General features: G+C 32.6%; 50 protein-coding genes and 1 pseudogene (2 of these 51 only partly in view). 33 read left to right on the top strand and 18 right to left on the bottom strand.

All coding sequences use genetic code 11. The features are described 5' to 3' along the window. Window positions 1-304: the 3' end of an HD domain-containing protein gene (locus Q0828_RS17595; RefSeq protein ID WP_298424145.1), read on the top strand. 350 nt of this gene lie to the left of the window's left edge; the window shows 304 of its 654 coding nt (coding positions 351-654); its start codon lies off the left edge, out of view; the stop codon is at window positions 302-304. 263 nt (window positions 305-567) lie between these two features. Here the strand turns inward: Q0828_RS17595 and Q0828_RS17600 are convergent, their stop codons facing one another. After that, on the bottom strand, window positions 568-1,437 hold the full coding sequence (locus tag Q0828_RS17600) for an AraC family transcriptional regulator (RefSeq protein WP_298424147.1): 870 nt from the start codon (window positions 1,435-1,437) through the stop codon (window positions 568-570). Between the two features lie 201 nt (window positions 1,438-1,638). Here Q0828_RS17600 and Q0828_RS17605 point away from each other — a divergent pair, with 201 nt between their 5' ends. Continuing rightward, window positions 1,639-2,235 (top strand): hypothetical protein, encoded by a 597-nt coding sequence (locus Q0828_RS17605; RefSeq protein ID WP_298424151.1) that lies wholly within the window; start codon window positions 1,639-1,641, stop codon window positions 2,233-2,235. A gap of 71 nt (window positions 2,236-2,306) precedes the next feature. On the opposite strand, the gene Q0828_RS17610 is transcribed toward Q0828_RS17605, so the two are convergent. Both Q0828_RS17610 and Q0828_RS17615 read right to left on the bottom strand, forming a co-directional pair. Next, window positions 2,307-2,738, bottom strand: a complete 432-nt coding sequence (locus tag Q0828_RS17610; protein ID WP_298424154.1) for a hypothetical protein — start codon at window positions 2,736-2,738, stop codon at window positions 2,307-2,309. Window positions 2,739-2,888: 150 nt separating this feature from the next. After that, window positions 2,889-3,962 carry a PA0069 family radical SAM protein gene (locus tag Q0828_RS17615; RefSeq protein ID WP_298424157.1) on the bottom strand — a complete coding sequence of 358 codons (1,074 nt, stop codon included), beginning with the start codon at window positions 3,960-3,962 and terminating at the stop codon, window positions 2,889-2,891. 165 nt (window positions 3,963-4,127) lie between these two features. On the opposite strand from Q0828_RS17615, the gene Q0828_RS17620 reads away from it, so the two are divergent. Further along, a complete protein-coding gene (locus tag Q0828_RS17620) occupies window positions 4,128-6,275 on the top strand; it encodes a S46 family peptidase (RefSeq protein WP_298424160.1) in 2,148 nt (715 codons plus the stop codon). Between the two features lie 97 nt (window positions 6,276-6,372). Here Q0828_RS17620 and Q0828_RS17625 read toward each other — a convergent pair whose 3' ends face one another. From Q0828_RS17625 to hemH, 6 genes are all read right to left on the bottom strand, one after another. Next, a complete protein-coding gene (locus tag Q0828_RS17625) occupies window positions 6,373-7,155 on the bottom strand; it encodes an enoyl-CoA hydratase-related protein (RefSeq protein WP_298424161.1) in 783 nt (260 codons plus the stop codon). A gap of 5 nt (window positions 7,156-7,160) precedes the next feature. After that, entirely contained in the window at window positions 7,161-8,615 is a 1,455-nt protein-coding gene (locus Q0828_RS17630) for an ATP-binding protein (protein WP_298424164.1), read from the bottom strand. Window positions 8,616-8,660: 45 nt separating this feature from the next. Continuing rightward, on the bottom strand, window positions 8,661-9,212 hold the full coding sequence (locus Q0828_RS17635) for a CopD family protein (protein ID WP_298424168.1): 552 nt from the start codon (window positions 9,210-9,212) through the stop codon (window positions 8,661-8,663). Beyond that, window positions 9,213-12,320, bottom strand: a complete 3,108-nt coding sequence (locus tag Q0828_RS17640; RefSeq protein ID WP_298424171.1) for a glycosyl hydrolase — start codon at window positions 12,318-12,320, stop codon at window positions 9,213-9,215. A gap of 208 nt (window positions 12,321-12,528) precedes the next feature. Beyond that, the gene (locus Q0828_RS17645) at window positions 12,529-13,881 is read right to left on the bottom strand and encodes an MATE family efflux transporter (RefSeq protein ID WP_298424174.1); all 1,353 of its coding nucleotides are present in this window, start codon (window positions 13,879-13,881) and stop codon (window positions 12,529-12,531) included. Continuing rightward, window positions 13,881-14,918: a ferrochelatase gene (gene hemH / locus Q0828_RS17650; protein ID WP_298424177.1), complete on the bottom strand. Its 1,038-nt coding sequence runs from the start codon at window positions 14,916-14,918 to the stop codon at window positions 13,881-13,883. Before hemH ends, Q0828_RS17645 begins: the two co-directional genes overlap by 1 nt. Window positions 14,919-15,130: 212 nt before the next feature. Here hemH and Q0828_RS17655 point away from each other — a divergent pair, with 212 nt between their 5' ends. From Q0828_RS17655 to Q0828_RS17690, 8 genes are all read left to right on the top strand, one after another. Next, on the top strand, window positions 15,131-18,574 hold the full coding sequence (locus Q0828_RS17655) for a TraB/GumN family protein (RefSeq protein WP_298424180.1): 3,444 nt from the start codon (window positions 15,131-15,133) through the stop codon (window positions 18,572-18,574). Between the two features lie 310 nt (window positions 18,575-18,884). Next, entirely contained in the window at window positions 18,885-19,772 is an 888-nt protein-coding gene (locus tag Q0828_RS17660) for a hypothetical protein (protein ID WP_298424183.1), read from the top strand. A 5-nt stretch (window positions 19,773-19,777) separates the two neighbouring features. Then, complete coding sequence (locus tag Q0828_RS17665) at window positions 19,778-20,608, top strand: hypothetical protein (RefSeq protein ID WP_298424185.1); 831 nt, start codon at window positions 19,778-19,780, stop codon at window positions 20,606-20,608. Window positions 20,609-20,614: 6 nt separating this feature from the next. Next, a complete protein-coding gene (locus Q0828_RS17670) occupies window positions 20,615-22,081 on the top strand; it encodes a phosphodiester glycosidase family protein (RefSeq protein WP_298424188.1) in 1,467 nt (488 codons plus the stop codon). Between the two features lie 9 nt (window positions 22,082-22,090). Next, complete coding sequence (locus Q0828_RS17675; protein WP_298424191.1) at window positions 22,091-22,717, top strand: hypothetical protein; 627 nt, start codon at window positions 22,091-22,093, stop codon at window positions 22,715-22,717. Then, window positions 22,680-23,477: a retropepsin-like aspartic protease gene (locus Q0828_RS17680; RefSeq protein ID WP_298424194.1), complete on the top strand. Its 798-nt coding sequence runs from the start codon at window positions 22,680-22,682 to the stop codon at window positions 23,475-23,477. Before Q0828_RS17675 ends, Q0828_RS17680 begins: the two co-directional genes overlap by 38 nt. Window positions 23,478-23,494: 17 nt before the next feature. Beyond that, window positions 23,495-24,487 (top strand): hypothetical protein, encoded by a 993-nt coding sequence (locus tag Q0828_RS17685; protein WP_298424197.1) that lies wholly within the window; start codon window positions 23,495-23,497, stop codon window positions 24,485-24,487. Between the two features lie 6 nt (window positions 24,488-24,493). Then, window positions 24,494-24,985, top strand: a complete 492-nt coding sequence (locus Q0828_RS17690) for a hypothetical protein (protein WP_298424200.1) — start codon at window positions 24,494-24,496, stop codon at window positions 24,983-24,985. 22 nt (window positions 24,986-25,007) lie between these two features. Here Q0828_RS17690 and Q0828_RS17695 read toward each other — a convergent pair whose 3' ends face one another. After that, window positions 25,008-25,898, bottom strand: a complete 891-nt coding sequence (locus Q0828_RS17695) for an AraC family transcriptional regulator (RefSeq protein ID WP_298424202.1) — start codon at window positions 25,896-25,898, stop codon at window positions 25,008-25,010. A gap of 204 nt (window positions 25,899-26,102) precedes the next feature. On the opposite strand from Q0828_RS17695, the gene hemA reads away from it, so the two are divergent. The 14 genes and pseudogenes from hemA to Q0828_RS17765 all read left to right on the top strand — a co-directional run bounded on the left by hemA (window position 26,103) and on the right by Q0828_RS17765 (window position 40,123). Further along, the gene (hemA, locus tag Q0828_RS17700) at window positions 26,103-27,362 is read left to right on the top strand and encodes a glutamyl-tRNA reductase (protein WP_298424205.1); all 1,260 of its coding nucleotides are present in this window, start codon (window positions 26,103-26,105) and stop codon (window positions 27,360-27,362) included. Beyond that, the gene (hemC, locus tag Q0828_RS17705) at window positions 27,359-28,936 is read left to right on the top strand and encodes a hydroxymethylbilane synthase (protein ID WP_298424208.1); all 1,578 of its coding nucleotides are present in this window, start codon (window positions 27,359-27,361) and stop codon (window positions 28,934-28,936) included. The genes hemA and hemC overlap by 4 nt, the downstream gene beginning before the upstream one ends. Before the next feature lie 15 nt (window positions 28,937-28,951). After that, window positions 28,952-29,271, top strand: a pseudogene (locus tag Q0828_RS17710) (four helix bundle protein). A 31-nt stretch (window positions 29,272-29,302) separates the two neighbouring features. Then, complete coding sequence (hemE, locus tag Q0828_RS17715) at window positions 29,303-30,328, top strand: uroporphyrinogen decarboxylase (RefSeq protein WP_298424211.1); 1,026 nt, start codon at window positions 29,303-29,305, stop codon at window positions 30,326-30,328. A 185-nt stretch (window positions 30,329-30,513) separates the two neighbouring features. Then, a complete protein-coding gene (locus Q0828_RS17720; RefSeq protein WP_298424214.1) occupies window positions 30,514-32,082 on the top strand; it encodes a T9SS type A sorting domain-containing protein in 1,569 nt (522 codons plus the stop codon). Window positions 32,083-32,202: 120 nt separating this feature from the next. Then, window positions 32,203-32,733, top strand: coding sequence for a GNAT family N-acetyltransferase (locus Q0828_RS17725; RefSeq protein WP_298424217.1), 531 nt, complete (start codon window positions 32,203-32,205; stop codon window positions 32,731-32,733). A 23-nt stretch (window positions 32,734-32,756) separates the two neighbouring features. After that, window positions 32,757-33,575, top strand: coding sequence for a hypothetical protein (locus Q0828_RS17730; protein ID WP_298424220.1), 819 nt, complete (start codon window positions 32,757-32,759; stop codon window positions 33,573-33,575). A gap of 19 nt (window positions 33,576-33,594) precedes the next feature. Continuing rightward, window positions 33,595-34,362: an EI24 domain-containing protein gene (locus Q0828_RS17735; protein WP_298424223.1), complete on the top strand. Its 768-nt coding sequence runs from the start codon at window positions 33,595-33,597 to the stop codon at window positions 34,360-34,362. A 32-nt stretch (window positions 34,363-34,394) separates the two neighbouring features. Next, window positions 34,395-35,090, top strand: a complete 696-nt coding sequence (locus Q0828_RS17740) for a hypothetical protein (protein ID WP_298424226.1) — start codon at window positions 34,395-34,397, stop codon at window positions 35,088-35,090. Window positions 35,091-35,191: 101 nt separating this feature from the next. After that, entirely contained in the window at window positions 35,192-36,097 is a 906-nt protein-coding gene (gene hemF / locus Q0828_RS17745; RefSeq protein ID WP_298424229.1) for an oxygen-dependent coproporphyrinogen oxidase, read from the top strand. After that, on the top strand, window positions 36,085-36,879 hold the full coding sequence (locus tag Q0828_RS17750) for a site-2 protease family protein (protein ID WP_298424232.1): 795 nt from the start codon (window positions 36,085-36,087) through the stop codon (window positions 36,877-36,879). Before hemF ends, Q0828_RS17750 begins: the two co-directional genes overlap by 13 nt. A 262-nt stretch (window positions 36,880-37,141) precedes the next feature. After that, window positions 37,142-37,573 carry a PaaI family thioesterase gene (locus Q0828_RS17755; protein ID WP_298424235.1) on the top strand — a complete coding sequence of 144 codons (432 nt, stop codon included), beginning with the start codon at window positions 37,142-37,144 and terminating at the stop codon, window positions 37,571-37,573. A gap of 31 nt (window positions 37,574-37,604) precedes the next feature. Beyond that, window positions 37,605-38,897, top strand: a complete 1,293-nt coding sequence (locus tag Q0828_RS17760; RefSeq protein WP_298424240.1) for an AAA family ATPase — start codon at window positions 37,605-37,607, stop codon at window positions 38,895-38,897. Continuing rightward, the gene (locus Q0828_RS17765; protein WP_298424243.1) at window positions 38,894-40,123 is read left to right on the top strand and encodes a tetratricopeptide repeat protein; all 1,230 of its coding nucleotides are present in this window, start codon (window positions 38,894-38,896) and stop codon (window positions 40,121-40,123) included. The genes Q0828_RS17760 and Q0828_RS17765 overlap by 4 nt, the downstream gene beginning before the upstream one ends. Window positions 40,124-40,160: 37 nt before the next feature. On the opposite strand, the gene Q0828_RS17770 is transcribed toward Q0828_RS17765, so the two are convergent. Then, a complete protein-coding gene (locus tag Q0828_RS17770; protein WP_298424246.1) occupies window positions 40,161-40,361 on the bottom strand; it encodes a hypothetical protein in 201 nt (66 codons plus the stop codon). A gap of 70 nt (window positions 40,362-40,431) precedes the next feature. Next, on the bottom strand, window positions 40,432-43,086 hold the full coding sequence (locus Q0828_RS17775) for a DEAD/DEAH box helicase family protein (protein WP_298424249.1): 2,655 nt from the start codon (window positions 43,084-43,086) through the stop codon (window positions 40,432-40,434). 67 nt (window positions 43,087-43,153) lie between these two features. Between Q0828_RS17775 and hemB the strand changes: the two genes are divergently transcribed. From hemB to Q0828_RS17795, 4 genes are all read left to right on the top strand, one after another. Further along, window positions 43,154-44,128 (top strand): porphobilinogen synthase, encoded by a 975-nt coding sequence (gene hemB, locus Q0828_RS17780; protein WP_298424252.1) that lies wholly within the window; start codon window positions 43,154-43,156, stop codon window positions 44,126-44,128. 9 nt (window positions 44,129-44,137) lie between these two features. Further along, window positions 44,138-44,545: a cytochrome c gene (locus Q0828_RS17785; RefSeq protein WP_298424255.1), complete on the top strand. Its 408-nt coding sequence runs from the start codon at window positions 44,138-44,140 to the stop codon at window positions 44,543-44,545. A 6-nt stretch (window positions 44,546-44,551) separates the two neighbouring features. Then, a complete protein-coding gene (locus tag Q0828_RS17790; RefSeq protein WP_298424258.1) occupies window positions 44,552-45,058 on the top strand; it encodes a DinB family protein in 507 nt (168 codons plus the stop codon). Between the two features lie 69 nt (window positions 45,059-45,127). Beyond that, a complete protein-coding gene (locus Q0828_RS17795) occupies window positions 45,128-45,499 on the top strand; it encodes a DUF2200 domain-containing protein (RefSeq protein WP_298424261.1) in 372 nt (123 codons plus the stop codon). Between the two features lie 69 nt (window positions 45,500-45,568). Here Q0828_RS17795 and Q0828_RS17800 read toward each other — a convergent pair whose 3' ends face one another. Further along, entirely contained in the window at window positions 45,569-45,730 is a 162-nt protein-coding gene (locus tag Q0828_RS17800; RefSeq protein WP_298424264.1) for a hypothetical protein, read from the bottom strand. A 252-nt stretch (window positions 45,731-45,982) separates the two neighbouring features. Between Q0828_RS17800 and Q0828_RS17805 the strand changes: the two genes are divergently transcribed. The 4 genes from Q0828_RS17805 to Q0828_RS17820 all read left to right on the top strand — a co-directional run bounded on the left by Q0828_RS17805 (window position 45,983) and on the right by Q0828_RS17820 (window position 49,290). After that, window positions 45,983-47,062: a hemolysin family protein gene (locus Q0828_RS17805; protein ID WP_298424267.1), complete on the top strand. Its 1,080-nt coding sequence runs from the start codon at window positions 45,983-45,985 to the stop codon at window positions 47,060-47,062. Between the two features lie 219 nt (window positions 47,063-47,281). After that, window positions 47,282-47,767 carry a methylated-DNA--[protein]-cysteine S-methyltransferase gene (locus Q0828_RS17810; protein ID WP_298424269.1) on the top strand — a complete coding sequence of 162 codons (486 nt, stop codon included), beginning with the start codon at window positions 47,282-47,284 and terminating at the stop codon, window positions 47,765-47,767. A gap of 242 nt (window positions 47,768-48,009) precedes the next feature. After that, complete coding sequence (locus Q0828_RS17815) at window positions 48,010-48,528, top strand: DUF4442 domain-containing protein (protein WP_298424272.1); 519 nt, start codon at window positions 48,010-48,012, stop codon at window positions 48,526-48,528. Window positions 48,529-48,576: 48 nt separating this feature from the next. Beyond that, window positions 48,577-49,290 (top strand): 3'-5' exonuclease, encoded by a 714-nt coding sequence (locus Q0828_RS17820; protein WP_298424274.1) that lies wholly within the window; start codon window positions 48,577-48,579, stop codon window positions 49,288-49,290. A 114-nt stretch (window positions 49,291-49,404) separates the two neighbouring features. Here the strand turns inward: Q0828_RS17820 and Q0828_RS17825 are convergent, their stop codons facing one another. The 5 genes from Q0828_RS17825 to Q0828_RS17845 form a co-directional block, all read right to left on the bottom strand. After that, complete coding sequence (locus Q0828_RS17825; protein WP_298424277.1) at window positions 49,405-51,615, bottom strand: DUF5916 domain-containing protein; 2,211 nt, start codon at window positions 51,613-51,615, stop codon at window positions 49,405-49,407. Then, complete coding sequence (locus Q0828_RS17830; protein WP_298424280.1) at window positions 51,615-53,039, bottom strand: DUF3526 domain-containing protein; 1,425 nt, start codon at window positions 53,037-53,039, stop codon at window positions 51,615-51,617. Before Q0828_RS17830 ends, Q0828_RS17825 begins: the two co-directional genes overlap by 1 nt. A 1-nt stretch (window position 53,040) precedes the next feature. Beyond that, a complete protein-coding gene (locus Q0828_RS17835; protein WP_298424282.1) occupies window positions 53,041-54,447 on the bottom strand; it encodes a DUF3526 domain-containing protein in 1,407 nt (468 codons plus the stop codon). Between the two features lie 2 nt (window positions 54,448-54,449). Then, entirely contained in the window at window positions 54,450-55,160 is a 711-nt protein-coding gene (locus tag Q0828_RS17840; protein ID WP_298424283.1) for an ABC transporter ATP-binding protein, read from the bottom strand. 693 nt (window positions 55,161-55,853) lie between these two features. Next, window positions 55,854-57,671: the 3' portion of a GEVED domain-containing protein gene (locus Q0828_RS17845; protein WP_298424285.1), read on the bottom strand. It continues 1,653 nt past the right edge of the window; the window shows 1,818 of its 3,471 coding nt (coding positions 1,654-3,471); its start codon lies off the right edge, out of view — the gene reads right to left on this strand; its stop codon occupies window positions 55,854-55,856.

Genomic DNA, 57,671 nt, shown 5'->3' on the forward strand with positions numbered 1-57,671 from the left:
AGATGTAATTCAAGATGCAGATCGTATAGACGCTATTGGAGCTATCGGTATTGCACGCTGTTTCAATTATGGCGGTTTTAAAAACCGCAAGTTATATGATCCTGCTGTTCCAGTTAATCTCAACATGACAAAGGCAGCATATAAAAAATCTACCGCACCAACAATTAATCATTTTTACGAAAAGTTATTATTACTAAAAGACAAAATGAACACCAGCACTGGACAAAAAATTGCTGAGCAACGTCATGCGTATATGGAACAGTTTCTGGAGCAGTTTTATGCGGAATGGAATGGAGAAAGATAGATTTTTAAAGACTTTTTCGTTTCAAGAGATAAAATCGCTTACGCTTTTAGATTATTAGACTTTTCATCGTCGTCATGCTAAACTTGATTCAGCATCGCATATGAGCAAGCTAGTATATGAGATTCCGAGTCTAGTTCAGAATGATCTAATCAAGGTGTTTTAAACAAAGAATTTAAAACGTGAACTTCTAAAACCAATAAACTCATTGCCTAAAAAACATAAAGTTAAAATCTCACAAAAAATAGTCTTGATTCTTTGTAAATCTACTGAATCATTAATTTCATTTCGCTTCGATATTTGGAAGCGCTTTTCCCTGTAATCTCTTTAAAGAGTTTATTGAAGTGTGAAAAGTTATTGAAACCACTTTCGTAACAAATATCCGTAATACTACTTTGACTTTCAAGCAATAACTTTGTGGCGTGCGTTACTCTATATTCATTCACTAATTTGGTAAATGTTTTTCCTGTGACCTTTTTAAAATAACGACAAAACGCAGGAACCGTCATATTTACTTCATTAGCAATTTCATCAAGTGTAATATGTTTTTGAAAATTATTATTGATGTATTTAAATATCGTATCAATTTTCACGCTGTCTTGCGGCTGCGTTTCAAAAGCAAAACCATCCACATTTAATAATTCATAATCTTCTGCAAGTGCCAACATTTGCAAAATTTCTAGTAGTTTAATGATTCTTTTAAAACCATCATATTTTGGAAGTTTTTCTATTTTCGGACCAACAATTTTCTTAGTTTCTGGTCGAAACCGAATACCTCTTTTTGCCTTTTCTAGCAACAAAGAAATATCTTGCATTTCTGGCAAGTTGTAAAATTCTTTTCCTAAAAAATCTGTTTTGAATTGAATGAGGGTTTCTTTTCCTTTCGATGTTAATCGATCTGCAAAACCATTATGTGGCAAATTTGATCCAATCAATATCAATTGACTATTATTAAAGTAAGATAAATGATTTCCTATATGACATTTTCCCTTGCCTTTGTTTACATACACCAACTCTACTTCTGGATGAAAGTGCCAAAAAGCCAATCCACGCTTACGTTTTTTGGTATTCTGAGCCACTAAAACAGAATTTCCAAAATCGTGTGTTATCTTTTCGTAAGTAGGTTTAGTGTTCATAATGCTTAGTTACTTTCGCAAATTTACTTCTAAATCCATATAAAAAAGTATGTTTTTTTAACTCAATTCTATACTATTTTAACTTAAAAAAAAGTTTGCAATTATTTAACGGTTAAAATAATACACATATTAGTCAAAATAGCTGTTTTCTAATAGCTGAATCAACCTTAGTTTTGTCATGTACTATTTAAAATAAAAGTCATGAAAAAAAGCATTAAAAACATTGTATCTATACTAATAATGATCATTAGTATAACGAGTTACGCAAATAGTGACTATTCTTTCGACACTAGAAAAGGTAGCACTGTATTAACATTATCAAATGTTAAAAAAGGACATCAATTACTCATTAAAGACACTAACTTTTTAGTTCTTTACAAGGAAGCTATTTCACAAAACGGCACGTATTCTAAAGGATTCGATTTGACGAATTTACCAGACGGAGCATATTATTTTGAACTAGAAAAAGATGTGAAAATTGTAAGTATTCCGTTTACAGTAACTGCAAATGAAGTAAAATTTAATAAAGAAAAAGAAACTACTATCTATAAACCAACAATACGACTTGCAGACGATAAGTTATGTATTTCTAGGCTTTCATTGGAAGCAAAACCTATGAAAATTGAAATTTATTATAGAGAAGTCATAGGAGACAATTCAAGTTTGTTATTTTCTGAAAAAATTGAAAACACTAAAGTTATCTCTCGTATTTATGAACTTTCTAAAGAGAAAAAAGGCAGCTATACTGTTGTATTTACTACAGAAGGAAGAGAGTTTGCTGAAAAGATTAAATTTTAGGCTATCCGTAATTCAACCAACTTAAAAGTGTAGCAATTTATCTAAAATGCTACGCTTTTTTTGTTATTACTTTAGTATTCAATATTGATAATCCCATTTGTAAATGTAAATACAGGTTCATCAAAAGTAGCATCTGTAGTTATGTTAAACGTGCCTTCCATTTTTGAATTTGTATGTGTCGTGATAGACGTTTCTCTGTTTCCAAAATTGACATCTGAAGAATAGTGTACATCATTATTGATAAAAATAAATTCACCTATTTGATTGGTCTCTTCTACCAATACAAAAAAACGTATGGCTTTTGAATTGTCATCAAATGAAGCCTCTACAATTCTATTCATACTATTTGTAGAATCTAATTGCACATTGAATTCTGTTAAAGAATACGCTACATTATTGAGATTAAAACGTATTGAATTTGTATTTTCAATTGGTGTATTTTCATCTTCTAATGAACAGGACAACATGGCTAGAGTCATGATACATAAAACTATTTTTTTCATTGGTATTCATTTAAATTTTAGCAATCTATTTTGACTACTTTAGCTTAAATGTATAGCAATAATGAATGAAAAGTCTTATATATTTTATAAGCGTTGTTCCTTTTTCGTAAGCGTTACTCAATAATTGAAATTTACCTTTAAGCTAAACTACTAAAACAGCGAATACTGTCCATTTTTATATTTTTCGTGCAATGTTCGGTTGAGTCTTGGCATTTTTTTGTCTTTAAAATATTTCAACCGCGCCAATTTGATTAAGTTTCTAATTTGCTCTGCTATTTTACCTTCACCACGCATTCGATTTCCAAATCGGCTATCGCCTAATGTTCCTCCGTGACAACTTTCTATTTGATGCAATACTTTTTCGGCTCTGTCGGGCATGGTTTTGCGAATCCAATCGGAGAAAATTTCACCAATAGCGCCATTCAATCGTACAATGGTAAACGCAATAGAGCTGGCACCTAATTCGGATACTTTTTTTGCCATTGGTAAGATTTCATGACTGTTGATTGATGGAATGATTGGTGCTAACATTACATTGACAGGAATTCCGTTTTCAGATAATATTTTTACAGTATCTAATCGTTTTTTAATACTTGCTGTTCTTGGCTCTAATACACGACGTGTTTCTTCAGACAAGGACGTAATAGAGATATTAACACTAACTAGATTATCCTTCGCTAATTCTTTTAAAATGTCTAAATCGCGCAGGATTAAAGCATTTTTAGTAATAATTCCAACAGGATGTTTATACTTCAAAAACACGTTGAGTAAGTTTCTAGTAATTTCGAATTTCTTTTCAGCGGGTTGATAACAATCTGTGTTTCCAGAAAGTATAATTGGGCATGCTTTCCAGCTTTTCTTTTTGATTTTTTCTTCTAGAAGTACAACTGCATTTTGCTTAACTAATATTTTTCGTTCAAAATCCAAACCTGCACTAAATCCCCAATATTCATGTGTTACACGCGCATAACAATAAATGCACCCATGTTCACAACCTTGATACGGATTTAAAGAATATTCCATACCAACATCTGGACTTTTCACTTTATTAATAATAGTTTTCGGAAATGTACTGATATACGCCGTTTTATTTTTATCCGCTTCTTCTCCTTCTTTCCGGCAGTATTCTAAAAAATCGGCACGTGTTTCATGCACATCTTTCAAAAAACGATTGTGTACGTTTTTTTGTGCGCCTCTTCCTTTTATGTTCGTTGAATTATTCAAGTTTGTCGTTTCTTTTCTCAAAAGTAATTCTCACGTAAGTGAATTGTGCCAATATTTACTTTTTTAAAGTGCAACTACGGGAATAAAAAAACTTAAAGATACTGAGTTGCATTAAGTGCTTTTTCATGTTATTTTAATATATTTATCCTTCAAAAAAATTAATACATGAAGAAAATTTTTCTATTTATGATTGTGAGTATCTTTTTGATACCAACAACTTCAAACGCCAATGAAGGCATGTGGTTTTTAATGTTTATTGACAGACTAAACCACAGAGATATGCAAAAAATGGGGTTACAATTAACCGCAGAAGAAATTTACAGTATCAATAACAATAGTTTAAAAGATGCTATTGTACAATTTAACGGAGGCTGTACAGCAAGTATTATTTCTAATAAAGGTCTTGTTTTAACAAATCATCACTGTGGATATGATGCCATTGCTGAATTATCAACAGAAGAAAAGAATCATTTAAAAAATGGTTTTTGGGCAAAAAGTTTTGACGAGGAGTTAAAACCAGAAAGTTTATATGTTCGTTTTTTCGTCCGTATGGATGACGTAAGTGAGCGAATTTTAGCAAAAGTAAATGATAGCATGACTGAAAAAGAAAGACAAGCGGCTATCAACAAAGAAGTTGCTGAGATTCAAAAAGAAAATGATGAAGATGGGAAATATAAAGTTTCTGTACGCTCATTTTTTCAAGGAAATGAATTCTACTATTTTGTTTATGAAGATTATGAAGATGTTCGTTTGGTAGGAACTCCAACAGAAAGTGTTGGTAAATTTGGTGGAGATACTGACAACTGGGAATGGCCGCGTCATACAGGTGATTTCTCTTTATTTAGAGTATATACTGACAAAGAAGGAAACGCTGCAAAATATTCAAAAGACAATGTCCCTATGAACCCAAAAAGACACTTATCTGTAAATTTAGGTGGTGTTAAAGAAGATGATTTTGCAATGATTTTAGGATATCCAGGGCGTACCAATCGTTGGATGCCAGCTGAAGGAATTGCACAAAATGTAAGTTACGCATATCCTGCTTGGGTTGAAGCTTCAAAACTAAGTATGGATGTTATGAAAAAGCACATGAATAAAAGTGAAGATGTACATCTAAAATACACTTCAGCTTATAATCAAATTTCAAATTATTGGAAAAATAGACAAGGTATGATTGATGCCTTAACAAAGCACGGAACTGCTGATGAAAAACGAAAATTAGAAAAGAAATTTAATAAATGGGCAAATAAAAAGCGCAACAAAGCTACTTACGGATCTGTAATTGAAGACATTAATAATTATTACGCTTTAACCAACGATAGATCACGTCATAATAACTATTTAATTGGTATCCTTCGTGGAAGTAGCTTTGCTGCAATGCCTTCACGATTAGGGAATGGTTTATTGTATTACATAGGTCAAAACAAAGCCAAAAGAGAAGAAGTTCTTCCTAGATTACAAGGAATGATCAATAATACGTTTGAAAACGCTTATATTCCTTTAGAAAAAGATGTATTCGCTGCACAATTAAAGTTATACGTTGAAAAATCAGGATACGAATTACCTCCGTTAGTAAAAGAGATTAATGAAGAAACTGGAGGAGATTTTGAAAGTTATATTGATGCCATATTTGAATTAAGTATTTTCACATCTAAAGAACGATTGGAAGCATTTTTAAAATATCCTAACAAAATATTATTAGAAAACGATCCTTTATATTTATTATCTTCTGACTTACTTACTAAGTACAGAGATCAACCAGAAGCTATTGCTACAGCAAGAGAAGCGTATACTAAAGCATATAGAAAATTAGTACAAGGACTTCGTGAATCAAAATTAAGTACTGTAGAATATCCGGATGCAAATTCTACATTGCGTTTGACGTATGGAAAAGTGGTTGCTTTACCTAAGGACTCTCGTAATGATGCAAAAATCAATAATTATACAACCATGAAAGGAATGGTTGCTAAATACAAACCAAATGATGATGAGTTTGATCTTCCACAAGGAATATTAGATTTATACAAAAAGAAAGATTTTGGTCAGTATGCAGATAAAAATGGTTATATGCCTGTAAACTTCTTAACAAATAATGATATTACAGGAGGAAATTCAGGTTCACCTGTATTAAATGGAAAAGGAGAATTAATAGGATTGGCTTTTGACGGAAATATTGAAGCAATGGCTGGAGATGTTATTTTTGATGATAACTTACAACGCACTATTAATGTAGATATTCGCTACGTATTATGGCTAGTTGATAATTTAGCTGGCGCAGATAATATTATAGAAGAATTGACTATTAAGAAGTAATTCACACTTACATACATCATTTAAGCTTATAAAAAGAAGCTGTCTGAAAAGTTAATTTTCTAGACAGCTTCTTTTATTTTTTATATAGTATTTTTAACTATTTCCCAGGAAATGCAGCTTTGCGTTTTTCTAAAAACGCAGTAGTTCCTTCTTTGAAATCTTCTGTTCCAAAGCAGTTTCCAAATGCTGTAATTTCAGTTTCATAACCATTTACGCCGTCTTCAAAGTTTGCATTTACAGCTTTGATAGCCCCACGAATAGCAACTAATGAATTTCTCATTATTTTACTTGCCAATTTGTATGCTAATGGCAATAATTCTTCTTGCGTTGTTACATGATTTACCAATCCACATTGCTGCGCTTCTTCGGCACCAATCATTCCCGCAGTCATGACCATTTCCATTGCTTTTCCTTTACCAACTAATTGTGGCAAACGTTGTGTTCCTCCATATCCAGGAATGACTCCTAAAGATACTTCAGGCAAGCCCATTTTTGCATTGTCACTGGCAATTCTGAAATGTGAAGCCATTGCCAATTCCAATCCGCCACCAAGCGCAAAACCGTTTACAGCGGCAATTACAGGTGTTCCTAAGTTTTGTACAAAATCAAATAATAATTCTTGTCCTTTTGCAGCTAGTTGTCCTCCTTCTTCTACCGAGAAGTGTGCAAATTCGCTAATATCGGCACCTGCAACAAATGCTTTTTCACCACTTCCAGTTAATACAATTACTTTTGCTTCTGTATCAGTATCTAACGCTTCAAAGGCATCGTGTAATTCTTGAATTGTATCACGGTTTAACGCGTTTAATTTTTTTGGACGATTGATTGTTATGGTTGCGATACCATTTTCTTGTTGTACAAGTATATTTTCGTAGTTCATGATGATTATTTTTTTGGAATTGTCACTGTAAATGTTGTTCCTTTATTTTCTTCAGATGTAAAAGTAATACTTCCATTATAAGTTTCCACAATATTTTTCACCATTCCTAAGCCAAGTCCCATTCCACTGGTTTTTGTGGTAAATTTTGGTTCAAATATTTTTGGAGTGTTCTCTATTGTAATTCCAATTCCGTTGTCTTCAACCGTAATAACGGCATTATCATCTTGTTCAAATACACGCACATCAATTAATGGTTTTCGGTCGTTTGAAATAGCTTGAATTGCATTTTTAACCAAGTTTGTAATCACTCTAATGAGTTGGGTACGATCAAATTTTATGATGATTTCTTCTTGTTCAAAATATACATGAATGTAATCTTCATTAAAGATATCCATTGCCAAGCGCGTAATTTCTACCACATTGAGCATTTCATTTTGTTGTGCTGGCATTTTTGCAAAGTTTGAAAAAGCCGAAGCAATACTACTCATGGTATCTATTTGTTGAATGAGTGTTTTTGTGTATTCATCTACTTTTTGATGAATTTGCGAATCATTCGGATCAAACTTACGTTGGAAACTTTGTACACTTAAACGCATTGGTGTTAACGGATTTTTAATCTCGTGCGCTACTTGCTTTGCCATTTCGCGCCAAGCTTGTTCACGCTCACTCATGGCAAGTTTTACGGCACTTTCTTCCAATTCGTCAATCATTCCATTATAGGCAGAAATTAAGTTAAAGATTTCTTCTCCTGCATCTTCTACAATGATTTTTTCATTTCGCTGATTGAATCGGGTTTGATCTAATTTTGCACCAATACTTTTCAGCGAACGCGTTATATATCTGGAGATAAAATAAGCAAAAACAATAGCTACCAATAACATTACAATGTATGCATAGCCTAAACGTCTAAAGAATTCTTTTAGTTCATTATTACTGAATGAATCATCGCGTTCGTACTGAAGATTTAAAATCCCTAATGGTTTCGATTTTGAATCTGTAATGATGCTATATGAAGATTGATATTCTCCGTTTTTGGTAATAATTTCTTCTACATACCGTTTATCTACAAGTGCGTTTAAATTGTTTAAAATTTCGGCAGATAAACAATCTGGAACTTCTTCTTGACCAATAGACGTATCAGATGTATTGATGAGCGTTCCTCCTAAATCGTACAAATTGAAATCTACATTGTGAATATCGGCTATTTTATAAATTGCATCTTTAAAAATGAGTGGTAAATTTTCCTCACTTACCACATACGTTGTCTCCTTGTTGATAACGTAATTTACATTAGATCGAACTTGATCTTCTTTACGTTCCAAACGTTTTTCATGATAATCGTTTGACTGTTCGCTGTATTGATAAATACTAACCAATGCAATCAAAATAGATGCTACCAAGATTAGTAGGATCATGTAAGCAAATATTCGGGAACGTAATGAAAGTCTTGCTGGTTTCATGAATGTTTATTTTTCTTGATCGATATGAACAATAATCAAGCCAAGTTATCTTTCAGGATTTTTCTCGCGAATGCGTTTGTATAGCTTAAATCCTAACATGAGCAAAATTCCTAATACAAAGATTCCTACGACACCAAAAATCCAATTGATCGTACTTTTTAAAATTACCAAAAATACAACGGCAAAGAGTATAAATGTAGCGCCTTCATTCCAAATACGCATAAAGCTAGAAGTGTAACGTACATCGTCTCTTTGCAACTGTTTATACATTTGATGTGTTTTAATATGATACAAAAATAGTAAGAATACAAATCCTAGTTTTACGTGCATCCAACCAAATTCTAACCAAACTGGTCTTAAAATTAGCAACCCAATTGCAAAAATGGTTGCTAATATTGCAGATGGCCACGAGATAATAAACCACAAGCGTTTCGCCATAAGTTTCAGTTGCTTTCCTAAGATTTCTTTTTCAGGAGAAGGCTTATGAAATGCTTCTATTTGGTACACAAATAATCGTGGAATGTAAAATAATCCTGCAAACCATGTCACTACAAATATTAAATGTAATGATTTTATGTAGTCGTAGTATTGTCCCATTTAATCTTCTATGAACAGATAGTTTAGTTTTTTTGAATTGAACGCATCATTAAACGCTTTAATTTCTGTGTCAATCAAGTTGTTAAATGTATTCAATTCTTTATTTATTTTCTGAGTTAACTCATTTTTCACTGCAATATCTTGTGCTGTTGGCGCAAAATCGCCCATACTTACCAATGAATTTAAGTGTCCTAATTTGTTTGTGAGACGAATTGGGAAATTTAACGGATCTTGTCCACTACGGTTTTTTGTTTGATATAACGCTTCTTCTATAGACGTAAATTGCTTCTTTAATTCTTTGGCTTTTTCTACCAAATCTTTCACGTTTTCATCGTCTTTGTATTGCGTTGCAAAAGAAGTCAATTTTGCGTTAATCTTACGAATTTTTTTGATTGATTTGTGCGCATTGTCCATCGTTTCATTTACATCTTTGATGAAATCAAACTGCTTTTGCATGTCTACTAGCATACTTTCAGCTCTTTTATCTGCTAAGATGGTAAATGGCTTTGTAATTTCAACAGCATCAGCACCTTCTTTTTTTACAGTCAGTTTCACTTTATATTCGCCAGGCACTGCTTTTGGACCATTTAAACTTGCCCACCATAAAATCATTCCTTTTAGCTTTTCAGTTCCTTTATAGCTCATATTCCACACAAACTGATTGGCACCTTCTTTTACTGTAAGCTTGTCTTTCTTTTTATTTTTTGTACTAAACTTTTTAATAACATCTCCATTTGCTTCCATATACGTTATAGAAACCTCATCTTTTTTATTGTAATCATTTAGATAAAAATATGTCATAACACCATTCGGATGATTCGTTCCTTCCGTTTTACTTCCTTTTCGCGAACCACCGCGCATTCTGTACGTATCTTTTGGCGTATATAAAATATTTTCATTTTTGGCAATATTATATTGTTGGTGAATTACTGTTAAATCGTCAATAATCCAAAGACTTCTCCCTTGTGTGGCTACAATCAAATTATTGTCTTTAATCGTTAAATCTGTAATTGGAACTATTGGAAGATTCAACTGAAACGATTGCCAGTTTTTACCATCATTAAATGATATATACATACCTGTTTCCGTTCCTGCATACAACAGTCCTTTACGTTTTGGATCTTCACGGAGCACTCTTGTAAAGTGTTCGTTATTGATTCCATTCGTAATTTTTGTCCACGATTTCCCGTAATCTGTTGTTTTGTATAGATACGGAGCAAAGTCCCCTGTTTTGTATTTTGTCCCAGCTACGTAACACGTTCCCGCATCAAACGCACTAGGTTCTATACTGTTTATCATCATCCATTCAGGCATTCCTTTTGGCGTAACATTGTTCCATGTTTTTCCTCCATCTTGTGTAATATGAATTAATCCGTCATCACTTCCAACCCACAACAAACCTTCTTTTAAAGGAGATTCTTGCGCAGCAAAAATTGTACAGTAGTATTCTACAGAAGTATTATCCTGTGTGATTGGTCCACCAGAAGATTTTAGTTTTTCTGGATCGTTTCGAGTTAAATCTGGACTAATAATATCCCACGATTGTCCTTCATTTTCGGTTACATGTACACGATTTGAAAAAGTATATAATCTATTTGGATTGTGTTTTGAAAAAATAATTGGGAAATTCCACTGAAAACGATATTTCATTCCTTCAGCACCATGTCCCATAGGATTATCTGGCCAAACATTGATGGCTCTGACAGTTCCAGTTTTGTGATTTTTTCTCGTTAGAAAACCATCATAACTTCCTCCATATACAATATCATTATCTTTTGGATCGACAGCAATATGTGCCGATTCTCCACCAGCTGTACTTTCCCAATCATCATCAGAAATAGAACGTCCGTCTGTTCTATGCGGAATTCGTATCGTTGAATTGTCTTGCTGTGCTACATAAATTCTGTATGGAAAACTATTATCCGTGGTTACTCTATAAAATTGTGATGTTGGTTGATTGTGATAGGTACTCCACGTTTCCCCACCATCATAGGTAACTTGTGCACCACCATCATCACCAATAATCATACGTTTTGGATTTTCTGGAGCAATCCATAAATCATGATGATCTCCGTGTGGAGCATTGTATGTACTAAATGTTTTTCCTCCATCAGTACTTTTGTGATAACGCACATTTAATACATATACAACATCTACGTTTTCAGTATCTGCATATAAACGTGTGTAATACCAAGCACGTTGGCGTAATTTTCGTTCGCTATTAACTTGTTTCCAAGTTTCGCCACCATCTTCACTTCTGTACAAACCACCTTTGTCTTTGTTTTCTACAATTGCCCAAACACGCTGATTATTCAGAGAAGAAACTGTTACTCCGATGATTCCTAAAGTTCCAGTCGGAAACCCTTTTTTTGTTGAGATTTCTGTCCACGTTTCACCGCTATCTGTACTTTTCCATAACGCTGAACCTTCTCCACCAGAACTTAAACTATACGGCGTTCTGCGAATTCTCCATGTAGAAGCATATAAGATTCTTGGATTTGTAGGATCGATTTGTAAATCAACTACACCAGCATCTGCATTAGCAAATAGTGTTTTACGCCATGTTTTTCCTCCATCAGTACTTTTGTATACGCCTCTTTCTTGTGTTGATTTGTATAAGTTCCCCATAACTCCAGCATATACAATGTCTGGATTTGTTGGATGCACCGCCATTCTTGGAATGTGTCTTGAATTTTTTAAACCCGAAGCTGTCCATGTTTTCCCAGCATCTACACTTTTCCATACGCCATATCCAGAAGATACGTTTCCACGCACAGTTTTTTCTCCGCCACCAACATACATTACATTTGGATCGCTTTTAGAAACTGTAATAGATCCTATACTTCCTCCAAAATAACCATCCGAGATATTTTCCCAGTTTCGTCCTCCATTGGTTGTTTTCCATACACCACCACCAGTAGCTCCGAAATAGAAAAGGTTTGGTTTGTTTGGAACACCTGTAACTGCAGCACTTCGTCCACCGCGAAATGGCCCAACAAGTCGGTATTCTACATTTTTGTAATAAGCTTCATCAAAGGTTTGTGCTTGCAGTTCAAGAGAACTTCCTACCGTAAGTAGTAGCACGGTGAGTAAGGATAAAAATCGCATTTTTAGGTTGGTTTGGTTTTTAGCTATTAAAAATAAAGAATTATTACTTAGTTTTCGTTAACTGACCTGAATTAGTTCTGTTTTTAACAACTATTGTTTTTCGTGATGTTAATTATCACATAAAAAGAAGAATACGCAATCGTTGATAGTTTATAAACTAACTGATAAATGTACCAATTTTAAATCGTGGTTTTATATATAGTGTTAATTATACTTCTGCAATTTTCAACGTTCGCCTGACTTCTTTATTAAGATAAATTCCTGTAACGATTGTGGCTAATAAATCGGCAATAGGAAATGCAATCCAAACGCCAAATATTCCGTAGTATTTTGGTAAAATTAGAATTAGAGGAATTAAGAAAAAACCTTGTTTTGTAAGCGTTAATAGTAGTGCCGGAATCGCTTTTCCGATAGCTTGAAAGTATCCAGAACCAATCATTTGTACAGCAATTAATGGCGTTACTAAAAATACCCAACGCAATGCATTTGGTGTATCTCTGATAACTACTGCGTCTTTTGTAAAAACAGCCGTAATTTGTTCTGGGAAAAACATAATAATTGCAAAGATTGCCAGCGCTAATCCTGTTCCATATTTGATAGAAATATTGATACTTTCGCGTACACGTTCTAGCTTTTTTGCACCGTAATTGAATCCTGCAATTGGTAAAAATCCTTGTGAGATTCCCATGACTGGAAATAAAGAAAACATCAGCATTCGGCTTATGATTCCATAGATTGTTACCGAAGTTTCACCTCCATATGTATATAACGTATGGTTTAAAATAATTGATAAAATACTTACCATTCCTTGTCGTGCTAAAGTAACACCTCCAAGTTCTGTGATTTCACGAACAATTGCTTTTTCTAGTTTGAAGCATCGTAAACGAATTTTGAGTTCACTGTGTTTTGAAAAGAAAAACCAATAGATGAATAGAAAACAGATAAAATATGAGATAGAGGTTGCCCAAGCGGCACCAGCCATTCCCATATCCAACACATTAATAAATAGGTAATCAAATAAAATATTCCCGATAGCTGGAAGAATCAATGCAACCATTGCAAATTTTGGTTTCCCTTCTGCTCTAACAACAGGGTTTCCCGTCATACATAAGGCCAAAAACGGAATACAATACATGATGATTTCATAGTATATTTCGGCTGGACCGAGAATTTTACCATTCGCACCAAATAATGCTAACGCTTCTTCTTTAAAGATCAATCCGACAATTACAAAGAAAACGGACAATCCAAACGATAGTACGATTTGATTTCCAAAAGTTCGTTGTGCTTTGTCATGATCATCAGCGCCTAATGCTCTGGAAATGATGGATGCACCACCAACTCCAATTGCCATTCCTATGGAAGCTATTAAAAATGTAAGCGGAACTACTACCGTAATAGCTGCAATTGCCATGGCACCAATCCATTGTCCTACAAATATGGTATCGACAACCATATTTAAAGACATTACAAGTATTCCTATAGAAGCAGGAAGTGCTTGCGAAATTAGGAGTTTTCCTATCGGTGCTGTACCAAGTTCGGCAGAAGCTTTGTTTGCCATTAGGCTGTTACTTCTTCTTTAGAAGTTACGCTCCATTCATTAATCCAACGTGTCATTACTTTTACCCAACTATCATCATCATTTAAACAAGGAATGTGCTTGTAGTGTTCTCCACCAGCTTCTTTGAATTCTTCTTCTCCTTCCATCGCAATTTCTTCTAATGTTTCTAAACAATCCGAAACAAATGCAGGTGTTATAACCACTAAATTCTTTTTACCTTCTTCTGGAAAACGTTCAAATTCTTTATCTGTGTATGGTTTTAACCAAGGGTCACCTCCTAAACGTGATTGAAAAGAATCACTATATTTCCCTCCTGGCAAGTCTAAATATTTAGCTACTTCTTTTGTGGTTTCAAAACATTGATGCCTGTAACAGTATTCATGTGCTTTTGATGGCGTGTTACAACAACTTCCGTCTATTTTACAGTGTGATTTTGTTGGATCGCTCTTTCGAATATGTCTTTCAGGAATTCCATGATATGAAAATAAGATATGATCATAATCAACACCTTCTAGGTGTGTTTTTATTTTTTCAGATAGTACACGAATGTAATCAGGATGCTTGTAAAAAGAAGGGAGAATAGTCAAATCCATATTTGGGAAATGCTTTTTCTGATCTTCTTTTGTTTTTTCAATTACCGTTTCTGTAGAAGACATTGCATAATGTGGATATAAAGGAACTACCAAGACATCATCAACACCTTTATCATGCAATTCTTGCAATCCTTTTTTAATACTCATAGAACCGTAACGCATTCCTAAAGCTACAGGAACTTTAGCGCGCGCTTGTACTTTTTCTTGAAAACGCTCAGAAATTATGATTAATGGAGACCCTTCATCCCACCAAATTTTTTGATATGCTTTTGCAGATTTTTTTGGACGTGTATTTAATATAATTCCTTTTACTAAAAATGTACGAAGCCATTTTGGGACATCAATCACGCGTTCGTCCATTAAAAATTCACCTAAGTATCTTTTTACATCTTTAGGGTTTGGACTATCAGGAGATCCTAAATTAATCAATAATACACCTTTCATCTGTGTTTTCTTTTTTACGTTTTTCTTGAACACAAAAATACGACTCTATCTTCAATAATTATATAGAGAAGTATAGGAAATGTTTATACACTCATTTAAAAGCTATTTTTACGCATTATGATTCTGTTAACAGGAAAGATTCGTTATCTTTAGTACATTGTTATCAAATTGCCAATAACATGTATTGGTCTTAAATATTGCACCCGATTTTTATGAGAGTTTACATATCGATTTTATCCCTGTTTTTTACATCTATCCTTTTTTCACAACAAACTAAACAAAGTCTTCTTTGGGAAGTTTCTGGAAATGGCATGGAAAAACCTTCCTATTTATACGGAACCATGCATGTGAGTAAAAAAGTAGCTTTTCGCTTGGACGATGTCTTTTTTAAAGCGCTAAACGAAGCTGAAACAGTCGCTTTAGAATCTGATCCGACAACTTGGTTGGCACATAATTATGAACGAATGACTACTACTTCCCCAAGAGGTTCTAGCGGAAGTAATTTTTATACGAATAGTTTTAATCCACAGTTTTCAAAAAAAGAAACAGTACGGCGTATTATTCGATTTGACAATAGAATTATTAATGGTTATTTATATAGAAAGCAAGCTGGTGCTGATGATTTTGAAGAAGAAACGTATTTAGATATGTTCATCTATCAGGCAGGAAAAAAGAACAACAAACCCATTATTAGTTTAGAAGATATTGGCGAATCGCGTTATTTAACTTCACGCGCTGCTTTTAATCGTTTGAAGAAAAAACCAGATGAATGGCTTCAAAAAAAGTTTAAAGAAAAAAACAAATATACACTGCAAGAAGATGTATATAGAGATAGAAATATTGAATTGTTAGATTCTATCGGAGCTGCGACAAACACTGAGTTCTATCGTGAACATATGTTATATAAACGTAATGAAAATATGGTGATTGTGATGGATTCATTAATGCAACACAAAACTGTTTTTGCAGGTGTTGGCGCAGCACATTTAGCTGGAGAAAAAGGCATGTTACAAATGTTAGAAGATAGAGGTTATATAGTAAAACCGCTAACGTCTGAGCAGACAGATTTTGCACTAAAAGCAAAAGCTACTTTAGAAGATTTACACGTACAACCTTATTTAAATTCATATAGTACACCTGATGGTTTTATTACGATTAAAACCTTTGATGAACTTCGTGAGTTTGTTTATAAGGAGCAGAAATTTTATTTAGCGCCCGACATGACAAATGGCGCGTATTTAACTATTACACGCTTGAATACGTATGATCATTTTCCGAACGAGGAAGAAATTACACTAGACGAAATTGATCCATTATTATATGAAGATATCCCTGGCGATATTATTTCAAAAAAGGAATTAACAAGTCCGTTTCCAGGATTCAGTATTGTGAATAAAACCAAAAAAGGTGATTACCAAAAGTATCATATATACAAAACGCCTTTGGAAGTTATTATTATCAAATTTGCCGGAAAAAAGGATTTTGTCTTAGCATATGAAAAGGAAATCTTTGATTCTATTAAGTTTCGTGCATCTTCAAATGAGCTTAAAACCTATACTTCTGAGTATAATAAGTATAGTTTTTTGTTTCCTGCTAATTACATTTCAGACAATACTAAAAATGTTGGAAACAAACTGCTACAAGCAGAAATTGATGATCAGTATTATTTTTTTAAAGAAGTATTGAGTTATGATTTATCGTACATTGAAGAAGATGCATTTGAAGCAGCATACATACATGATAATTTTTACAACAAGCTCGATTTAACCAAAGAAACAGGAAAATTTGTCGATTTTGGCTATAAAAGTTATGAATCTTCTGCATTGATTGACAGTGTAAAACAGCATCATATTTATTTAAAAACCATCATCAAAGATGAAAGCTATTATTTGCTAGGTTATATCGGAAAAACAGATGAAAAAGCAACGAAATATTTCAACTCGTTTCAACTAAAAAAACCAAGTTATAAGCAGTTTAAAAAAGTCATTGACACTTCACTACATTTTTCTGTATTAACAAGTGCAAAACAACCTGAAACAAATGCTGCATACGGACGTTACAAATCGAAGAAAAAATCATATGATGAAGATAAAAAATATATCATTTACACCTCAAAAAGCAATGAACGAATTTATGTAAAACGTCTTAAATATCATGATTTACAGATGTTCCACAATATTGACAGTGTTTGGAGTTCGTTGGAAAAAGGGTATAAATATGACTTAGTAATTGAAGATAAAAAAGTTTGGAAAAAAGACGATGTGTTCTATAGCACGTATCGTTTAAAAGATACCGCAAGTACTAAGCGTATTTACATGAAAAACATATTAAATAAAGGTGTGTTATACGGTTTGCTTACGCTAGAAGATTCCATTGCCGAACCTTCTGAATTTGTAGCAAATTTCTATGAAACTTTTCAACCATCAGATACTTTACTCGGGGAAGATATTTTCTCTGACAAAACAGCTATTTTCTTTGATGGCATTAAAAATAATGACAGTATTGTATTGAAATCATATGCTAAAATCAAATTTACAGACAAACATGCTAATACGATTATTTCTATTCTAAAAGAACACGATTTCCCTGAAGACAGGGAAATTATTAAAAACTACCTAATCAGGTCGTTAGGGAAGTTAAAAAATGATCGAATTCATCCATTTTTTGAAGATTTATATGTAAAAGCATACGACAAACCAAAAACGCAAACAGCTATTTTAAAGTCGTTATTATTACAAAAAGAAGCTGCTTCTTATGAGTTGGTACTTTCCTTATTAGAAAAAGATTTTCCGTTAGATTCTAGAGGCACAAGTCGTTTGTTTAAAACAGGAAAAAACAGCTTAGCATTAAAGAAAACTTTATTTCCAGAATTGCTGAATTATTCAAGCATTCAAGAATACAAAACGCCTATTTATTCATTATTAACACAATTGAGCGATAGTAGTCTTATTAAACCAAAAACCTATAAAAAATATAAAAATCAATTATTGAATGATGCTAAAATAGAAATCAAACGAAATATAGGGAAGTCATCGTATAATGGCAAAAGTAATAGTGCTTTAAATAGATATGTAAAGCTTTTATTTCCGTTTCGAAAAGATAAAAAAATCAAGGATTTCTTCAATAAGTTGGTAAAAAGTGATGCCAAAAGTGCTTTAACAACCTATGTTGCATTACTTGCTGAAAATCAAGAACCAATTTCAAAAGAACTAAAAGAAAAGACAATTGAGGATCCAATTGCACTCTCTTCTACATTATACAAACTAGCTAAAAAAGACTTACTAGCGGTTGTTCCTGATTCGTTAAAAACACAAAAACGATATGCAGAAACGCGATTAATTAATCAAATTAGTTTTGATGAAGAAAAGGATAAAATTTCGTTTGTAACTACAAAGCAAGTAGAAAATGAAGATGGAAATAGCACCATTTATTTTTTCAAGGTGACAAAAGAAAGTTCCTATGACAAAGGCACAAAGTTGTATTACATTGCGTTCTTAGATCAGGAAACACTCAATACAAAACCTTATTTCTCTACAAAAACCTACGGTGGCACAAAAATATATGGTGATGAAATTGAAGATGAAGTCTACGAAAAAGCTATTGAACTCGTAAAGTATAAAAACAGAAAACGTGTCAGTGGAAGATCGAGGTTTTAGATTTTTATACTAAAATAACGTTAATACATTCATCACAATTGCACATTGAGCATTATTAAAATAAAAATGTATTCTCATTAAAGACAACTAATGTCGTTATCGAAATGTGGTACAACATAACGAAAATGTTCATAAATGCACTTCTTCCCTATAACACTGTGGTTTGTATCAAAAAACCACTCACACTTTGTACACTTTTGATTTATAGCACCCTACAAAAATAAGGGTGTAAGAAAAAAATTGTTATTTACATTAAAAAGTTCTACTTTTAATGTTCACACTTTTAAAAAACTAACCACACAACCTAAACATGAAATTAAAATTAATTTTATCCTTCATCCTTTTCGCCTACATTTCAGATTCAAAAGCCCAATCATATTTTAACGGAAAATTTCAAGAAAAATCTTATACGTTTGACAACAAAACATATAAGTTATATGATTTTTCCCGTAAAGGAACCAGCAGTTCTAACATCAAAGCAAAATATTTTGCAACCAACGCACATTCTCAATACTTGAAATGGAAAACTGGGAAAAAAATTCTTCTAGTTACCGCAGGCGCTTTTTCAGACACGTGGCTTTCAACAGCAACTCCTGTAGGCCTATGTGTTGATAATGGTGTCATTGTAAATAGGTCTCCAAACAAAACTATGGACGGTATGGTAATCGTTTATAATGGAGCAGCTCAAATTGGAGGTATTGCAGTAGTTGATTTAGATAAAAAGAGTATAAAATGTGAATCACCTTACGGAAGTGGCAACTATAAATATTTTACTCCTAGAGATAAAGTCTCTCACATTACACCTTTTTTAAATTGGGGTAAAAAAGCTGGACTTACCGTTTTTCAAACACAATTAGTGTATTCTGAAAAAAAGACGCTTTCTGAAAATTTCTCAAATCTTACCTATGGAAAGAAAAGAGAAAGAAGATATTTAGCCATCTGTAAAAAAGCAGGAACTGTACATCATGTTGTTGTAGATGCAAAGGATGAGCAATACCTTATGAAAGGAGCAAAAAATGTATTACGCGTTTTAAATCATGACGGCTTTGAAGTCTTATACATCATGAATTTAGACACCGGAGATAAAAATATTTTGTACACGTATAATGGTGTTTCTTTATACAATCATAACCCTAGTAGTTCATCAAGAGCTAAGATTGAAAAAGCAACAAATCTATTAGTATATTATAAAGATTAGTATTTATGAAATCATTCTTTGTTTTTATACTAATGTCATTTCTGGGAATAGCCAATGTCTTTTCTCAGGAATTTGACTCCAATTATACCACAAGCACTTATACTCATTATAAGCATAAGTTTTATGTGCATAGTTTTAATATGGGAAACTCTATTAAAACAAAATACTTTTCAAAAAACGCCAATACTAGATACTTAAGTTGGCAAAAAAATAAAAAAGTAATGCTAATTTGTGCTGGAGCTTTTTCAGAAACCTGGAAAACTACATCAAAACCTGTTGGTTTAACGGTCGATGCCGGAAATTTGATTAATAGTAGAATTGACCCAACAATGGACGGATTAGTCATTGTTAAGAAAAAATTCATTTTTGTAATGGATTTGGATAAATTAGAAAGCGGTTTTACACTAGATGACGGTTCAAAAGTAAAAATAAACCCAAGAAAAAGCTCAAAAGATAAATTTCACCTTTTAAAAGCAGCAAGAGAAGAAAAATATACTATTTTTCAAACACAACTAGTATACTCTAAAGATAAAATATTCAATTTCAGAAATTTACACTACGGAAAAAAAAGAGAAAGAAGGTTTTTAGCAACAGCTTTTTACAATAACGATTATTACAACATTATTGTAGATGTTCCTGACTATTTACCACTAAACCAATCTGCAAAGTACGCCAAAGAAGTACTCGACTATATTGGTTATGATGTTCAATACATATTAAACCTAGATACTGGAGGCAAAAATATTTTTTTAATCCGCAAAGACGACAAAAATCTAACCTATAAAGCCACCAAAAAACTAAAAGATGCAACCAATTTAATTGTGTTTTACAGATAAAAAATTATGAAATTAAAAACTAGCATAAGTATCATACTATCAATTGTGTTTTTTCTAAGCTGTGCTGCTCAAGAAAAAAAACAAACAGAGCATGCAAAGATAAAAACAGTTACTTACAAGAAAAATTCTTTTATCACGTTGACAGTTGATCCTGAGTTGTATGACATAGATTTATATAACACAACAGACAACAAGTTATCAAAGAAAGAAATTTTAGCTTCAAAAGATGAACTTGTTTTTGCTATTAACGCAGCTAAGAAAAGTAATTCTAGCTTATCTAAAGGTTTATTATTAAAAAATGGAACAATCATTAGTAATGGTGACCAAAGTTTAGATGATAGTCTTTTTATAGATCAAAAAGGAATCTTTCTATTATCAAAAAACTTAAAAAGTATCGTTGAATATTCCAAAAAAGTCAAAGGACTAAATCCTAGAGATTTTCTTCTAGCGATTGAATCTTCTCCCATTTTAGTATCAAAAAACGAAATAGAGACAGCTTTAAAAAAGGACACTGCAAAAAGAAAATTAAGTGGCGTTGGTATCAATTCTGATGGACATATTGTTTTTGTCATCTCTAAAAAGAAACTTAAATATCATGATTTTGCTTCTTTTTTCAAGAAAAAGATGAACTGTACATCTGCTATTGTTTTGGAAGAAGAAAAAATAAGTTACTTCTCTCCAAAAGGCAAACACGCTTCTAAAGAGCCTGTATTACGTCCTATGTTGGTTATAAGCAAAAAGGAATCAGAAGAAATAGTGCAACCAACTGTTCAGGAAGAAAAAATAAGTGACGAGCTAAAACTTGTTACCTTTTTAAACAAAAAATATATTGTTTGCGAAATAGATACAAAGAAATACGAAATAGAATTGTTTAATAAAAATGAACAGGGGAAAATTCACAACTTTATATCTATTGATAAACAACTTAAAGCACAAAAACATATTTTCTCATTTAATGCAGGAATGTATGATAAAAGAAAAGATCCTTTAGGTTTATACATTAATAAAGGAGAACTAATAACCGATGTAAACCTCCAAAAGAAAGGATACGGAAACTTTTATTCGTTGCCTCCAAATGGGATTTTCTTGATAAATGACAAAGGTGTTTCAAAAGTAATTACGACAGACGATTACGTAAAAAATAAAAAGAAATTAGGCAATATAGTTACGGCTACACAATCTGGACCAATGATGGTAATTAAAGGCAAGTTTAACAAGGCTTTTAATAAAGGCTCTACAAATCTTAATATTAGAAATGGTATTGGTGTCACCGAAAAAGGAAAAATATTCTTAGTAATATCTGAGCAACCTGTTAACTTTTACGAGTTTTCAGAATTATTCCGAGATCATTTAAAATGTGACAACGCATTATACCTTGATGGTGTTGTAAGCCAGTGGTATGCTCCAAGTATAAAAGAAAGAATAACAAGCAGACATACTTTAGGAACTTTTTTAACTGTAAAAAAGAAATAAAATACGAGTATGAAAAACTGCATTGTTATAGGAATTTTACTCATCTTCAATATTGGAATTGCTCAACATACCATTTTTGACACTGTTGAATTAGATGACCTTGAAACTGTAGATTTAAAGAAAACTTCCCTCTCAGACATTGATATTGCTTTTGATAAAGCCAAATTATTAAAAAAAGACACCTTATCAACAAATGACAATGAACTTAGAGGTGATATTATAATATCATTATTAGCAAATGAACTAGGAAGTAGAATCAATTCACAAACTGTAAACCCTAGAGATAAGAAGGTAAAAAACCTATTACTAAAATTTGAAGGAGAAAAATATTTTATTCATCAACCAAAAATTAGCGACTTTTTAAAATTAATGAAATATAGTTGTGACGGAAATTACACTTACATATATTCAAGATTTGCAACTAGTGGCTTTTACTTTCCTACCATTATAATTAGCGCACTTTTTCTACTATTTATTATTTTAAACTTTTTAGGCAAAATAAAATGGAAATACAAAAAACAATTTAACACCTTTCTTATTGTATCAATAGGAATCGTAATTCTATTAATAATTATCTTTAAACTCACGTGTACTCAATATGTTCAACCAGATTCTTTTTACGGTATTTCTTTTTAGTTCACTTATAGCACATTCTCAAAAAAATGAAGATATAGTTATTCCTTTTACGAGAAATTCTGCCAATATAATTGAGATAAAAACTAACATAAATGGTACTGAGCAGCAATTCATTTTTGATACAGGAGCATCTACAGTTTCTTTTGGGAAAGACCTATTTAATAAGTTATTGAAAGATTCCGTATTTACAAATGATGATATTATTGCCAAAACCAATACAAGATTAGCAAATGGATCTTTAGTCTATGCTTGGCAAATAAAAATAAGAAAAATAAAAATAGGTAAAGTACTCTTAGAAAATATAGAAGCTATTGTAATTGATGGAAACAATGTTCCACCATTACTTGGACAAAGTGTATTAGAGAATTTTGGAACAATTACAATTGACAACCAAAAAAATGAACTCATCCTAAAAAAGAAAAGTATCAACATACAGTTAAACACATTAAAACTAATTCCATGTACAACATCAGATCAAGAGATAACCGAGAAAATAATCGCTGACTTTAAAACTTCAAAAAATGAGATATACATTACTAAAATTGACATAGAACAAAATACACCTCCACAAAAAGCAATTGATAGATTAAAAAACCAAATAACCATTAGATATTTTGACAAAAACGATGTAAAAAAAGCTATACATCTAAAAACCAAACTATTAAGTCTAAACTATATGGTAACTTTGGAAGACATGCAGCCATACTATAAAAAGCCTATCCCCGATTATATAGAAATATGGATACATAACAATTACTAATCAAAAACATTATCATTATGAAAAAATATCTTTACTTAGGGTTATTGTTTTTCGCAATTCAATTTTGCTTTGCTCAACCTTACACAGGATACACAGGTATCAATATGAAAAAAAATGCTAAGTGGCCAACTGCTAGCAATGGAAAAACAACTATAAAAGTAAGTTGGGAAAATCCAACAGCTTCAAATGCCATTGAAAGACAATGGGTTAAAGAAGCCATAAAAGGTTCTTGGGAAAAAGAAGCAAATATAGAATTTGTTGGCTGGGGAAAAGCTACATCAAACACTCGTGGTATTAGAATTTTAATAAACGATTACGCACATCCGCATGTAAAAGGATTAGGAACTCAAATTGATGGAATGAGAAATGGAATGGAATTATCATTCAATTTCTATGGACAATTTAAATGTATAGGATACAGCAAAGAACAATGTATAAAATTTATTGCCGTACATGAATTTGGTCATGCCATAGGACTCGCACACGAGCAAAACAGAGTAGATTGTTTATGTAATGAAAAGCCTCAAGGAACAGATGGTGGATTTTACGTGACTCCTTGTGATATGAGTTCAGTAATGAATTACTGCAATCCTAAATGGACAAATTACGGAGTACTTAGTGATTTAGACAAAACTGGAATCAGAAAAATATACGGAAAGCCTGGCACTACAAATACGGTGGTAGATTTATATGAAATTCGATTAGTTCCTTGTACAAAAAGTAAAATTTTCGACTTAAGAAAAATGAAAAACTATGTAATTAATGATGGTAGTTTCAGTGTGAGAAAATTTACGGAAGAATCTAAAACAGTTCCAAAACCCGCAGTAGATAATTTACCAAACACCAAATACACAATTAGGTATTTCCATCCGGATGACAAAGCCAAAGCTGCAGACTTAAAAGAAATGCTAATTAGTAAAGGATATGCCAGCTATAGTATTACCATAGAAAATATGTTGTCTAGAATGAAAAGAACATATCCTAAGTATTTAGAAATTTGGAAAAAATAAAAACCAATGAAAACATATATCATACTAGCAATCTCTTTACTATTATCTCAAAATGGTTGCGAAGAAAAAGGCGCAAATGAAATTGCCTCAAATAATTATATTAGATTAGAAATTCCTATGTATCCATCTAACTACTCTCATATTTATGAAGTCACAGAGAATACAAAAAAAATCTTTCTAAGAAATAGACGAACTGAAAAAGATTCGTTAATCTACAACGAAAAAAGCAGCGCCAAAACCTATGAAAAATTAGCATTTTACTCAAACAAAATAAACAAAGACGTTTATGAAAATAAGTGCATTGAAGATGGAATGAATTTTAATTTGTTAGTCAAAAAAGACAGTCTAAATAAAAACGTTCTATTTACTAACGCGTATAATATAAACTTAGATAGTATTATCACTAAAGTAAATAAAGACATTCCAAAAACACATCAAATCTATTACAATAAAGCAATCATAGATTCTTTACTAAAAAATTGTAGTGATAAAAAATAAAAACCATCAAGCGAGTGTAATTTTAACTATTCACACTCGCTTGAATATATTTTTTCGGTGTTGTTCCGTATTTCTTTTTAAACGCAGCAATAAAATGGCTTGCAGTACTATATCCAACTTTCAATCCAACTTCATTCACGTTATAACTTCCAGATTCTAGTAGTTTTCGTGCGTACTCCATTTTATAATCAAACAAAAAGCTAAATACCGAATCGCCATAAATCTGCTTAAAACCTTCTTTCAGTTTCTTAATATTTAAACCAACCTGATTTGCCAATTCTTGTAAACTTGGCGGCTCTGCCATATTTGCTATCACAATATCTTTCGCTCTACGAATTTTCAATACGTTTTCTTCATCTACCAAAAACGGACATTGTTCTATATCTGCATCTTCGCTTCTATTAAAATACAAACTCAACAATTCGTATGCTTTCCCTTTTAAATATAACTTCTTAATAGATTCATGCATGTTGTAATTAATCATCTGATTTAGTACAACAGCCATCATCGGCGTTATCTTTTTATTATCATAATACTTTTTATCTTTCTTATCAGCATTCAAAAAATGAATATAATCGGCTTCCAACGAAAACAATGCATGAAACTTCTTAATAGGAATCAACATAGAAATCAACCATGTTTTAGGTTTCAAATCTACATTAATAGGCAAATCTGTTTGCGGATTGTATAATAATAACGCATGCTCATCTAATACATCAAAAGAATAACGTCCATTATTAAAATTGAACTTACATTCTCCTTTCACTGTAAAATGAAATTGTATAAAACTACTGTCAATTTCACGGATAAGTTGCTGAGTATCATTACTATCATTTTGAAGCTTCAAAATGTAAAACCCATCTTCAATTTGAGTCTCTTGTAAAGTACCTTGAGCGATATTTTTTTCTTCCATAAGTAGTAATACGTGTTTTCACTTTATTTAGAATCATTCTACGTTAACAAGTCTAAAAAGCCTTATTTTGCAGTAAATTTACAACATTCCACAAGTTTTTTACAGGAATTGCATCTAAAAAACTTATAGCGATATAAAAAGTCCCTTGAGCGTTATTTTTATTTAACTGCTAATGATACTTTTGTTAACGAATTTAGAAATTTCATGAAGCAATACAACATATCAAAACATAATTCTTTCTACTGTGTAGGGTTAAGCTACCAAAAAGCGGAAGCACACATACGTGGAAAGTTTAGTTTACCAGATACGGCGAAAGCTTCTATTCTTGACACTATAAAGATTGATGCTATTGGCGATGGCGCTTTAATCATCTCCACATGTAATCGAACAGAAATTTACGGTTTTGCACAACGTCCTTGTCAATTCATTAAACTACTTTGTGATTATTCCAACGGAACTGCCGAAGAATTTGAGAAAGTAGCATACATTCATGAGAATAAAAATGCCATTTCGCATTTATTTAAAGTAGGAACAGGATTAGACAGTCAAATCTTAGGAGATTTCGAAATTATATCACAACTTAAAAAAGGATTCAAAGCTTCGCAAGAAGTTGGACTTATCAACGGTTTCATGGAACGTTTGGTAAACTCAGTCATTACGGCTAGCAAACGTATTAAAAACGAAACTGAAATATCTTCTGGAGCAACTTCAGTTGCTTTTGCTTCTGTTCAATATATTTTGAAGAATGTAAAAAATATCTCTGATAAAAACATCTTACTATTCGGAACAGGAAAAATTGGGAGAAATACATGTGAAAATCTTGTAAAGCATACCAAAAACAATCATATCACATTAATAAATAGAACAAAAGACAAGGCTGAAAAAATTGCTGGAAAGTTCAATTTAATAGTGAAAGATTATGAAAATCTGACTTCAGAAATTCAAAAAACAGACGTTTTAATTGTTGCTACAGGTGCACAGCGTCCAACAGTTTCTAAAGAAGACATTCACACAGATAAAGAATTACTTGTATTAGACTTATCAATTCCTGAAAACGTTTCTCGAAATGTAACGGAACACGAAAATGTAACGCTTGTTCATTTAGATGCTTTATCACAGATTACAGATGAAACATTAGAAAAAAGAAAAGCACACATTCCAAAAGCAGAAGGAATCATTGACGAAGTACAATCAGAATTCATTGCGTGGTTAGAAACACGTAAATTTGCACCAACCATCAAAGCGCTAAAGCAAAAATTAACAGCAATCAAAAACGCAGAAATTAACTTTCAGCGTAAAAAAATAAATGATTTCGACGAATCTCAAGCTGAAATCATCACGAATAGAATCATTCAAAAAATAACTACACAATTTGCAAATCATCTTAAAGATGAAAACACAACTTCAGAAGAAAGTGTAGCGTTAATACAAAAAGTATTTCAATTGGAAAATAACTCAATATGAGTAAACTCATCAGAATCGGGACTAGAGATAGTGAACTCGCATTGTGGCAAGCTAAAGTAGTACAAGACATATTAGAACATCTTGGCCACAAAACCGTATTAGTTCCCGTAAAATCTACCGGAGATTTAGTTTTGGACAAACCTTTATACGAGCTCGGAATCACAGGAATTTTTACACGAACGCTTGACATTGCAATGCTCAATAACGACATTGATATTGCTGTGCATTCGTTAAAAGATGTTCCTACGGTATTACCAAAAGGTATTGTACAAGCTGCGGTTTTAAAACGTGGAAATGTTCGTGATACATTAGTTTTTAAGAAAAACGAAGAATTTTTATCACAACGTGATGCTGTCATAGCTACAGGAAGCTTACGCCGAAAAGCACAATGGTTGAACAGATATCCAACACATACGATTGAAGATTTACGCGGTAATGTAAACACACGTTTACAAAAACTTGAAGATACAGAACATTGGAATGGTGCAATTTTCGCTGCCGCTGGATTAGGACGAATTGGCTTACGCCCTGAAGATTCTGTAAATCTTGAATGGATGATTCCTGCCCCTGCACAAGGAGCAATCATGATTACAGCCTTGGAAGAAGATGAGGAAATCAGAGAAATCTGTACTGAAATCAATCATGAAGAAACAGAGATCTGTACGTCTATTGAACGTAAATTTCTAAACCTATTAGAAGGCGGTTGTACGGCTCCAATTGGTGCTATTGCATACATAAAAGAAGATGTAGTTACTTTAGAAGGTGTATTACTAAGTACAGACGGAACGAAACGAATTTACGTTACACGTTACGAAAAATTAGGGGAACATCACGAATTGGCAAAATACTGTGCTGATTTTATTATTGAACGTGGCGGGAAACGCTTAATGGACGATATTAAGAAATCTGGAAAGCAGACAAACATATATTCTACCAAGTTATTAACGGAAGCACAACGACAACTATTCAATGAAAAAACGGTTGTAGAAAGTAGTGATTTTATCAAAGTAAGCTTGAATAGAATGAAGCCACAAGTAGTTCGCAAACCGATTAAAAATGTAGTTATTACTAGTAAAAATGCTGTAGAAGCATTGGTAAATAACTTTTCGGCCACCGAGTTACAATTTGAAAACATATACTGTGTTGGAAGACGAACCAAAAAACTCATTGAACAAAAAATTGGTCCTGTTGTAAAATCGGCGCGAAACTCTAAATTATTAGCAGAACATTTAGTAGAATATATTGAAGGAACTTCTGTCACCTATTTTTGTAGTGATATTCGTTTGGATGCATTGCCAACAATTTTAGAAAAAAACAATATAGAAGTTTCAGAAGTACATGCTTACAAAACTATATTAGACGCTGAAAAACTTCAAGAAGGTGTAGAAGGTGTCATGTTTTACAGTCCATCAACTGTGCAAAGTTATATCTCAGCCAACAAAGCAAAAGGTATTGCATTTTGTATTGGTGAAACAACGGCCAAAGAAGCAAAACAATACTTTGAAGATGTACGTATTGCCAAAGTACCAACGGTAGAAAGCGTTATTGAATTGGTCAATGAGCATTATGTGTAAATAACTTTTTAGCCTTTGGCTCTTAGCTTTTTACTCATTTATGATTTAACTATATTTATAAATAAGATTAAGCGGCTAAGAAACAAGAAAGTAATAACACGCGCTGCAATTTCTATTCCTTCAAACATAACTGAAGGTTGTAGCAGAAATAGTGAAATAGAATTTAAGCGATTTTAGAAATTGCAATAGGTTCTTTATTTAAATTAGAAACACAATTGATTATTATCATCGAACTAAATTTGATTGAAATCGCTAAATCTGAAAAGATATTAGCATTAATACAAAAAGAAGGTAAAATGATCAACGGATTAATAAACAAAATAAAAAACGGCTAATAGCTAAAAGCTAAGAGCCAAAAGCCAGGATATGATTAAAAACGATTTATTTTTAAGAGCTTTAAAAGGAGAAGTGGTAGAACGTCCACCAGTTTGGATGATGCGCCAAGCAGGAAGATATTTACCAGAGTTTATGGAAATTAAAAAGAAGTATGACTTCTTTACACGTTGTCAAACTCCAGAATTGGCAAGTGAAATTACAGTGCAACCAATTCGTCGTTACGGAATGGACGCTGCAATTCTATTTTGTGATATTTTAGTCATTCCACAAGCCATGAATATTGAAGTGCAAATGAAGCCTAATTTTGGTCCATATTTGCCAAATCCTGTGCGAACACAACAAGATGTTGACAATGCAATCGTTCCTGATGTTACTGTTGAGTTAGACTATGTATACAAAGCCATCAAAGCAACCAAAGAATTGCTAAATGATGAAATTCCTTTAATTGGTTTTGCAGGTTCTCCGTGGACAATTTTATGTTACTGCGTACAAGGTCAAGGAAGTAAAAACTTTGACAAAGCAAAGAAATTCTGTTTTACAAACCCTATAGCAGCGCATCAATTATTACAAAAAATCACAGATACAACCATTGCGTATCTAAAAGAAAAAGTAAAAGCTGGTGTCAATGCAGTTCAAGTATTTGACTCTTGGGGAGGAATGTTATCACCAACAGATTATCAAGAATTTTCTTGGCAATACATCAACCAAATCATTGAAGCCCTAAAAGACGACGCTCCTGTGATTGCTTTTGGAAAAGGATGTTGGTTTGCCTTGCAAGAAATGGCAAGTTCAAATGCTTCTGCTTTAGGAATCGATTGGACATGCTCTGCACGAAATGCACGTTATTTAACAGGTGGAAACATCACATTACAGGGTAACTTTGATCCAACTCGTTTGTATTCGCCTCCAGCGGAAATCAAAAAAATGGTACACCAAATGATTGGCGAATTCGGAAAAGACAAATATATTGTAAATCTTGGTCATGGAATTCTACCAGATATTCCACTCGATAATGCAAAAGCGTTCATTGATGCCGTAAAAGAATATAAAGCGTAATAAATTTATATGCTTTAGTATCATATTGATATTTTGACTTTGAATAAGGATATTGTAACTTTAATCATTATTAAATTTATGACCTAAGTATAATAGATTCTGTTATGTTAAAAATAATAGCAATTGACACTATACATGTTTTCACAAATTTGTGAAAAAAGCTTAGATAATCATCTTCAACAAATATGAAAAAATTTCTATTACTAATTCTTCTAGCGACTGTTAGTACTATATATTCACAAAATATAACATCAGATCTGTCTTTCGGGAATGATGGATATACAGCTTTTACGATTCAAGCTGTAAATGATTTAACAGACACTGTTCTTTTACCAAATGGCGAATTTATCACAGGTTATGTGAGCGTTACTTCTGTTGGCTGGGATTTGAGTTTAAAAAAAATTAACCCTAACGGATCTATTGACGACTCCTTTAGCGGACGTATTAGCAGAAATGGTTCTATAGAGTTTAAAAAATTAGTCTATCATAATGATAAGCTATTTTTTGTTGGATCATATTCAACTTATCCTTACAACAATCGTAATTTAATGATCGTAAGGTTTAATTTAGATGGAGATATTGACACAACTTTCGGAACAAATGGACAAACGCTTTTTTCTTACGGTTCTGGACACGACGATGCTTTAGATTTTGTAATTGACGGTGCTGGAAATAGCTACATTTACGCAAAACATAGCTCTGATCATTATTTAGCAAAGTTAGATGCTAACGGTATCGTTGATAGTAATTTTGGTACCGGAGGAGCAGTTTATTTACATAGTTACAATATTTATGATTCTAGCACCACTAAAATTCTCAATAAACTATTCCTTCAGAATGATGGGAAATTCATACTTGCCGGAGCAAAAAAGAATATATCAACGGGATTGAAGGAATCTTATTTAGTACGAAAGTTACAAGATGGCTCAGATGATCTTAGTTTTGGAAATAATGGAGAATTAATTATACCTAATACAACATATACCACTATTAAGGATTTAAAATTTGAATATGACAACAACTCAATTCTTATTTTACATCAATATGATAATTCTAATCAGACCAGGGATAGAGTTTTTCTATCAAAAATACAAATCTCAAATGGCGCCTTGAATTCTGCATTTGCAAATAATGGCATTACTTCACAATATAGTTTTTCTAACGCTCCAAACCTTAATCTTCAACATGTTACTTTGCTTTCTGATTCAAAAATATTAGTTGTAGGAAGCGTGAGTAATTTTTGGGTTAATCCGAGTATTAATACTCAACTATTTGTTATGAGATTCAATTCAGATGGTAGTGTAGATTATTCATCTTCAAGTAATGGCTATCATATTTTTGATACAACTCCTCCAGACTCTTCAATGAGAGCCGATAATGTTAACAGGTTATTTGATTTAAATAATGGTTCTTTCATAATAGCATATTCTGGATATAGTGCTACACATGGCGCTCATTCTTATTTAGCTAAATTTAATGGTGCTACGCTATTAGGATTAAATGATTTAAATAACGAATTCTCGACATTAACAATTTCTCCGAATCCCTCCAAAGATTACGTAACTGTAAAACACTCTCAACATACTTTCACTAACTTCAATTATGAGATTGTTGATTTGGTTGGTAGAATTACACAAAAAGGAACTTCAAAATTCAATGAAAAAATAAATATTGACAACTTACCGAGTGGTACTTACATTTTTCATTTACAATCTGAATTAGGCGAACAATCTTCCAAAATAATCATAGAATAAGTTCTATTGACTTATATTTTGAATATAAAGTAAAAGTTTTATATTAGAGCAGTTGCTGAACTTGACTCAGCACATCATATAGAGTTCCAATTATTGCTTCTATCCTAAAGCGTTTGCATCATGAATATCAATGCCCAATTTATTATATCGCTTCTTGAACAAAAAGACACCAAACCACTTTTTGAATTGGTTCAAGCAAATGCAAAACGATTGCATCAATATTTTCCTATTACAGCCAAAGAAAACTGTTCATTAGTTGCTACTGAAGAATATATCAACAGAAAAATACGAGAAGTCGCTGTAAAAGAAAATTATACCTTCAAAATAGTAAACACAGCCACACAACTTCCAATTGGCTTGCTCATCATTAAAAAACTTAATTGGAGCACTAAAGAATGTGAACTTGCTTATTTTATAGACGAAAATCACGAAGGAAAAGGAATTACTTCAGCAGGAATTTCACAACTACTCTCCTATTGCAAAAAAGAATTACAACTTCAGAAAGCCATTCTGAGAATTGGAGAAGATAACCCTGGAAGTTTACGTATTGCAGAAAAATATAACTTTACACTAACCAAACGCATTAAAGATGGACATGAAGATTTTCATGGAAATATTATGGATGTTTTACACTTTGAATGTAACTTATAAGGTGAAACTCATACGTATAGTTTATGCAAATTGATTTTATAGGAAACACACAATTTAATAAAAAAACGATCAATTATTTATCCGTTTTAAAACCTGCTGCAACTGCAATTTTACTAGCGCCTACAAAAACTGAACTCAAAGATGTTATTCGGTATACTTTGCTCGATTTAACACTACAAAAAGTATTATTTCTTGAACAAAAATTCATAAAATACAATCCAAATGATGCCTATGCACGAGAAGTTATTATTGTAGAAACTAGTAAAAACTTTACTAATTATTACAGTAGTGAGTATGAAAAATGTTTCCTCTCTATCATAAACGAAGAAAACTACTTTCGTCTTTATTTATACCTACGAAAAATTTATTACGATGCTCCACTTGATTCTGTAATGAAACGCGCAATCATTAAAGAAAGTAATATTGAAAATTTATTTTTAGACAATATTTTTCTAAGAACATTCAATACATTTAGACTAAATGCAAATGGTAAAAAAGTTCGTAATGAACTAAAGCAATATATAGCAACAATTGATAAAAATATAGCAACAATAATTCAAGAATCACCCGAACAAGCCTTACAACTGCTATCATTTTTAAAAGGAAATGTCTTCTTATTAAAAAACCTAACAAACGAATTATTGGAACAAATTAACTTGTTAATAAAAGAACGTACAAAAAATGCTTATTTTGAAATGTTTGATATATTTCACTTTTCGGAAATATTCTTTACACCTATTTCTGAAGAAATTACAGAATTATTAAATACTATTGAAAAGCAATACAATGCACCTAAAACAAGTAGTGAAACTAATGAAGACACAATAGATTATTTCTTTTAATAATTATAAATTTACAAAGATGACACAAAACATATTTAACGGAATTCAAGCTTACTTTTCAGCATTTACTACGCTGAATAAGCTTAATTTGTGGCGTTACTTTGCCATTCCAATCGGAATTAGCTTTCTATTAGGAATCTTTATCCTTTTTACAGCATACGGACTTTCAGACAATTTAGGAAGTTACATTGCGAGTACTTGGGGATTTAATTGGGGAAAAGAAACCGTAACAAGTATCAGTTACTTTATTGGCGGATTGGTTGTATTAGCATTCGGAATTGTGATTTTCAAACATGTATTAATGGCAGTTGTAGCGCCATTCATGAGCCCGATTTCTGAAAAAATAGAGCTTCATTTTATAGGAAACGTATCTAAAAAAGGAACAGGAATTAAAGCACAAACCTCAGCATTAGCAAGAGGAATTAGAATCAATCTTCGCAATTTAATTTTAGAGATACTCTTCATTATTCCGTTCTTTATCTTTAGTTTCATTCCACTCATTGGTTTCATATTCGTATTCTTTATTTTCATAGTACAATCGTATTATGCAGGTTTTGGCAATATGGATTACACCTTAGAACGTTATTTTTCCTATGGTGAAAGTGTTTATTTTGTTAAAACTCACAAAGGAATTGCCATTGGAAATGGAATTGTTTTTATGCTAATTTTATTAATTCCCGTTATCGGAATTTTAATTGTATTACCTTTATCTGTAGTAGCTTCTACCACGGAAACACTCAAAGCACTACATCCTGAAAAGTTTGCTAAAAATCAATTATCACTATAAATTTTAAACACCTTTTTAAGCATACACAAACTATGTATAGAATTCAAGACTTCGATGTAAAATCTGAATTACTTCAAAAACATTGGGAATTAATTAATGTAGCATACGGCTCATTAGTTAAAAAATTAAAGGAAAACGAAAACGATACAGAAGATGAGTTTGGTTTTGGCATAACTTTGTTTGATCAATGCTACGATATCATTTTTAGTCAATGGAGAGAAATTTATCCAAAATTTGTGCTTCATCCAATAAGAGACGAAGTACTAGCTTTATTTTTGGAAGCACAAACGACTGATTTAAAGCTAAAAAAACCTTCAAAAAACACAACGAAGGTATATTCAGTATATTACTATGTATTGCAATACTTTGCTATTGGAATTCAACCGTATCATGACTATGATGAATTTCCTGATTTAAGTTTAGATAGATCGGACAAATCTGATGATTTAAACTTACTTCTCTACAATATATTTGAAACCATATGGTATGAACTAAAACTAGATGATAAAACCGAAGAAGACATCTTTGATGACAAATCTGAATTTTATGATTTAGAAGTTGATTTTTTGAGCGATTTTCTATCTAAATGCTGGAATGAAACAAAAGCTAAGACCAATACAAACGTTATAGGGATTCTTGATGAAGCTACTGCATGTGGCATTACATATAGTTTAGATGAAAACAAACCGCTGAAAGATTCTGATGAGATTCTTAAAAACCTAATATAACAATCACTGTTTGAAGACAATTTGTGATGCAAATTAGTATCAAGAACTATTCTAATTGCCAAAAAATCATTGCTATCTTTGTACACAGTAAATAAAAATTCATGAAAGACCTTTTTCTCAACTATATTCATCAATTACAAGACACAATAACATCAACTTTAGAACAACTTGATGGAAAAGCCAAGTTTCAAGAAGATCTCTGGGAACGTCCAGAAGGCGGTGGCGGACGAACACGCGTTATTGAAAATGGAAACCTATTTGAAAAAGGTGGTGTAAACATTTCGGCAGTTCATGGTGAATTACCCGAAGCATTACGTAAAAACTTCAAAGTAGAAGAAGGCGATTTTTTTGCCTGCGGATTGAGTTTAGTATTACATCCAAAAAACCCTTTTATTCCTACGGTTCACGCAAATTGGCGCTACTTTGAAATGTATGATGCAGCAGGAAATATAGTAACACAATGGTTTGGTGGTGGACAAGATTTAACACCATATTATCTATTTGAAGAAGATGCCAAACACTTTCATTCAGTATGTAAAACTGCTTGTGACAAACATCATCCTGAATTCTACCCAAAACACAAGGAAACTTGCGACAATTACTTCTGGAATGCCCATAGAAACGAAGCACGTGGCGTTGGCGGATTATTCTTTGATTACCTAAAAAAGACAGACGAATTCACAATGCAAGATCGCTATAACTTTGTCACCGAAATTGGAAATAGTTTCTTAGAAAGTTACGTACCAATTGTAGAACGTCGTAAAAATATGGAATACACACAAGAACATAAAGATTGGCAAGAAATACGTCGTGGTCGGTATGTAGAATTCAATTTGGTTCATGATAGAGGAACACTGTTCGGACTCAAAACCAATGGGCGCATAGAAAGTATTTTAATGAGTTTACCACCAACAGTTCAATGGAAATACAATCACCACCCGGAAAAAGGTAGCGAAGAAGCAAAGTTGGTTACAATACTAAAACATCCGAAAGAATGGATTTCATAACAACGGCTATATATTTTGGAATTGCCGCAACAACTGTCATGTTTTTATTCAACATATTTCATTGTGTATTCGCAAGTATTTTTGAGGTACGCATAGAAAAGTTTGGAATGTTATTAACAATTGGAAGTAAGTATTTTCTAAAATTTAAACGCAATCACACGGAATACAGCTTAGGTTGGATTCCAACAGGAAGTTATGTCAAAATAGCCGGAATGTTTAATGAAGGTCTAGACATTGAGCCTACTAAGATTGAAGAATATATGCTGCTCTCCAAATCGCCAATTGTTCGTTTCATCTGTTCAGCAGGTGCACCATTACTCCTACTCATTCCATTTATACTAAGCGCAAGTTTTATTGACTCAAATGGCTCTTTAAATGATGGTTTTCAAGTATTGAACAATGTTTTATACAACATATATCAATACTTAATCGGCGCGATTGATGTTACACAAACTGAAACAAATTGGACAGCAATTGCAAATAAATACAATGAATTTCCAATCATTTTATGTTTAATGACACTTTTTACAGCGTTTACAAATATTACAACACTACTAACGATAGCTATTTCGGAAAAAATTAAAGGTTTCTACAACATTTCTAGCATAGCATTAATTATTTTTTACCTATTCATTTGTTACAAGATAATTGTTTTATATTTCACACTGTATGGCTTTATAGGTGGTTTAACAAGCTTTCTTAAATTTTCGGTTACCATCTATAGCATCTCTTTTATACTAATGTTACTGATCAAAATTTCACCAAAGAATAAGTATATTTAAAGAGTCATGAGATCATTTTTTCAATATGTATCTATTTAATTATGTTATTCAATTTGAAGATGCAATCTTTAGTGGTGATGTAAAATCTATCCAATTTTGATAAATCAGAAGAAAACCTTTTACAAACAGACAACTTCTTTGAATTCTTTATTGAGCATCGTTTTGATGCACCAAAATTTATAAAAAATCATTCGATTGGGTTGAATAAAAAACTGGATTGTAATTATAACAACTGCTTCAAAAAAATCACTAATTTTATGTCATGGAACACTTCCGAAAATTAGAGCGTATGTATTTGGATTCAAATATGAATACGCAACTCTATGAAACTACAGAAATCAAGATTGATGATGAAGTTGCCGAAATTAAATTAACGATTGACTCCAAGTATTTTCATGCGCTTGGCGCGATTCACGGTTCGGTATATTTCAAACTATTAGATGATGCTGCTTTTTTTGCGGTAAATTCTATTGTAAAAGATGTGTTTGTTTTGACCACTTCTTTCAACATTAACATTACACGACCTGTAAATAGTGGAACTATTACCGCAACAGGAAAGCTAAAATTCAAATCGCGTAATTTATTCGTTGCCGAAAGTAGCTTGGTAGATGAAAAAGGCAGAGAAATTGCCTTTGGAACAGGAAATTTTGCCAAAAGTAGAATTCCTTTGACAGAAGATATTGGATATAAATAAAAGTACTTATCTTGATTAAAAAACAAACCGAATGTTAGAAAGTTTATTAGAAGCATTACAGTTTTCTCCAAATAATATTCCGCTCAAACTTCAAATTGCAAAACTATACACGCAACAAGGAAGCTTTACCGAAGCGGAACAACAATTGATTGAAATTATTGATTTAGATAACAATCATGTAGAAGCAAAGTATGAATTGGCAAATTGTTTTTACAAACAGCAAAAGATTACCGCTGCCGAAGTGTTGCTGGAAGAAATTATCAAAGTAGACGCCAATCTAAAATATTTAGAATTGCTATGCTATTGTCAAATCAATCAAGAAAATTATAGCGATGCACAAGAAACATATAAAGAAATTCTGAGCATAAACGCTTCCTATGAAAATGAAGATTTTGACAATGTATTAAAAGTCAATACCACACGCGAACCTGAATTTGTAGATGAAGATGGTTTGTCATTCCTTAAAAAACCAAATACAAATTTTGCCAGTATTGGCGGTATGGATGACATCAAAAAAGAAATTGATCTTAAAATCATAAAACCACTTGCCCATCAAGATCTATACAAAGCGTATGGTAAAAAAATTGGTGGTGGAATTTTATTATACGGTCCGCCAGGATGTGGAAAAACACATATTGCACGTGCAACTGCAGGAGAAATCAATGCAAACTTTATAAGCGTTGGTATCAATGATATTTTAGATATGTGGATTGGTAATTCTGAGAAAAACTTACATGAAATCTTTGAAGTTGCCAGAGCCAACAAGCCTTGTGTGGTTTTTATTGATGAAATTGATGCGCTTGGCGCGAATAGAAACGACGTAAACAAAACCTCAGGAAGGTCAGTTATCAATCAGTTTTTAGCCGAATTGGACGGAATTGACGCAGACAACGATGGAATTTTAGTCCTTGGAGCTACTAACGCTCCTTGGCATTTAGACCCTGCATTTCGTCGTCCAGGACGTTTTGATCGGATCATATTTGTATCGCCACCAGATGTAGAAGCTAAAGCGTCTATTTTTAATATTCACCTTAAAGAAAAACCAACAGAAACCATTGATTATATGGCGTTAGCAAAAGCTGCTAAGGAGTTTTCTGGAGCAGATATTCAAGCAGCAATTGATGTCGCTATTGAACGAAAGTTAGAAGCTTCTTTTAAAGATGGTATTCCAAAACCACTCACAACAAAAGATATTTTAAAAGCGATCAAAAAAGTAAAACCAAGTACCAAAGAATGGTTTGTATCTTCTAAAAACTACGCCTTGTATGCAAATGATAGCGGATTGTACGATGATATTTTAGCCTATTTAAAAATTAAGAAATGATTGAGTCAAAAAATCATCAACGCGGTGTTCAATTGTTTGAGCTAGGACGCTTCAACGACGCCATTCCATACTTGCAACAAGCGATTACAGAAAGTGTGTTCAATTACGCAAGTAAATACTACTTAGCTTTGTGTTTTTTCAATATTGAAGCCTATAACAAAGCTTCAACTATCATTGATGAATTGGTAAGCGAAACACCCAACGAAGGCAATTTATTTTTCTTAAAAGGACAAATTGCATCACGCTTAGACAAATCTGCGGAAGCATTAACCTTAGTTAATCAAAGTATAGAACTCAATCCGTACCAAGCAGATTATTTTGGTTTTAAAGGCGCTTTGTTAATGGAAAACAAAAAGTTTGAAGAAGCATTACATTTTGTAAATGAAGGGCTGGCACTTGATCCTAAAAATACACCTTGTCTTAATTTACGTGCACGCTTACTCACCAAACTCAATAGAAAAGAAGAAGCTGAACAAACGGTTGAAAACATATTATTTGACAATGCAGAAAACGATTATGCACATGCAAATGTCGGTTGGGTTGCCTTGGAAAATGGCGATACTGAAAAAGCATTGCATCATTTTAAACAAGCGTTGCAATTGAATCCCAATATGCAATACGCAAGAGAAGGAATGTCTACAGCGTTAAAAACGAAGAATTTCTTTTACAAATGGTATTTAAAATATGCCTTTTGGATGAGTAATCAATCCTCTAAAAATCAATGGATTTTCATTATTGGACTTTACATTGCCTATCGATTAGGAATTCGGTTATTGGAAGCCTCTGATTTAACATTTTTAATCATTCCGTTGGTTGTATTGTACTTAGTTTTTGTACTTGGTGGCTGGATTATGGAATCGTTATCAAACACCATTTTACTGCTCGATTCGTATGGAAAGTACTTATTAACAGACAATGAAAAATATAGTGGCTATGCTTTTGGTAGTTTAACTTTCGCTGGAATTGCCTCAGTGATAGTTTATTTTATAATTGGGAATCCATTATTCATGCTATGGGGTTTTACATTCCTTTGTGCTTTATTACCCTTACCTGGATCATTTTTAAGAGCCAAAAAGCGTACTCGAATGTTTGGGCTTTTCTATGGAGTTGCAATGATTTCCGTTGGACTTTTAGGAATCTTTTTTACCGCAGATGTAATGTTGCTTGGCGGAATTGTTTTAGGAATGATGGTTGTATATACGTGGTTATTTAATTTTCTTTCGTAAGAAACATAACTAACATAAAAATCATTAAAACAGTTTTTCAATTTTCTGGTAATTGTTCTATAATTTGATACGTACTTAAGTTTAAAAAGTTTTCAGGATCAGCTAGTATGTTTTGTAAGATGAAAGGCGTATTTGGGTTGACACCTATGTATTGCGCATTTCCGTCCATATTTATATCATTAGTACTGTAGCCAGCAATACTAAATGTTGACAGGTTTAAAAAAGTTGCTAACATCATTCAAAACTTGTGATAATATAGTAGGCGCATCAGATGTTGTACCTGAATTACGTGTATCTAAACAATACCATCACTTCCAAATCACTTCTTTTTTTGTCGTTTGTTTCAACACATTGGTTACGTGAAATAAGCGTGCTTTGATCAATAATTTTCGTCCGATGACTGTTCGGGTAAAATGTAATTTTGCATCACCAACATATAAATTCCAATACTCAAAAAAGACCAAAGCATCTTTCTTATTCGTACTACAAATGGAAGGCACTGTAAAGTAATTCTGCCAATCAGATTTTGATCCAAAAATGCTCGTTTTCTCTAACAAATAGCGTGGATTTTCTATCGGATCCAAAATTTCTTGCATCGCTTTTACAAACAACGCACTTTCTACACGCGTGGCACCATAAATATTACAAACGGTATCGCCGCCATACAAATGCTCCGAACGAATATCAATTTCGTCAAGATTAGTGGTAATATAACCTAATTTATGCAAGGTTTGCAAAACGGTTTCGCCAATATCAATCATATTTCTATGCACAAAACGCGATTGTACGTACACACGAATTCTCGTAAATATTTTAAATGCTAGAAAAATTCCTAGTACAGAAAGTAACCCGTAAATTCCATACAAAACGCCTACTTGCATATTCATAAAAGCTTCATAAAAGTAGAATTGTATCAATACAATTGCAACGCCAATTGAAAGTTCCGCAGAAATATATTTTGCCAAGTCGCGATGATAAACTTCTTTTCTTTGTACTCCGCTGCTTCTATTTTCGTTAAAATATTGTATTTCAGTAATTAGGGTGTTTCCTTTTTTAATAGCCGTTTGCCAAGCGTTTCGAATCTTTTTTCTATTCTTTGCTAACGCGAATGTACGCTCGTTTAGGTTTGCAACATGTTTAGCATCAAAAGCTGAAGGAAACATCAGTCTACCAATTCCTGTACTGATATAAGCAGGCTCTGTATTTGAAATTCCAACAAACGCATGAAAACGACGTTCTAATTTTTCAAAATCACTTCCGCCATTTTTTACAGTTGGATCAATACAGGCCAAATGCCAAATTGTGCTTACTTTTTCAGAATTTCCGTGTTGTGACCGAATAGCTCTTCCGCGCATTTGATTTGATGAAACATACGAACCAACAAAAGATGCCAAAATAAGTGTATTAATTGCTGGAGAATCCCAACCTTCACCTAATAAAGATTTTGTTCCTACCAAAATAGTGATGTATCCAAATTCAAATAGTTTGGTAATATCTGCTACCAAATCAGATTTTACTTTTGTATTTATTTTAATATTTATAAATCTATCATCGCAATCTAACAATGAATATTTATATTCCTTTTCAGGATTGATTTCTGCCAGAACTTCCAAACATGATTTCGGAATAATTACCATCGTTCCTGAAAGTACTGCCAATGTTGAAATATCACTTAATGAAGTTCGCACATGTTGAAAAATAGGTAATACACCTAATAAGTTTACATCTGTAATATCTTGATAAGTCAAAAATTCCTTCCGAATATAATCGGTTAAGACAACAGCACGTAATTGTGTATCTAAGTTTTGGTGTTCATTATATAAAATATCAACAATGCTTCTAAGTTTGCTAGGACTATTTGCAAGCGCTCTAAAGATTTCTACATCCCTAAAAATATCAACGCGTTTTTTATTCAACACACCTTTTCTACGCATTTGATTTTCAAACTTTTGTAAAAATTCTTCATGCATGAACAATTGCTCACGATCTCTAAATACAAGATTTTGCAGTAAAATTTCGATCCAATTGTGATCTATCTCGGGTAAGTTTACTTTTTTATTCTTTTCAAAACCTAGAACTTCTAACAAAAACGGATTGATCTCTTTTCCAATCGATTTTAGGAAGATTAAAATACTCGAAAAATAACTCGGTTCTTTGTAGATTTCATTTAAAACTTCATCTGTGATTTTCAAAAAACGATGCGACGTTAACAACCGAATAAATGCTTCATTTTGTTGTAAATCGGCAATAAACTCTTTTGCTTTTTTTCGGCCATTTATAATAGTAATCGTTTGAGAAGTATTTGGAAAAGAAAAATGTATAAAATCTTGATGTGGACACAAATCGCCTTCTTTTACCAAATCGGGCACAGCAATTTCTTCATCAATTGGACCACATAATTCAAAATATCGTGATAATTCTTGATCCGTACTGTCAATTGGCGGCGTTGCGGTTAAGGCAATCGTAGTCAAATTTCGATCATCTTTTAAAGCAAACAAACATTTCCACCATTCATTCTTCAAATGATGTGCTTCATCTAATACAATTGCTTCAATTCCGTACGATTCAAAATATGCTAAAAATGCTACTTTTGTATCAAATGATTTGTAAAAAGTATGCAATGCCTGATAAGTTACAAACGTTAACATTGCAGGTTGTTTGATATCAAAAGAATAATCTGTAAATAAACCATCTTTTGTAAAAAAAGAAAGCAATCGATTTTTCCATTGATTCCGAATCGTTAAGGTTGGTGCAAATACAATGGTTTTCTTTTGCACTCTTCGGAGCATTTCAATTCCTAAAATGGTTTTTCCAGAGCCTGGTGGCGCTACAACATGCAAATGATTGTCGTTCAAATGCAAATTGAAATGTGCTAAAAATTGTTCTTGATAATTTCGCCAAGAAAACTGAAATCGTAACGATTCAAATGGCGTATTTGATATGACTTTCGGTTTATTATTCATTATCTTTGTGAGATCTAAAATAGAAAAGATATTTTAGATCTCACGATTTATCTTTAAATAACAATTTATGTTTCCAATTCGAAGAAATAGACGTTTACGTACCAATGCCGTTGTTCGTGGTTTGGTAAGAGAAAATATCATTACTGCCAACGATTTTTTAGTGCCACTTTTTGTGGTTGAAGGGAAAGGTGTAAAAGAAGAAATTCCTTCCATGCCAAATTACTACCGACATAGTTTGGATACGCTAGTTGCTGAAGTAAAATTGTTATGGAGTTTAGGATTGCGATCGGTATTACTATTTGTAAAAGTTCCTGACAACTTAAAAGATAACAAAGGAGCGGAAGCATTAAACCCTGACGGATTGATGCAACGCGCTATTAAAACCATCAAAAACACCTGTCCAGATATGATAATTATGACAGATGTTGCCTTAGATCCGTATTCTTCTTTTGGACATGATGGAATTGTACATGAAGGAAAAATTATCAATGATGATACTGTAGAAGTGTTAGCAGAAATGAGCGTTTCGCATGCAGAAGCTGGAGCCGATTTTGTAGCGCCAAGTGATATGATGGACGGACGCATTTTAAGCATCAGAGAAGCGTTGGAAGATGAAGGTTTTGTTGATGTTGGTATTATGAGTTATAGTGCAAAATATGCCTCTGCTTTTTATGGTCCTTTCCGCGACGCATTGGATTCCGCACCTGGTTTTGGAGATAAAAAAACCTATCAAATGGATCCTGCCAATCGTCATGAAGCCATGCGCGAAACCGAAATGGATATTGATGAAGGCGCTGACATTGTAATGGTAAAACCTGGAATGGCATATTTAGATATTGTCCGCGAAGTGAAAAATGAATTTGATGTCCCAGTTGCGGTATATCAAGTAAGTGGTGAGTATGCTATGTTGAAAGCTGCAGCTGAAAAAGGTTGGCTCAACCACGATCAGGTGATGATGGAATCTATTATGGCATTTAAACGCGCTGGTGCAGATATGATTGCAAGTTATTTTGCAAAAGATGTCATTAAATTATTATCGTAATAGCTGAACATGAAAGCTGCGATTTCAATATTTGTATTTATAATTTCTGCTGGAGCAGCTATCCTATTTTATATAAACGCTGAAGAACAGCAATATGCCGCTGTTATGGTAATTAAAGAGAAACCACAATTTATTTGTGGCACATATTATATATCTCCACTTTTAAATGAAAAAGCTAAAGCTGGAAAACAATTGTTTAATACCAATTGTGCCGCTTGCCATAAACTTGATAAGTATTCTACAGGTCCGCCTTTACGAAATATTAATGAGCGTTTTACAACTGAAGATATTATTAAATTTATACGAAATGATTTTTCAGGTACGATAAAATATACTGAAAAAAGCGATTATAAATGCACTTCATTTCCTAATTTATCCGATATAGACATTCAAACTATTTTACACTATACTAATTAACTTTTTATGCAAAAACATCTACTACTTATCATCATCTTCGTGAGTACATTCGCGAAAGCACAAGACACGCCAATTTCTGCTTTTTTAGAAAAATGGGAAAACTCTAAAAACTATTTGATAGAAATGGCAGAAGCCATGCCAGAAGATAAATACGATTTTAAACCAACGGATCGTCAGAAATCATTTAAGGAGCAATTATTACACATCAAAGGAAATATGGATTGGCTAAGTACAACCTATTTTTCAGAAGATAAAAAAGATGTTTCTAAGAAAACTTATACTACAAAAGCAGAAATCATTCTGGCATTAAAAGAAGCTTTTAACAATACGGCTAATATCATTAAAAATACTTCCGCAGACGAGTTAAAAAAAGTGGTTGAGTTTTTTGCAGGTCCAAAAACCAAACTACAAATCTTGAATTTATTACAAGATCATGTAACACATCATCGAGGACAAATCATTGTATATTTAAACCTTAATGAAGTAAAACCACCAAAATATAGAGGTTGGTAATTTATTTTAATTTGATATAAGAAAGTTAACTTACACACACTTATTATCGTCAACTAACACAATAATAATATGAAAGTAACTGCTAAACACAATGAACGCGTTGCAAAAATGACATTTGCTTCAGTATATCCACATTACGTAACGAAAGTAGAAAAAAATGGTAGAACAAAGGAAGAACTACATCAAGTAATAACTTGGTTGACAGGATTCAATGACAATAAAATACAAGATCTTATTGATGAAAAAGTGACTTTTGAAACCTTTTTTGAGAGAGCAGAGTTGCACCCAAACGCTCATTTGATAAAAGGCGTTATATGTGGTTATCGTATTGAAGAAATTGATAATACATTAACCAGACAAGCTAGATACCTCGATAAATTAATAGAAGAACTAGCCCGAGGTCGTAAAATGGAAAAGATTTTAAGAGAGGAGAAGAAATAAATTCATCTCAATGATAAAAAAGCTGTTTTGAAATTATACAATTTCAAAACAGCTTTCACTTTTAAAATCCTATGGCCACCAGTCTAAAACACAAGAAACTTGTGGACGAGAAATACATCTTTCTTCTTCAACTGGCTCTACCGGTTTGTAAGGTGGTCTTCCTCCTGTTGCTTCAGCAATTGTTGACTTTTTAATATTCAACTTGTCTAAACTTACATTCTTTTTTTTCATTTTAATAAAGTTTTGATTTAATTATGAAGCAAAATTATACGCCAAAACACTACAAAACAACCACATACACTGAGCCTTTATAAAAGAATAGGTGACTTTTTATAAAATATCACTGTAAGTTTTGTAACAAAAAGAAGAACAGTATATCGAATAAATAAGCCCAAAAGGCAGAAACTTTACGGATTCATACAGATATCTGAAAAATTGATTAAAATATTATCTAAATTCGCTATATACAATTTTCAAAGAACCATGACACTATTAATATTTTACGGAGTTATCTCTATTTTCTTTTCGTTTTTATGCTCAATTTTAGAAGCAGTTTTATTAAGCGTTACACCAACATTTGTAAACATTAAAAAGAAAGAAGGAAAACCTTTTGCCGATGCCTTAAAAGCCTTGAAGCAAGATGTTGATAAACCTTTAATTGCGATTCTTACGCTAAACACTATTGCACACACCGTTGGTGCAATTTTAGTAGGAACCGAAGCAAAAAAACTATATGGAGACGGCGATAGTTATGGTGTGTTTATTATTTCTGTTATCATGACTATTTTAATTTTAGTAGCTTCTGAAATTATTCCAAAAACAATTGGTGCTAAGTATTGGAAAGAATTAGCAAACTTTACCACAAAGACACTTGGGATTATGGTAATCTTCTTAAAATACACAGGAATTTTATGGATTTTACAGTTGTTTACGAAAATTATAGGTAGTAAAGGACATGGTGAAAGTGTATTGAGTCGTGAAGATTTTGGTGCGATGGCAGAAATTGCAACAGATAAAGGTGTATTTCAAGAATCTGAAAGTAAAGTCATTCGTAATCTTCTAGGTTTTAAAGACATTTTAGTGAAAGATGTGATGACACCACGATCTGTATTGAAGATTGATAGTTCTACTAAGACAATTCAAGAGTTTTTTGATGAAAACCCTGATTTAAAGTTTTCTCGAATCCCAATTCATGGAGAAAAAGCAGATGATATTATTGGATATATTTTAAAAGATAAGTTGATGGAAGCCATTATTCATGGAAAAGGTGATGAGCCTTTAGAATCTATCAAACGTGAATTGTTAGTTACAGATCGTAATTTGCCAATTCCTGAATTATTTGAAAAACTGATAGAACACCGTGAACATATTGCCTTAGTAGTTGATGAATATGGTTCCGTAAGTGGTTTGGTAAGTCAGGAAGACGTTATTGAAACCTTATTAGGCTTAGAAATTATGGACGAGAGTGACAATGTAGCAGATTTACAACAACTCGCTCGTAAAAGTTGGGAAAAACGCGCTAAGAAGCTTGGATTGATTGAAAAAAATAACCCAGAAGAATAAATCAACTGGGTATATTATCATTGGTATTTTTTAAATAAATTACCAACTACTAACAACTATTTTAATACTGATACGTAATAAACTTAATCTTCTTAGTAAATAGGAATTAAGTATTTGACTAAGTTCATGGTAACATTTTGGGCATTACAAATCTATAAAAAAAACGTATTTCACCCGTATTTTCACTCATTTTATCGATGAATTGTGGGTTTAGTTTCGATGAATACACATACAGCATACATAAAGACACCTTTAGGAATAACAAGACTTGTTGCCAGCGAAAATGGAATTACAGAAATTTCTGTACTTAATGATGTTTCTGACAGTTTTTTAACGGAAGTAATTCCTGAAACTCTTCAAGAATGTGCGCAACAATTACATGAATATTTTAACGGAACGCGTACCGAATTTCAATTACCATTTGCACCTAAAGGAACAACTTTTCAACAAAAAGTATGGAATGCTTTAAACGAAATTCCGTTTGGCAAAACTTGTTCATATCTAGAGTTGTCTAAAAAATTAGGTGATGTAAAAGCTATTAGAGCTGTTGCCGCTGCCAATGGAAAAAATCCGTTGTGGATTGTTACTCCTTGTCACAGAGTTATTGGAAGTGATGGTTCTTTAACAGGATATGCTGGTGGATTATGGCGAAAAAAATGGTTACTAGATCATGAAAACCCTGTTAAACAGCAATCTCTTTTTTAAAAAACTCCTTTTCCTTTTATAAAGAATCTTTTTTTGTTTTTCCGTTAAGATTACATCTCAAAACTCAATATTGAATTCCAAATTGGATAAAATTTCAAAGATAATGTTGTTAACAATATCGAGAAAAATGCATTGACTATAGCTGTCTTATGTGCAAATAATCCAAGTTATTATCCTTATGATAAAGGAAATCATACTTAAGATCAAACAAATTTTTATCTTTAAACTTCAAATAAAGATATATGTATCAAACGGCTACAAACTTCCTGAAAAAATTCATGCCTACTTCGGCAATTTTCAAATATGGATTCAATTTATCACCTATGTATCGTCGTACAACGGCACGTGTGATAAAGATTAGTAACGATTTAAAAGAAGTTAAGATTAAAGTTCCATTAAGCTATAAAAACAAAAATTATGTGGGTGCCATTTTTGGTGGAAGTATGTTTGCTGCAACTGATCCAATTTATATGATTCAGCTCATGCAAATTTTAGGTAAAGACTATGTTGTTTGGGACAAATCGGCAACAATTAACTACAAACGCCCGGCAAAAGAACATATATTTTGCGATTTTAAATTTACGGATGAAGAAATTGAAGTTATCAAAAAACGTGTGCAAAATGAACACGAAATTACGATTGAAAAGATAACTTATTTAAAAAATACAGAAAATACAATCTTTGCAGAAGTCATTAAAATCTTATATATTGCTGAGAAGCAATTTTATAAAGAAAAACTTAAAAAAAGAGCTTCGTCTTAACTTTATTTAGCTAATATTTACCCTCTTCAACGTACTAAAGTAAAGACTATGTTACATAAAATACATCTAGAACACATCCTGTTTTTAGATATTGAAACTGTTCCAGAACACGCTTCGCATGATCATTTAGATGCTGATGAAAAAGCACTTTGGGAGCAAAAGACTACATACCAACGCAAAGACGATTTTACGGCTGAAGAATTTTATGATAGAGCTGGAATTTGGGCAGAGTTTGGTAAAATTATCTGTATTTCTGTTGGATATTTTGCCAATAAAGGTGATATAAGAAATTTTAGAACGACTTCCTTTCATGGAGAAGAAACACAACTTTTACAAGAGTTTCGAACGCTTTTAGAAACACATTTCAACAGACCTCATCATTTATTGTGTGCACACAATGGAAAAGAATTTGATTTTCCTTATATCGCCAGAAGAATGATTATCAATGGAATGACTTTACCTTTTAAACTGAATCTTTTTGGTAAAAAACCTTGGGAAATTCCACATTTAGACACGCTTGAATTATGGAAATTTGGCGATTATAAGCATTATACTTCTTTAAAATTAATGACCAAAGTATTGGGCATTCCTTCACCTAAAGATGATATTGACGGAAGTCAGGTTAGAGATGTTTTTTATGAAGAAAATAATATCGATCGTATTATTGTGTATTGTGAAAAAGATGTCATCGCTGTCGCGCAGATTTTACTCAGACTTCGTAATGAAGAATTATTGAATGATGATGAAGTGTTGCATGTGTAAGTTTATAGGTTTTAGATTGCTTCGCTTTTGGGCTTACTAATATTAGTAAATTGAATAATAGGCTTTTTCCACAACACATTTATGTATAAAAAAAGCCTAATTATCTTCCTATTATTAAAACTGCTTTAAAAACGTAATTTTACTAATGAATTGTCTTGTTTGTTGCATAGGATCAAATACATCTGTTTGTATATCATTAAATACTAGATAGATAAATGATAGCGGCATATACTCCCAGCTTAATCGTAAGTTCCAACGCCCTTGTTCATCAAAACTATTGTATTGATAAAAGCTAGAAAATTGAACTCTAGGATTTAATGCAAGTCGTAAATTTGCAGTATACAAATCCGTGTCTAAGTTTTCTCCCTGAACACCAAGACTATTGATATTGTTATGCTCATAATTCGCCGTCAGCGATATATTAGGCAAAGGAGCATAACGCAAACTTGTTTTTAACGTATTTCTAGTACCATTATAAAAATCACCAAAATCATAGCTTATGGAGGCAGAAAGTTTTTTGGATTGATCGGTATTATAGCGTGTTAAAAATCGGGTGTATTTATAGTTAGCTTCTCCAATAGTTATTCCAAGTGGCGAAAAATTAAAATTGATATTTTGCCATGTTGGTGTTAAAGAAGTTTCAAGAAAACTATTGTCTTTAAACCACATAAAAATTGGAAATATATAGATATTTGCTTGTTGGAAACTGCCAAAATCTTTTAGGTCATGATAATAATTCACAAAAAATCCAGGATCCCAACGTCTGATAAATGGTAGCGACTTAGGTCTTAGAATAGCATAACCACCTGGACTGTGATACATAAGGTTTTTTTGAAATACAAATCCCATATCTGGCGTATACGCTTCACTGATAAAAGTATTTACATACCCCATATAATAATCGTTGGTACGTTTCCCAACAAAAACACGTCCTGAATAGCCCAATTCATTGATTTCACTATCAACAGAAGTTGATAAAAGATACGAAAGTGTTACTTCACTTTGCGGGCGAATCAAACCATCTATTGTAATCGTTGTATTGTTTGAGTTATCAATATTTGAAGCACTAAAACGATCGTCCAAACGCGCTGTAAGCATTACTCCAAAGTTATTTTCTTTTCCATAATTTTGTGTATATCTCGCTACGCCAAAAGTGCTTCCGCCAGATTCGTCTGTTTTTCGTTGTCGTACCGTCATTGTTGCAATGGTTCTGTTTTCATCACGATTGGTATATCTGGCTCCAAAATCCAATGGAGCTGGTTGCGCATTGAAACTATTATCTAAACCAATGGTACGACTAAAAAAGGGTTTTAGTTGAAAGTTGTCACTTCCTGCCCAAATGCCTGAATTTTCTAAGAAAAATTGACGTCGTTCTGGGAAAAAAATATTAAATCGTTCTAAGTTGTTTACAGCTCTATCTACATCTGCTTGGGCAAAATCAGTATTAATTGTTACATCTAATACCGTTTCCGGGTTGATTACCCATTTTACATCGCCACCAACTTTGGGTTCACTTAATTTATCTGTAATAGTATTTCCAGCTTTATTCTCATCATATTGATACAACGCATACGGTTCTGCTCTAATATTTGCTGATGGTGGTGGCACTTCAAGCCCTGTAAGCTTTGCTGCATATACCATTCTATTTTCGGAGAAAGATTGGGGAATGGCAGGAAAAACTGTTTTTTCAAAATCTTTACGCGCCAATCGATAAAAGGTAATTCCCCAAGACACTGGTTTTCCATTTACAGGCTTATCATAACGAATTGATTTAAAAGGAATCGCAAATTCTATAGAATATCCTTCAGCTGTTCTTTGGGTTCGTACATTCCATAAAGCATTCCAATTGGTATCGGTAATACGATCATTAAAACTCTGTAAATCTAGTTGATTTCCATAAGGAGTTGTTTGGAATGATACTGCATATTGCTTCGTGTTTTGTGCATCTATTTGCACACCAAATACATCATTTTCACTCGTATTAAAATCTCTTCTAAGATCTTGCATTCGTATTCCTTTTTTTCCTAAAGAATCTTTTGCAAATACTCCTATGTAGAGATTTTTGTCATCAAAAAGCACACGAACCTCTGTTGGGTTTTTTATTGTTTCTCCTTGTACAGGTTCAACTTTAAAAAAACTCGTGACAGGTATTGCTTCTTCCCATGCAGCCTCGTCCAAAGATCCATCTAACATGATTTTACTTGTAATCTTCGTTGCTTTAATTTCTATAGGAATTTCTGGTGGCGGAAAATTAGCATCATTTTCTTGCGCTTGTAAAAAGTTCCCAAATAGCCCTAAAAATAGTATGTAAATTAATTTTTTCATCACGCAACTATGTTTATTGACTCTTTGCTAGGCTTCAATACAAATACTAATAACATGATTATACAACTCATACTTAACAATCCTAAAACTCTAAGTAAATTACTTTCATCTTGATACACATATTCAAATGATGGAAGGTTTTTGTAATCACTTTTCTTAAACTCTTTATTTTTAAACAGGAATGGAAGAAAAAAGTTTCGCCACTCTTGTGCAAATGTTAAACTTTGATTTCGGAACGCTTGGTAATCTTTTTCAGATGTTCCTGCCAACGTATTTAGTCCATTCTGAGCCGTCAATGCAGGAGACAACCAACTAAATGTATGCGCCCATTGTTGCTGGTTTTTTATTTGTATTTCAAACTTTTCTACGACAGGGCGTAATTCTTCTTTCACAAGATTTTGTGTTGCCATGTATTTATGGTAAAAACTTGGTGCTTGTGTACTGTCATTCATAGCATATTCAGGATGATCTCTTAAATAACTATCTAAGATTTCATCTTGCTTTTTTGCAGCTTCTGCCTTTAGTGTTCGCATTTGATTGAGCATTATAGTACGAGAAGGCATCGGATATAGACTATTACTCAATTGATTCAAGATAGACGGTGATAATAATACAAAGAACACCCAAAAACCTATGAGTGCAACTGCATTTTTAGCAGAACTGTGAATCCAAATATTGGTAGCAAACGCCAATACAAACCAAAACAAGGCATATACAATGATATAACTGAGTAATACTACGAGTGAAGTCCAATTGGCTACAAAATCGAATGAAAAAATTGCAAATACGATAACAAGTGTAATTGTGATACATAAAATTAGCCAGAAAAAACGCAATCCTAGTTTTTGTAATACCCAAATTCTGATGCGAATCGGTTGAGATGCTAATAACTTTAATGTTCCACTTTCACGTTCGGAAGCCAACACATTAAAAGAAAAAGCAATAATGAGTAGTGGTAACAAATAGATAATTACAAATGCCAAGTCAAAGCTACCAAAAAGTAGTTGTACTGGGCTTGTCATTTCTGTATAACTCATAGATAGGTCATCGCCTGTAACCATTGGTTTTACATAATGTGCAAACAAATCTGATTGTCCTGTAGCAATAAAAGCCGTTGGTTTTGCAGGCATATTTACAACTCTAGGTAATAAATTCCCAATGACAATAGGCCTAGAAGGAATCAGCCATCTTGATTTATTGACTTTGTATCCTTTATCTATAGAATCAAGTACACTTATTGTTTCTGTTTCTTCTTCACTAAATTCTGAAAGTGCTGTATTGATATTAGTTTGACGCGCTTCCACCTTTTGAATACCATTGTATACTGCAAATCCAAAAAGTAAAAATAGTAGAATACTTAGTAATTGAATCCAACGATTTCGGATTAACAATAACCATTCATATTTAAAATTATATCGTAACATTTTAAAGTGATTTAGTGGTGAAAAATAACACGGTAAATGAACCAACAAACCAAATAAGCATTATAAAAACACCCGACATATTGGTTTGAATTGTTTTTGATAAAGAAGGCGGCTCATAGTTGAATTTTGGTAATTTCCTCCAAAAATCAGCATCCGCTTTAAAGCCCCATTCTCCATATTTTGATTCTTTTGCGAAATGATCATTAAGGAATTTTTGACTTTCAATTCGATAATTCTCAGCTGCATCTGAAAAATCCCAATGTGTATTGTAATCAGTTTTTGCAATTGCCATGCTCAAAAATCGTGTAGGCAAGTAAGGAGAAATAGCCGCCAGTTTTTGATAAATACCATTTTGATTGGAGTATTGTGTTTTTAAATAGTTATAATGTTTAAAGTAAATTTCTGCTTCATGCTCTTCTCCTTTTTGCATTCTATAACCATCATAATTGAACGGTAACTGACTCAAACTGTCAACACCATATTCTTTTAAGGTCTTTTTTTCTAGTTCTTTTGCTGCTTTGTTCCATGGATTGTGCCCATCTAACCCAAGTTTTTTATCTTTAGAGATGTTTGCACTAAATTCTTGTCTCGTAGGATATGGATACTTATACTCTGCCAAATTGCTTGCCATTTTAGGTAAGACTAAACAAACTAAAATCCAAACGCTTAAAGACAATACCAAAGCAATGCCCGATTTTTTTACCGTTGCAGAAATGATCAACACTAGGTTGATAAAAATTGCATAGTAAATCATATACGTAGCAAAAAGTGTGATTAAAGATGACCAACTAAAAACTCCAAAATCAGGTAAATTAGATAGTAACAAACCTGCTAATAGAAATAGCATAAATGAAATAATAAATACGGGCGAAAAAATCGCAAGCCATTTTCCAAAAACTATTTTCCAGCCAATTGCTCCTTGACTTTTTAAAAGCCTGAGCGTACCTCTTTCTCTTTCTTTTGTAATACTATTATAAGCAACCAAAATCAGTAATAAAGGAATGATAAATAGCAAAATAAAATCGGGGGTTAAGTCTCCAAAACGAGCCAAACCGGTTTGATCAGAAGCTGCAATAAATTGTGCTTCATTTCTTCTATGCGCTTCTAAAAATATAGAAGTCCCTGTATACTTATCTACACCTTGATCTATTAACGATAAAGGATATTTTGGTTTAAAAGCATAGGTTCCATAATGTGCTGCAGAGTGTGGATTTTTTTCACCTTGATTATCCCAAACTTCACGTTCATTAGCATTTGCTTCTACATATTGTTCATTAACACTTTTGTAATGATTTGTACTAATAAATATGGCAACTGCAGTTAAAAATAGTACTATAATAAAGGCTATTCTAACACGTCCATCTCGCCATAGTTCTTTGGTTTCTTTTTTAAATGTATGTATAATCATAACTACAGGGAATTATATGACATTGTTTCAAGATAACTATCTTCCAACTCTTTCAATGAAAGTTCGTCAACGGCCCATTGTTGCTTTAACTGTCCGTCTTTCATAACTCCAATTGTTGTGGCTACTTCTTTTGCACGAAAAAGATCATGTGTTGCCATTAAAGTAGCCACTTCTTTTTGTCTTAGTTTTTGTAGCAATTGTCCAAATTCATTACTTGCCTTTGGGTCCAAGCCAGAAGTTGGCTCATCTAACAATAATACTTTTGCATCTTTGGCTAAAGCAATAGCAATTCCTACTTTTTGCCGCATTCCTTTTGAGTATTTAGAAACTGATTTATGAAATGCTGATGTTTGCAGTCCAGCGTCTACCAAAAAAGTTTCTAATTCTTCTTTGTTAAATTTTTTATTGGCTATTCCAGAGAAATAATCAAGGTTTTCTACTGCTGTCAAACTTGGGTATAGCATCAAATTTTCTGGAATATATGCTAAGTGATTTTTTGTTAATTTAGGTTGTTCAACCACACTAACATCATTTATATAAGCACTACCCGAAGTAGGTTTTATAAATCCTAAAAGTAGATTGATTGTGGTTGTTTTCCCTGCGCCATTAGCTCCTAAAAGACAATAAATCTCTCCTTTTTTCACTGTTAAACTAAGTGCGTCTAAAGCCGTTAGGTCTCCATACGTTTTGGTAAGGTTATCTATTTGTACCATAAATTTTGATATTGAATAATTACATGAATCGCAGAACTTTACAAGGCGATTCAATGTTTTTTTGATTAATGTTTTAAGAATGAACTCGTTTAAAATAAGTTCAACATATTGGATAGAAAGTTCCAAAAAGCATTGGATACTAAGCATATAGGTGTCTTCACAACAAAAATTGCTATAACACTATACATTTATTTATTAATTGATTGTAAGAACTCTATCCTGTAATTTATACAAGTGATGGAGGTGGTTTATTGAAGAATTGATAAGAGTGATAAACCTTAATTATAGGATTTTTATATAATAATATAATTGGCTTATGCGTCGACTCTACAAAAAATGCAGTCTTTTCATAAGCGTTTGTATTGTGATCAAAAGAGTATGTCTTATTTGAATCAATAATTAAAATACAGTGATCACAATCAGCAATATCATCATGAGAAAACGCATGAGAAACCGAATGTGCAACTCCCATCTTTATCAAAACAAAGATGATGAGCAACAAGAAACTCTGTATTTTAAGTATGTTCGATTTTTTAATCACAACTCAAAACTAAGTAAAATATTGATACAAAAGTGTTAATGATTTGTACTACTTCAAAAAAGCACTTGTAGTATTCTATACTAAAAAAGCCCAAACACATTACATGTTTGAGCTTTTAAGCACTCTATTTACTAGTTATTTATGATAGGTGGTTATTGCTTAACGAATTTCTTCACAATAGCTTTTTGTCCATCTGTAACTTCTAATACATACATACCAGCTCTCATGTCATTCACATTGATTGTTCCATTTGTTAATGAACCAACTTTTACAGTTTGACCTAACATGTTTTTGATAGTGTACGAAGTTGATCTTGCATCAGCAACACGAACTGTTAACTCACTTCCTTTTACTGGGTTTGGATACATTGTAAAGTCAAATGTAGCTCCTTCGTTTCCTAAAACATCTCCAGAAATTGGATCGTTATATGTTGTATAATTTGCAGTTGCATTTGTAATATTTACTGTATAATCTTCTACTTCTCCATCAGCAAAATTTTCACAAGCTGTTTGTGCGCTATTATATTTCATAGAAACACGCATTCTTGTTGTACCTGTGTTTGCAGATGTTGGAATTGTAACATCAGCTGTTAAGTTATTGGCACTTGAAGAAGACCCTGTAACAACTTGTTCACTATTTTCAAAAGTTCCATTTTGGTTGAAATCAATCCAAACAGCCCAGTGCTCTGTATAAGAAGAATTACTAAACCCTGCACTAAATACAATTTGATTTGTACTTCCTCTACTAACTGTTGCAGTTTGTGATGTAAAGTCTCCATATCCACCGTTAGCTCCTGTAGAATTTGTCATTCCTCCAAAAGAAACATAATCAATCCATTCAAATGTTACTCTATTTCCACTTGAAGCACAGTATGTTACCACATTGCTTAGCGTTGTAAAACTAACTGAATTACTAGAAGAAGATACATTTCCTGCTGCATCTTTTGCAGTTACGCTATATGTGTAAGAAGTATTGGCAGTTAATCCTGTAATATTTGCAGAAGTTCCTGTTACAGTTCCAATACTAGTAGCCCCGCTAAACACTTCATATTCTGTAACACCTACATTATCATTAGAAGCGTTCCAGCTTAATGTTGCTGTTGTTTGTGTAATATTAGAAGCAGCTAAACTTGTTGGTGCACTTGGTGCTTGTGTATCAGATCCTGCTGTTACTGCTGTTACTGACAAATCATCCACAGCAATATCACTAGACCATCCATTTCCTGTAACTCCAACAATCCTTAATTTTACTTTTTCTCCTAAATAAGAATTTAAATCAACAGATACTGAATTCCATTGGTTTCCTTGGTTTCCTGAATCTGTCCATAAACTTGTCCATGTGGTTCCATCTATAGATCCTTGAACTGTTAATGAACCTACATTGTTACCATACATATGATTCTCAAAGCTAAATGTAGCTGAAGATTTTCCAGCAAGATCAAAACAATCACTTTCTAATATAGCGGTTGCATTGTTCCCTATTTGTCCTGTACTTCCGTTTGTAGAAGCTTCTAAGAATAAGTAGTTAGATCCTTCAGAAGCTGAACTTGGTCCTGTGTTAGAAGATGGTGTGCTTCCACTTCTTCTTACCCAGTTACCGTCATCTCCAGTAATTTGTGTCCAACCATCGTTTGCTTCAAATCCTTCACTGTAAGGGAATGAACTTACTGTAGTTGAACAAATAGAAGGTAAATCTGATGTTGTAAAAGTTACAGAAGCGCTATACGAAGAGTTTCCACTAGCACACTTGCTTCTTACTTGTACTTGATACGATGTAGAAGCTGACAAACCACTTAAAGTAGTTGTAGTTGCAGTTACTGCATTTGTTGTCCAAGAAGAAGTTCCTGTTACTCTGTAACGTACATCATATGTTGCTCCAGCTACTGTATCCCAACTTACGTCTGCTCCAGAAGAAGTTACGCTTGCGGTTGAAACTCCTGTTGGTGTAGTTGCATTACAAACTGCTGGCGT

The organism is uncultured Kordia sp., from assembly GCF_947496985.1.
Taxonomy (GTDB): Bacteria; Bacteroidota; Bacteroidia; order Flavobacteriales; family Flavobacteriaceae; genus Kordia.

What these genes read in the sequence shown, in the direction of transcription:
- hemA (WP_298424205.1), top strand. Translation starts at nt 26,103, where the DNA reads ATGAAGCAATACAACATATCAAAACATAATTCTTTCTACTGTGTAGGG.
- hemF (WP_298424229.1), top strand. Translation starts at nt 35,192, where the DNA reads ATGAAAGACCTTTTTCTCAACTATATTCATCAATTACAAGACACAATA.
- Q0828_RS17655 (WP_298424180.1), top strand. Translation starts at nt 15,131, where the DNA reads ATGAGAGTTTACATATCGATTTTATCCCTGTTTTTTACATCTATCCTT.
- Q0828_RS17800 (WP_298424264.1), bottom strand. Translation starts at nt 45,730, where the DNA reads ATGAAAAAAAAGAATGTAAGTTTAGACAAGTTGAATATTAAAAAGTCA.
- Q0828_RS17665 (WP_298424185.1), top strand. Translation starts at nt 19,778, where the DNA reads ATGAAATCATTCTTTGTTTTTATACTAATGTCATTTCTGGGAATAGCC.
- Q0828_RS17695 (WP_298424202.1), bottom strand. Translation starts at nt 25,898, where the DNA reads ATGGAAGAAAAAAATATCGCTCAAGGTACTTTACAAGAGACTCAAATT.
- Q0828_RS17755 (WP_298424235.1), top strand. Translation starts at nt 37,142, where the DNA reads ATGGAACACTTCCGAAAATTAGAGCGTATGTATTTGGATTCAAATATG.
- Q0828_RS17840 (WP_298424283.1), bottom strand. Translation starts at nt 55,160, where the DNA reads ATGGTACAAATAGATAACCTTACCAAAACGTATGGAGACCTAACGGCT.
- Q0828_RS17610 (WP_298424154.1), bottom strand. Translation starts at nt 2,738, where the DNA reads ATGAAAAAAATAGTTTTATGTATCATGACTCTAGCCATGTTGTCCTGT.
- hemH (WP_298424177.1), bottom strand. Translation starts at nt 14,918, where the DNA reads ATGAAAGGTGTATTATTGATTAATTTAGGATCTCCTGATAGTCCAAAC.
- Q0828_RS17770 (WP_298424246.1), bottom strand. Translation starts at nt 40,361, where the DNA reads ATGATGTTAGCAACTTTTTTAAACCTGTCAACATTTAGTATTGCTGGC.
- Q0828_RS17630 (WP_298424164.1), bottom strand. Translation starts at nt 8,615, where the DNA reads ATGAAACCAGCAAGACTTTCATTACGTTCCCGAATATTTGCTTACATG.
- Q0828_RS17760 (WP_298424240.1), top strand. Translation starts at nt 37,605, where the DNA reads ATGTTAGAAAGTTTATTAGAAGCATTACAGTTTTCTCCAAATAATATT.
- Q0828_RS17795 (WP_298424261.1), top strand. Translation starts at nt 45,128, where the DNA reads ATGAAAGTAACTGCTAAACACAATGAACGCGTTGCAAAAATGACATTT.
- Q0828_RS17750 (WP_298424232.1), top strand. Translation starts at nt 36,085, where the DNA reads ATGGATTTCATAACAACGGCTATATATTTTGGAATTGCCGCAACAACT.
- Q0828_RS17785 (WP_298424255.1), top strand. Translation starts at nt 44,138, where the DNA reads ATGAAAGCTGCGATTTCAATATTTGTATTTATAATTTCTGCTGGAGCA.
- hemB (WP_298424252.1), top strand. Translation starts at nt 43,154, where the DNA reads ATGTTTCCAATTCGAAGAAATAGACGTTTACGTACCAATGCCGTTGTT.
- hemE (WP_298424211.1), top strand. Translation starts at nt 29,303, where the DNA reads ATGATTAAAAACGATTTATTTTTAAGAGCTTTAAAAGGAGAAGTGGTA.
- Q0828_RS17720 (WP_298424214.1), top strand. Translation starts at nt 30,514, where the DNA reads ATGAAAAAATTTCTATTACTAATTCTTCTAGCGACTGTTAGTACTATA.
- Q0828_RS17820 (WP_298424274.1), top strand. Translation starts at nt 48,577, where the DNA reads ATGTTACATAAAATACATCTAGAACACATCCTGTTTTTAGATATTGAA.
- Q0828_RS17645 (WP_298424174.1), bottom strand. Translation starts at nt 13,881, where the DNA reads ATGGCAAACAAAGCTTCTGCCGAACTTGGTACAGCACCGATAGGAAAA.
- Q0828_RS17740 (WP_298424226.1), top strand. Translation starts at nt 34,395, where the DNA reads ATGTATAGAATTCAAGACTTCGATGTAAAATCTGAATTACTTCAAAAA.
- Q0828_RS17660 (WP_298424183.1), top strand. Translation starts at nt 18,885, where the DNA reads ATGAAATTAAAATTAATTTTATCCTTCATCCTTTTCGCCTACATTTCA.
- Q0828_RS17790 (WP_298424258.1), top strand. Translation starts at nt 44,552, where the DNA reads ATGCAAAAACATCTACTACTTATCATCATCTTCGTGAGTACATTCGCG.
- hemC (WP_298424208.1), top strand. Translation starts at nt 27,359, where the DNA reads ATGAGTAAACTCATCAGAATCGGGACTAGAGATAGTGAACTCGCATTG.
- Q0828_RS17640 (WP_298424171.1), bottom strand. Translation starts at nt 12,320, where the DNA reads ATGCGATTTTTATCCTTACTCACCGTGCTACTACTTACGGTAGGAAGT.
- Q0828_RS17815 (WP_298424272.1), top strand. Translation starts at nt 48,010, where the DNA reads ATGTATCAAACGGCTACAAACTTCCTGAAAAAATTCATGCCTACTTCG.
- Q0828_RS17805 (WP_298424267.1), top strand. Translation starts at nt 45,983, where the DNA reads ATGACACTATTAATATTTTACGGAGTTATCTCTATTTTCTTTTCGTTT.
- Q0828_RS17620 (WP_298424160.1), top strand. Translation starts at nt 4,128, where the DNA reads ATGAAGAAAATTTTTCTATTTATGATTGTGAGTATCTTTTTGATACCA.
- Q0828_RS17625 (WP_298424161.1), bottom strand. Translation starts at nt 7,155, where the DNA reads ATGAACTACGAAAATATACTTGTACAACAAGAAAATGGTATCGCAACC.
- Q0828_RS17600 (WP_298424147.1), bottom strand. Translation starts at nt 1,437, where the DNA reads ATGAACACTAAACCTACTTACGAAAAGATAACACACGATTTTGGAAAT.
- Q0828_RS17810 (WP_298424269.1), top strand. Translation starts at nt 47,282, where the DNA reads ATGAATACACATACAGCATACATAAAGACACCTTTAGGAATAACAAGA.
- Q0828_RS17765 (WP_298424243.1), top strand. Translation starts at nt 38,894, where the DNA reads ATGATTGAGTCAAAAAATCATCAACGCGGTGTTCAATTGTTTGAGCTA.
- Q0828_RS17685 (WP_298424197.1), top strand. Translation starts at nt 23,495, where the DNA reads ATGAAAAAATATCTTTACTTAGGGTTATTGTTTTTCGCAATTCAATTT.
- Q0828_RS17635 (WP_298424168.1), bottom strand. Translation starts at nt 9,212, where the DNA reads ATGGGACAATACTACGACTACATAAAATCATTACATTTAATATTTGTA.
- Q0828_RS17735 (WP_298424223.1), top strand. Translation starts at nt 33,595, where the DNA reads ATGACACAAAACATATTTAACGGAATTCAAGCTTACTTTTCAGCATTT.
- Q0828_RS17670 (WP_298424188.1), top strand. Translation starts at nt 20,615, where the DNA reads ATGAAATTAAAAACTAGCATAAGTATCATACTATCAATTGTGTTTTTT.
- Q0828_RS17730 (WP_298424220.1), top strand. Translation starts at nt 32,757, where the DNA reads ATGCAAATTGATTTTATAGGAAACACACAATTTAATAAAAAAACGATC.
- Q0828_RS17835 (WP_298424282.1), bottom strand. Translation starts at nt 54,447, where the DNA reads ATGATTATACATACATTTAAAAAAGAAACCAAAGAACTATGGCGAGAT.
- Q0828_RS17775 (WP_298424249.1), bottom strand. Translation starts at nt 43,086, where the DNA reads ATGAATAATAAACCGAAAGTCATATCAAATACGCCATTTGAATCGTTA.
- Q0828_RS17830 (WP_298424280.1), bottom strand. Translation starts at nt 53,039, where the DNA reads ATGTTACGATATAATTTTAAATATGAATGGTTATTGTTAATCCGAAAT.
- Q0828_RS17675 (WP_298424191.1), top strand. Translation starts at nt 22,091, where the DNA reads ATGAAAAACTGCATTGTTATAGGAATTTTACTCATCTTCAATATTGGA.
- Q0828_RS17825 (WP_298424277.1), bottom strand. Translation starts at nt 51,615, where the DNA reads ATGAAAAAATTAATTTACATACTATTTTTAGGGCTATTTGGGAACTTT.
- Q0828_RS17725 (WP_298424217.1), top strand. Translation starts at nt 32,203, where the DNA reads ATGAATATCAATGCCCAATTTATTATATCGCTTCTTGAACAAAAAGAC.
- Q0828_RS17690 (WP_298424200.1), top strand. Translation starts at nt 24,494, where the DNA reads ATGAAAACATATATCATACTAGCAATCTCTTTACTATTATCTCAAAAT.
- Q0828_RS17680 (WP_298424194.1), top strand. Translation starts at nt 22,680, where the DNA reads ATGTTCAACCAGATTCTTTTTACGGTATTTCTTTTTAGTTCACTTATA.
- Q0828_RS17605 (WP_298424151.1), top strand. Translation starts at nt 1,639, where the DNA reads ATGAAAAAAAGCATTAAAAACATTGTATCTATACTAATAATGATCATT.